Consider the following 56903-nt stretch of genomic DNA (forward strand, 5'->3'; position numbering starts at 1 on the left):
CGCCCCGGCACCCGCCGCCGCGCCGGCCGCCGCGCCCGCCGCTGCCGGCGCCGTGGCCATGCCCTCGGCCGCCAAGCTGATGGCCGAAGGCGGCCTGTCGGCCAGCCAGGTCGCCGGCACCGGCCGCGATGGCCGCATCACCAAGGGCGACGTGCTGGGCGCCGCCGCCGCGCCGGCCGCCAAGGCCGCCCCGGCACCCGCCGCCGCCAAGCCCGCGCTGCAGCAAGTGGCCGCGCCGGTCGACTTCGCCGCCCTCGGCGACCGTCCGGAAGAGCGCGTGCCGATGAGCCGCCTGCGCGCGCGCATCGCCGAGCGCCTGCTGCAGTCGCAAGCCACCAACGCCATCCTCACCACCTTCAATGAAGTGAACATGAAGCCGGTGATGGACCTGCGCAACAAGTACAAGGACCGCTTCGAGAAGGAGCACGGCGTCAAGCTGGGCTTCATGTCGTTCTTCGTCAAGGCCGCGGTCCACGCGCTGAAGAAGTTCCCGCTGATCAACGCCTCGATCGACGGCAACGACATCGTCTACCACGGCTACTTCGACATCGGCATCGCGGTCGGTTCGCCGCGCGGCCTGGTGGTGCCGATCCTGCGCAACGCCGACCAGCTCAGCCTGGCCGACATCGAGAAGAAGATCGCCGAATTCGGCCAGAAGGCCAAGGACGGCAAGCTGTCGATCGAGGAAATGACCGGCGGCACGTTCTCGATCTCCAACGGCGGCGTGTTCGGCTCGATGCTGTCGACCCCGATCATCAACCCGCCGCAGTCGGCCATCCTGGGCGTGCACGCCACCAAGGACCGCCCGGTGGTGGAAGACGGCCAGATCGTGATCCGCCCGATGAACTACCTGGCGATGTCCTACGACCACCGCATCATCGACGGCCGCGAAGCCGTGCTGGGCCTGGTCGCGATGAAGGACGCGCTGGAAGATCCGGCACGCCTGCTGCTGGACCTGTAAGCCTTTGCTGCAACCGCAGTGACCGAAGCCGTGCCCGCCGCGTCCGCCATCCGCGTGGCGCGGGCGGGCAGGGCGGACCGAAGAGTTGATGGCGGCCCGGCGGGCGACGTTGCCCCGCCAGGGCCGCAAAAGGAAATCCATGAGCAAACAATTCGACGTACTGGTGATCGGCGCCGGCCCCGGCGGCTACATCGCCGCCATCCGCGCCGGCCAGCTCGGCCTGAACGTGGCCTGCTGCGAAGGCAATGCCTATGACGATCCCAAGGACGAAGTGCGCCTGGGCGGCACCTGCCTGAACGTGGGCTGCATCCCCTCCAAGGCGCTGCTGGCCTCCTCGGAAGAATTCGAGAACGTGCAGCACCACCTGGGCGACCACGGCATCACCGTGGGCGACGTCAAGGTCGACATCGCCAAGATGCTCAAGCGCAAGGACGACGTGGTCGGTAAGATGACCAAGGGCATCGAGTTCCTGTTCCGCAAGAACAAGGTCACGCTGCTCAAGGGCTACGGCAAGTTCACCGGCAAGACCGCCGAGGGCTTCCAGGTCGAGATCGCCGGCAAGGCCGGCACCGAGGTCGTGACCGCCAAGCAGGTCATCGTCGCCACCGGTTCCAAGGCGCGCCACCTGCCGGGCATCACCGTCGACAACAAGCTGGTCAGCGACAACGAAGGCGCGCTCAAGTTCGACAGCGTGCCGAAGAAGCTGGGCGTGATCGGCGCCGGCGTGATCGGCCTCGAGCTGGGCTCGGTGTGGCGCCGCCTGGGCGCGGACGTGACCGTGCTCGAAGCGCTGCCGTCGTTCCTGGGCGCCGCCGACGAAGGCGTGGCCAAGGAAGCGCAGAAGCTGCTGACCAAGCAGGGCCTGAAGTTCAGCCTCGGCGTGAAGGTCGACGCGGTCAAGACCGGCGCCGACGGCGTCACGGTCAGCTACACCGACAAGGACGGCGCCGCCCAGACCCTGGAAGTGGACCGCCTGATCGTGTCGGTTGGCCGCGTGCCCAACACCGACAATCTGGGCCTGGACGCCATCGGCCTGGCCACCGACCAGCGCGGCTTCATCGAGGTGGACGACCACTGCGCCACCAAGGTGCCGGGCCTGTGGGCCATTGGCGACGTGGTGCGCGGCCCGATGCTCGCGCACAAGGCGGAAGACGAAGGCGTGGCCGTGGCCGAGCGCATCGTCGGCCAGAAGCCGCACATCGACTACAACTGCATTCCGTGGGTGATCTACACCTTCCCGGAAATCGCCTGGGTGGGCAAGACCGAGCAGCAGCTCAAGGCCGAGGGCCGCGAGTACAAGTCCGGCCAGTTCCCGTTCCTGGCCAACGGCCGCGCGCTGGGCATGGGCCATCCGGAAGGCTTCGTCAAGATGCTGGCCGACGCCAAGACCGACGAGATCCTGGGCGTGCACGTGGTTGCCGCGAACGCCTCGGACCTGATCGCCGAAGCCGTGGTGGCGATGGAGTTCAAGGCCGCCAGCGAGGACATCGGCCGCACCTGCCATCCGCATCCGTCGATGTCGGAAGTCATGCGCGAAGCCGCCCTCGCCGTGGACAAGCGCCAGCTCAATATGTAAGGCGCATGCCTGCATATCGGCCAGTGTGTCGTTGAGTACCGGCGCGCCGCTCCAGCGGCGCGCCGTTTTCGCTTTCGGGGCGGCAGGGCGCGCAGGCGCCGTCGCCGCGGGTCCCGCTCCCTGATCCTCCGGTCTCCCGATCCCCGTTCCATTTCCAGCCCGGCCCGTCGCCATCCGTGCCGGCACCAGCGCAAGCAGTCAGCATGAACGTCCGTGAGTACTACGAGCAGGAACTGAAGCAACGCGGCTACACCTCGGACGAGGCGCAGTTGCGCGCCGTCGCGCGGCTGCAGCAGTGCTACGACGAGTGGGTCGCGTACAAGAGCCGCCGCAACAGCACGCTCAAGAAGCTGCTGGTCCACCCGGACGTGCCCAAGGGCGTGTACCTGTGGGGCGGGGTGGGGCGCGGCAAGTCCTTCCTGATGGACAGCTTCTATACCTGCGTGCCGGTGGTGCGCAAGACGCGCCTGCACTTCCACGAGTTCATGCGCGAGGTCCATCGCCAGCTCGAGGAACTGCGCGGCCGCCCGGACCCGCTCGACGAGCTCGCCAGGCGCATCGCGCGGCGCTTCCGCCTGATCTGCTTCGACGAGTTCCACGTCAACGACGTGGCCGACGCCATGATCCTGCACCGCCTGCTCCAGCAGCTGTTCGAGAACGGCGTGCAGTTCGTCATGACCTCCAACTACCGCCCGGACCTGCTCTACCCGGACGGCCTGCACCGCGACCGCGTGCTGCCGGCCATCGCGCTGCTGCAGCACAAGCTCGACGTGCTCAACGTCGACGCCGGCATCGACTACCGCAAGCGCGCGCTCGAGCAGGTGCAGGCCTACCACACGCCGCTGGGGCCCGAGGCCAGCGCCGCGCTGCGCCACGCCTTCACCAGCATCGCCGGCGTGCCCGACGAAGCGCCGATCCTCCACATCGAGCACCGCGAGCTGCGCGCGCTGCGCAAGGCCGGCGGGGCGGTGTGGTTCGACTTCGCCACGCTGTGCGGCGGGCCGCGCTCGCAGAACGACTACCTCGAGCTGGCCACGCAGTTCCACACCGTGGTGCTGTCCGACGTGCCGAAGATGACGCCGCGCATGTCGTCCGAGGCACGCCGCTTCACGTGGCTGATCGACGTCTTCTACGACCACAAGGTCAAGTTGCTGATCTCGGCCGAGGTGCCGGCCGACGAGCTCTACACCGAGGGTCAGATGTCCAACGAATTCCACCGCACCGTGTCGCGCATCATCGAGATGCAGTCGCGCGAATACCTGGAATCGCCGCGCCGCACCGTGGATACCTCGCTGACCTGAAGCGCCGATCTGAGCGCTGGCCTGAGCGCCGATCCGAGGCGCTGGCCACACCGGCGCGCCGCCGCGCGGCGCGCCTGATCCACCCGCTTGATCTGTATCAAGGCGGCTTGCCCGGGGGGCTCATACCATGCCAATGGTAAAAAAAGAGTCCCAATGCCCCCTTCCGCCGCCGCATCCCTGCCCGCTTCCATCGCGACCACGCCGCCGGCCAGCGCCGCCGCGCCGGCCGCTGGCGCGCGGGGCGGCTGCTTCCATTGCGGGCAGGCCTTCGTCGCCGGCGAGCCGGTGCTGCATGCCGTCATCGGCGGCGAGGACCAGGCCTTCTGCTGCGGCGGCTGCCAGGCGCTGGCGCAGACCCTCCATGCCGCCGGCTTCGGCCACCTGTACGGCGACCAGGCGCGCTTCGCGCGCCCCATCGACGATGCCGCCCGGCGCGAGGCCGAGCCGGTCTGGGCCGCCTACGACACCGAGGAATTGCGCACCCAGTTCGTGCGGCCGCTCGACGCCGCGCGCGCCGAGATCACGCTGGCTCCCGAGAACATCCGCTGTGCCGCCTGCGCCTGGCTGATCGAGCAGCACCTGGGCAGCCTGCCCGGCGTGGAATCCGTGATCGCCAACGTGGCCACGCGCCGCGTGGTGGTGCGCTGGCGCGCCGCCGAGCAGCCGGTGTCCGCGCTGCTGGCCGCGCTGGCCGGGATCGGCTACCTCGCGTGGCCGTTCGAGGTGTCGCGCTCGGACCGCCAGGACCGCCACGCGCGCCGCGGCTTGCTGATGCGCATGGCGGTGGCCATGCTCGGCATGATGCAGGTGATGATGTACGCATGGCCGATCTATACCCATGAAGCCACCATCGAGCCCGGCCAGCTGCAGCTGATGCGCTGGGCCAGCCTGGTGCTGACCCTGCCGGTGGTGCTGTACTCGGCCTCGCCGATCTTCGCCGGCGCGTGGCGCGGGCTGCGCCGGCGGCACCTCGGCATGGACGTGCCGGTGGCCATCGGCGTCGGCGCGGGCTTCCTCGCCAGCACCGTGGCCACGCTGCGCGGCAGCGGCGAGGTGTATTTCGATTCGGTCACGATGTTCGTGGCCTTCCTGCTGCTGGCGCGCTACCTGGAGCTGCGCGTGCGCCAGGCTTCGCGCAGCGGCGCCGAGATGCTGGCGCGCCAGCTGCCGTCCACCTGCGAGCGCCTGCGGGACGAGGGTGGCACGGGCGAGCGCGTGCCGGTGGCGCGCCTGCGCGCGGGCGACCTGATCCGGGTCAAGGCCGGCGAGGTGGTGCCCGCCGACGCCACCGTGGTGGCCGGCGCCAGCGAGCTCGACGAATCGATGCTGACCGGCGAGAGCCGCCCGGTGGCGCGCGCCGCCGGCGACACGGTGCTGGCCGGCTGCTTCAACACCGCCAGCCCGCTCGAGCTGCGCGTGGTCAAGGTGGGCGCGGCGACGCGGCTGGCCGAGATCGTCGCCGTGCTGGACCGCGCGCTGGCCGAGAAGCCGCGCCTGGCCGCGCTGGCCGACCGCGTGGCGGGCTGGTTCGTGGCCGTGCTGCTGGTGCTGGCCGCGCTGGCCGGCGTGGTCTGGTGGGCGTGGATCGATCCCGCGCGCGCGCTGCTGGTGACGGTGGCGGTGCTGGTGGTGAGCTGCCCGTGCGCGCTCTCGCTGGCCACGCCGGCGGCGCTGGCCGCGGCGGGCGCGGCGCTGTCGCGGCGCGGCGTGCTGCTCACGCGCGGCCATGCGCTCGAAGCGCTGGCCGGCGTCACCGACGTCATGCTCGACAAGACCGGCACGCTGACCGAAGGCCGCTTCGCGCTGGTCCAGACCCATGCGTTCGGCGCGGCCGACGTGGCCGCCAGCCTGGGCCTGGCCGCCGCCATCGAGCGCTCCGGCGAGCACCCGCTCGCGCGCGGCATCGTCGAGGCGGCGCAGGCGCGGGGACTGGTCGGCGACGCGCACACGGTCGGCGCGGTGCGCAATGTGCCGGGGCAGGGGCTGGAGGCCGAAGTGGATGGCCGGCGCCTGCGGCTGGGGCGGCGCGAGTTCGTGGCCGCGCTGGCGGGCAGCCGCGGCAGCGGCACCGACCACGCGGACGCCATCGCCGCCACGCTGGCCGCCAGCGACCGCCGCGGCGCGACCCTGGTCTGGCTCGGCGACGCCGGCGGCATGCTGGCCGTGTTCGCGCTGGCCGATACCGCGCGCGCGCAGGCGGCCACGCTGCTGGCGCAGTTGCGCCGGCTCGGCGTGACCACGCACCTGGTGTCCGGCGACACGCCGGCGGCGGTGAACTGGTGGGCCGACCATCTCGGCATCGCGCGCCGCGAGGGCGGCGTCACGCCCGAGGGCAAGCGCGAATACGTGGCGAGCCTGCAGCGTGCCGGCGCGGTGGTGCTGGCTGTCGGCGACGGCATCAACGACGCGCCGGTGCTGGCGCAGGCGCAGGTCTCCATCGCCATCGGCAGCGGCGCGCCGCTGGCCCAGGCCGGCGCCGACGCCGTGCTCGCCCACGGGCGCATCGCCGAGATCGCGCAGGCGCTGCGCACCGCGCGCCGCACGCGCCGCGTGGTGCGGCAGAACCTCGTCTGGGCCTTCGCCTACAACGTCATCGCCATCCCGCTGGCGGCCACCGGCCACGTCACCGCCTGGATGGCGGGCATCGGCATGTCGGTGTCGTCGCTGCTGGTGGTGGCCAACGCCTGGCGCCTGCTGCGCGCGGGCAAGACCGGAACCGGAGACTGACGCATGGACATGCTTTACCTGCTGGTGCCGATGAGCCTGGTGCTGGTGGCGGTGATCGCCGGCGCGCTCTGGTGGGCACTGCACGCCGGCCAGTACGACGATCTCGACCGTCCCGCCGAGGCCATCCTGCTGGACAACGACAAGCCCTGAACCGCGCTCCGGCGCGGTCGTGCAGCGGGCGCCGCGGGGCGAGTTCCCCGGCTTTCCGATGCGCTTGATACAGATCAACGCACCCAGGGCCGCGTTTTTCTACAGTCACATCATCAAATTTGTTTTTACAATCTGGGGGTCTGAATGGATGTCACCGCCGCGCATTCTCGCGCCGACACCTTCAATTACGGCGTCGTGCGGCAATTTGCCGTCATGACTGTCGTATGGGGGATCGTGGGCATGGCCGTCGGCGTGCTGCTCGCAGCACAGCTGATCTGGCCTGAGCTCAACTTCAACACGCCGTGGCTGTCGTTCGGGCGCCTGCGCCCGCTGCACACTAACGCGGTGATCTTCGCCTTCGGCGGCAGCGCGCTGTTCGCCACCTCCTACTACGTGGTGCAGCGCACCTGCCAGGCGCGCCTGTTCTGCGGCCCGCTCGCGGCCTTCACGTTCTGGGGCTGGCAACTGGTGATCGTGGCCGCGGCCATCACGCTGCCGATGGGCATCACCAGCTCGAAGGAATACGCCGAACTCGAATGGCCGATCGACATCCTCATCACGCTGGTGTGGGTGGCCTACGCGATCGTGTTCTTCGGCACCATCGTCAAGCGCAAGACCCGCCATATCTACGTGGCCAACTGGTTCTTCGGCGCCTACATCCTGACCATCGCCATCCTCCACATCGTCAACAACATCGAGATGCCGGTGTCGATGTGGAAGTCCTACTCGGCCTACGCCGGCGTGCAGGACGCGATGGTGCAGTGGTGGTACGGCCACAACGCGGTGGGCTTCTTCCTGACCACCAGCTTCCTCGGGATGATGTACTACTTCATTCCCAAGCAGGCCGGCCGCCCGATCTACTCGTACCGCCTGTCGATCGTCCACTTCTGGGCGCTCAACTTCACGTACATGTGGGCCGGTCCCCACCACCTGCAATACACCTCGCTGCCGGACTGGGCGCAGTCGCTGGGCATGGTGTTCTCGCTGATCCTGCTGGCGCCGTCGTGGGGTGGCATGATCAACGGCATCATGACCCTGTCGGGCGCCTGGCACAAGCTGCGCACCGACCCGATCCTCAAGTTCCTGGTGGTGGCGCTGTCGTTCTACGGCATGGCGACCTTCGAGGGCTCGATGATGTCGATCAAGACCGTCAACGCGCTGTCGCACTACACGGACTGGACCATCGGCCATGTGCACTCCGGCGCGCTGGGCTGGGTCGCGATGATCTCGATCGGCTCGCTCTACTACCTGATCCCGCGGCTGTTCGGCGAGAAGGAGATGTACAGCGTGCGCCTGATCGAGCTGCACTTCTGGATCGCCACCATCGGCGTGGTGCTGTACATCGCCTCGATGTGGATCGCCGGCGTGATGGAAGGCCTGATGTGGCGCGCCACGCAGCCTGACGGCACGCTCACCTACGCCTTCGTGGAAGCGGTCAAGGCCAAGTATCCGTTCTACCTGATCCGTCTGCTCGGTGGCCTGTGCTTCCTCTCCGGCATGCTGCTGATGGCCTACAACGTGGCCAAGACCATCATCGGCAAGCCTGCCGTGGACGCGCCGATCCCGGCGACGACCGCTGCCGCCTCCGCCCACTGATTACGCCAGGACAGAAACGATGTCGCAGAAACAAAGCTTCTTTTCGCACGAGACCCTGGAGAAGAACATCGGCTGGCTGATCATCTGCACCATCCTGGTGGTCAGCATCGCCGGGCTGGTCCAGATCGTGCCGCTGTTCTTCCAGCACTCCACCACCGAGCCGGATCCGGGCATCAAGCCGTATTCGCCGCTGCGCCTGATGGGCCGCGATATCTACATCCGCGAAGGCTGCGTGGGCTGCCACTCGCAGCAGGTGCGCACGCTGCAGGCGGAGACCGAGCGCTACGGCCACTACTCGACCGCGGGCGAGTCGGTCTACGACCACCCGTTCCTGTGGGGCTCCAAGCGTACCGGTCCCGACCTGGCGCGCGTGGGCGGACGCTACTCCGAGGACTGGCAGCGCATCCACCTGCGCAACCCGCGCGACGTGGTGCCCGAATCGGTGATGCCGTCGTATCCGTGGCTCGAGAAGGCCGCGCTGAAGACCAGCGACATCGGCGACCGCATGCGCGCGCTCCGGCGCCTGGGCGTGCCCTACACCGATGCCGAGATCGCGCAGGCGCCCGCCACGCTCGAAGGCAAGACCGAGGAAGACGCGCTGGTGGCCTACCTGCAGGAACTCGGCATCAGCAAGCGCAACGTCCGCGTCGATACGGCGGCGGCCGCTCCCGCGGCGCCGGCCGCGCCGGCCAAGGAGTAAATCATGGCGATCATCACTGCATGCGCCACCGTGATCTCGATGGCCGCGTTCCTCGCGATCTGCTGGTGGGCCTGGTCGGCCGGACGCCAGCCCGCCAATGCGGAGTCGGCCATGCTGCCGTTCGCCCTGCCCGACGAGCCGCTGGCTGCCCGCCATGAGCGCAGCCCCGCCGGCGCCAACAACACCAAGCAGGAACACTGAGTCATGAGCGACTTCTTCACGGATTTCTGGAGCTACTACATTGCCGCCATCGCGCTGGTCGGCATCGTCTGGTGCGTGTGGCTGCTGTTCTCGCAGCGCCGCGTGGCCAAGGTCGCGGACGCCACGCAGGACACCGGCCACGTCTGGGACGGCGACCTGCGCGAACTGAACAACCCGCTGCCGCGCTGGTGGATGTGGATGTTCCTGCTGGCGTGCATCTTCGGCCTGATCTACCTGGTGCTGTACCCGGGCCTCGGCTCGTACGCCGGCGTGCTCAAGTTCTCCACGCAGGGCGAACTGGCCGCGCACCGCAAGGCCGCCGAGCAGGTCCAGAACGAGATCTACGCCAAGTACATGAAGATGGACGTCACCCAGGTGGCGGCGGACCCGCAGGCGCGCGAGATCGGCCAGCGGCTGTTCCTCAACTACTGCGCGCAGTGCCACGGCTCGGACGCGCGCGGCAGCCGCGGCTTTCCCAACCTGACCGACAACGACTGGCTGTACGGCGGCGACCCCGCCACCATCACCCAGACCATCACCAAGGGCCGCAACGGCGTGATGCCGCCGCTGGGCGCCGCCATCGACGCCAAGCTGTCCGGCGACGTGGCGCAGTACGTGCGCTCGCTGTCGGGCCTGGCGTCCGACCCGATCCGCGCCTCGCGCGGCGAGAGCACCTTCAAGTCGACCTGCGCGGCCTGCCACGGCGCCACCGGCAAGGGCAACCAGGCGCTGGGCGCGCCCAACCTGTCGGACAACGTGTGGCTGTACGGCAGCTCGGAGGCGAACATCGTCGACGCCATCCAGAAGGGCCACAACAACCACATGCCCGCGCACGAGGAAATCCTGACGCCCGAGCGCATCCGCATGCTGACCGCCTATGTCTGGGGCCTGTCCAACACCAGTGGGGCAGGTACCGGGAGCGGGCAATGAGTCTGGACGTAGTATGCCTGCGCGGTATCCGCGCAGGCGGAGATGAGAATCCATGAATGCCCCCGAACCGGAGCCGCTTGCCAGGTCCCGTACCTTGCCCGCGGCTCAGCGGGAGCCCGCATCCGCCACGGCGGATGCGCAGAGCTCCGACGAAACCCTGTACGAAGTCCGCCGCAAGATCTATCCGCGCTCGGTGACCGGCGCGTTTTCGCGCTGGCGGGTGTGGGTCGTGGTGCTGACCCAGTTGTTCTTCTACGGCATGCCCTGGCTGCAGTGGAATGGCCGCCAGGCCATGCTGTTCGATCTCGGCGCGCGCAAGTTCTACATCTTCGGCCTGGTGCTGTGGCCGCAGGACGTGATCTACCTCGCCGTGCTGCTGGTGATCTCGGCGCTGTCGCTGTTCCTGTTCACCGCCATCGCCGGGCGGCTGTTCTGCGGTTATGCGTGTCCACAGACGGTCTATACCGAGATATTCATGTGGATCGAGCGGCATGTCGAAGGCGACCGCTTCGCCCGCATCCGCCTCGATGGCGATCCCTGGAGCGCGCGCAAGCTGCGCCTCAAGGCCACCAAGCATTCGCTGTGGATCCTGATCGCGCTGTGGACCGGCTTCACCTTCGTCGGCTACTTCTCGCCGATCCGCGCGCTCGGCGGCCAGGTGCTGAGCCTGTCGCTGGGCCCGTGGCAGACCTTCTGGATGCTGTTCTATGCGTTCGCCACCTGGGGCAACGCGGGCTTCATGCGCGAGCAGGTGTGCAAGTACATGTGCCCGTATGCGCGCTTCCAGAGCGTGATGGTGGACCGCGACACCTATGTGGTGACGTATGACGTGGGCCGCGGCGAGCCGCGCGGCAGCCGCTCGCGCAAGGCCGACTACAAGGCCTCGGGGCTGGGCGAATGCGTCAACTGCAGCATCTGCGTGCAGGTGTGCCCGACCGGCATCGATATACGCGACGGGCTGCAGTACGATTGCATCGGCTGCGGCGCCTGCATCGACGCCTGCAACCAGGTCATGGACAAGATGGCGTATCCGCGCGGGCTGATCCGCTACACCTCGGAAAACGCCATGCGCCGCGCGCTCTCGGAAGCCGTGGCGCGCAAGCGCCTGGTGCGTCCGCGCACGGTGGTGTACTCGGTGATCTGGCTGGCGCTGGTGGGCGGCTTCATGGCCTCGCTGGCCATGCGCACGCCGCTCAAGGTCGACATCATCCGCGACCGCGGCGCGCTCGGCCGCGAAGTGGAAGGCCGCTGGATCGAGAACGTGTACCGCCTGCAGCTGATCAACACCACCGAGGCGCCGATGCGCGTGGCGATCAGCGCGGACAGCGACGAGCTCAAGGGCCTGACGGTGGAATACGACCATAGCGCCGGCGACCTCGATCCGACGTCGAACCGCCTGATCCCGGTGCGCGTGCGCGTGCCGATCGACGCCGCGGGGCAGGGCACCCACAAGATCCACGTGACCGTGACCGCCGCCGGCGACGAAGCCGCGGGCGCGCGCGGCGCGGAGATCAGCCAGAGCACGAGCTTCATCGTGCCGCGCAATCTGTGATGCGGGCAGCCGTGACGGATGCCCGCATCGGACAGACAACCAAAGGAGGCCAGATGACGCAGCAAAGCAATCCCTGGTGGAAAGAGCCCTGGCCGTGGCTGCTGATGAGCGGCCCGCTGGTGGCGATGGTGGCCTGCGGGTTCACCATCTGGCTGGCGATGTCGCACCCCGACCGGCCGATCGAGGAAGGCGTGGCGCGGCACGGGCTGGTGGTCGAGAAGACCGCCGCCGCCGCGCACCCCGCGGCGCCGGCCACGGCGCAGGCGAGGTGACCATGAGGCTGCGCTGGCTGATGTGGGTGTTGTGGCCCGGCTTCCTGGTGGGCGGGCTGGCGACTGCGCTGGTGTTCTCGATGGTCGACCCGGGCGAGCTGCGTTTCTTCGGGCAGCAGGTGGAGGCCTCGCGCGAGGCGGTCTACACGGTGGGGTTCCTGTTCGCGTGGGTGCTCTGCTCGCTGTCGAGCGGGCTCACGCTGTACACCATGCCGACGCGGCTGGCCGACACGGACGAGCTGGAATAGACGTGGAACGGGCGCGGAGCGTGCGGGATGGGCGCAACGGACGCGATGAGCGCGGCAGGCGCGATGAGCGCAACAAGCGCAACAAGCGCGGAACGGACAGGGAATAGGCCAGATGAGCGGCGCGAACCGGCGCGCCCGCGCCGCCCGGCGGACGCCTCGTCCGGAGGACGCCGGAGCCGGCGGCCCGGCAGGGCGGTCAGCAGGACTTGTTGACGATCTGCTTGATGCCGGGCATGTCGACCAGCTTGACGTGGCGCTGGCGGATCTGGATCAGGCCGGCCTCGGCGAAGCGCGAGAACAGCCGGCTGACCGTCTCGAGCTTGAGCCCGAGATAGCTGCCGATCTCCTCGCGGCTCATGCGCAGCACGAACTCGGAGGACGAGTAGCCGCGCGCGGACAGCCGCTCCGACAAATTCATCAGGAAGGCCGCCAGGCGCTCTTCCGCGCGCATCGAGCCGAGCGTGATCAGCATGACCTGGTCCTGCGAGATCTCGCGGCTCATCAGGCGCATGAACTGGTGCTGCAGCGAGGGCAGGGCGCCGGAGAGCGATTCGAGATCGCCGAACCGGACCACGCAGACTTCGGTATCCTCGAGCGCGGTGGCATCGGATGCGTGCTGCATCTCGCCCAGGCCGTCGAGCCCGACGACTTCGCCGGGCAGGTGGAAACCGGTGATCTGCGAGCGGCCATCCTCCATCGTCAGGTGCGTCTTGAGCGTGCCGAAGCGGATCGCGAAGACAGCGGTGAGCGGATCGCCAAGGCGGTACAGGGTTTCGCCCTTGCGTACCCGCACCCGTTCCTGCACCAGGGTGTCCATTTTGTCGAGGTCGTGCTGCGTCATGCCGACCGGCAGGCAAAGCTGGCCGAGCGAGCACGTGGAGCAGCGGGGCGACATCTCGGAGATAGGAATGGTGGTGAGCAATTGGGGCCTGTCCGGTTTAACGCAGTCAACCCAGCGCGGCGAAGCAGGCGCATGGCGTCGAGAGCTTGACGTCGATGACGTCGGTTACAGACACTGGCGACGTCAAGTCCGGCGCGCGGGCCTGGCGCATCCGCACCCTCTGCGGGGTGCTGTGCGGCGGCTCGCCGTCATGCCTGCAACACGCGCGCAGGCGCTGGCGCTGGACTGGAAGTCGACAGCGCCTCTGGGATCTGCGGGGGCGCGTCGACCGCATTTTACCGCGCCAAACGGCCGGACAGGGAGTGGATGTTGACCATAGGCGTGCTTTTCAGCGTATTTACCCTGGCTCTGCTGGGTGGCGTGCACTGCGCGGCGATGTGCGGCGGGATCGCGCTGGCGGCCGAGCAGGGCGGCGTGGCCCGGGTGCCGGCCACCATCCTGCGCCGGCCCGGGCACTGGCTGCTCGAACTGCTGGTCATGCATGCCGGGCGCCTCAGCATGTACGCGCTGCTCGGCGCGCTGCTCGGCGCGCTGGGCGCCGGTGTCTGGAAGGCCCAGTACCTGCCGCTGCAGCGCTGGCTGTTCGGCGCCGGCAGCGCGATGCTGGTGGTGTCGGGGCTGTGGATGCTGCGCGGCCGCATGCTCGGCACGGCCTGGCTGGAGCGGCTGGCGGCGCGCGGCGCGGGCGGCCTGCTGCGCGGCCTGGGCGCGGCCGGGCGGCTGTCCGGCATGGCGCTGCCGCAGGCGCGGCTGGCGCGGCGCTACGGCATGGGCCTGGCATGGGGGCTGGTGCCGTGCGGCATGGTGTACGGCGCGCTGGCGCTGTCGCTGCTGGCCGGCAACGCCGCCTCGGGCGCGCTGGTGATGGCCGTGTTCGGGCTCGGCACGCTGCCCAACCTGCTGGTGATTTCGGGCCTGTCGGGTTATCTGCGGCAACTGACGCGCCGCCCGGCGGTGCGCGCCGTGGCCGGTTTCGCCGTGATCGGCTTCGGCGTGGCGGGTGTGGCGCGCGCGTTGCTTTTGCCGGAATCGCTGGCGGCGCACGGCTTCTGCCTGGTGTTCTGACGGGCCGTCCCGTGGCGTGCCGCGCACCCGGGCCGGCGGCCGCGCAAGGGAAGCGGTTGCAGGTTTGGCTGGGAATGCCATACAATCGCAAGAACAGCGATATCGCGCAGCGTATTTCACCGTGGCATCGCCGGTTAGCATTCGCTCTCAGGGATGCATGCCAGGAACTCCCCAGGCAAGTACGACCGCCAGGGACCGTTCCCCACCCGCCGTCCGGTTTAAAAGATTCGGTTCAAAAGACCAGCCTCGGCAGGGCGGGGTGAATCAGGCCAAGCAGCGTAGGCCAAGCAGGGCCGATATCCGTTTTTTCTTGCACCCGGTGCGACCTGCGTCGCGCCGGACAGGTCCGCCACATCAGGGGGAAAGGCGCGACGCAAGGGCTCCGTCGACCGGCAGGCAACGCCGGTGGCCGGACGATCTCCTGCCGGTCCAGTCCGGCATCCGATGCAAGACAGGAAAGCGCACGGCCGACATGCAAGCGAGCATGCGGCTGGCTGCGCGGACAGATGGCGGTGGCAATCCCCACCGCTGAACCCGCAATCTCCAGTGCGTCCGGGCCAGTCCGGGGCGCAGGTGCAAAGACAGGCTGCACGCAATCAACATGAATACCCAAGAGGCGAAGATCGTCCTCGAGACCGCGCTGATCTGTGCGCAGGAACCCTTGCGCGTCCATGACATGCGGCGGCTGTTTGCCGACGACGTCGGTGCCGATACCATCCGCGTCCTGCTCGAGGAGCTGCGCCGCGACTGGGATCAGCGCGGCGTGGAGCTGGTGGCGCTGGCCAGCGGCTGGCGCTTCCAGAGCCGCCCCGCGATGCGCGAGTATCTCGACCGGCTCAACCCCGAGAAGCCGCCCAAGTACTCGCGCGCGGTGATGGAAACGCTGGCGATCATTGCCTACCGTCAGCCGGTGACGCGGGGCGACATCGAGGAAATCCGCGGTGTCACGGTGAGCACCGAAGTGGTGAAGAAGCTCGAGGACCGCGGCTGGATCGAGGTCATCGGCCACCGCGACGTGCCCGGGCGCCCGGCGCTGTACGCCACCACCAAGGCCTTCCTGGACGACCTCGGCCTGCGCACGCTGGATGAGCTGCCGCCGCTGGAAGACATCCAGGCGCAGTCGCAGGAAGCGCTGCTGAACCAGGCCCCGATCGATTTCGAGGCGCTCGGCGCGCTGCCCGACGGCAGCGACGAGGAAGCCTTCGCGCAGGCGGACGCCGCCGGCGAAGAGGCGCAAGCCGAAGCGCCCGTGGCTGAACAGGCGGAGGCGGCCCCCGAGGCCGTGCAGGATGCCCTGCCGGCCGATGAGGAACCCGGTGTCTCCGAGCCCAGCGTCTCCGAACCCGAATTCCCGGCCGTGTCCGGGGCGGAAACGGAAGCGGAGGCGGTCGGCGCGGCGCAGCCGGCCCCGCAAGCAGAACCAGAACCCGCTGCCGAGGCGGAGCCCGCCGCGAGCGGCGGCGAGGCGGAAGAAGAAACGGAAGCGCGAGCCCCGGCCAACGGTTACCACGTGCAAGTGGCCTCCGGCGAGCAGGAGCCCGAAGCCCCGGATGCGCCGGGCACGAACCCGGCGGATCCGGCGCACCCCAGCGAGCACGATGAGCACGACGAGCGCGTGTCCAACTGAACACCATGCAACATCCGAATGTGAATACCTTGTCCGATTCCGTTGATCAAGACGTCCGCCCGGCGGATGCGCCGGCCGGCGAAGCCGGCGATGCCGGCAATGGCACCGAAGGCGCACCGCGCCGCAAAGGCCTGCGCCGCGGCCTGCGCAATCTGGTGGCCACGCGCCGCCAGGCCGCGCAGGACCGCGAGGGCGGCCGTCCCGCGGACGGCGAGCCGGCCGCGGCCGGCGCCGAGGCGGGCGCGGCCGATGGCCAGCCGCGCGGCGACGGCGTCCGCAAGGGCCGCACCCGCGGCAAGCGCAAGCCCGCCGACGGCGAGATGGCGCAGGCCGGCGAGCAGGGCGAGCGCCCGGCCCAGCGCGGCCGCCGCGCGCCCGGCGCGGATGCCGCCGGCACCGATGCGGGCGGCGAGGCCGCCGGCGAACGCCAGCGCGACGGCGCCCGCGCCAACCCGAACGGCGCGCGCAAGCGCAAGCCGCAGCAGGGCCAGCAGGCGCAGGGCGCGGGCCGCCGCGGCGGCGCCGAGGGCCAGCAAGGCCAGCCGCAGGGCGGTGCCCGCCCGGCGGGCCAGGGTGGCAAGGGCGGCAAGGGCAAGGGCGGCGCGCAGCGCCAGGCCCCGGGCGCGGCCGACAAGGCCCCGGCGGCTGCCGCGGTCAGCGGCGAAGACCTGTTCCGCTTCGTGATTTCCGGGCAGTACGACCAGGAAGACGCGGGCAGCGCGCGCGCCAAGGCCAAGCCGGTGCGCGAACTGTCGGCCGACGACGACGCGCCCAAGCTGCACAAGGTGCTCGCCGAGGGCGGCCTGGGCTCGCGCCGCGAGATGGAAGAACTGATCCTGCAGGGGCGCGTCTCGGTCAACGGCCTGCCGGCCCACATCGGCCAGCGCATCCTGCCGGCCGACCAGGTCCGCGTCAACGGCAAGCTGATCCACCGCCGCGTGTCGACCAAGCCGCCGCGCGTGCTGCTGTACCACAAGCCGGCCGGCGAGATCGTCAGCCAGTCGGACCCGGAAGGCCGTCCGACCGTGTTCGACAGCCTGCCGCGCATCAAGGCGGGCAAGTGGGTGGCCGTGGGCCGCCTCGACTTCAACACCGAAGGCCTGCTGATCTTCACGTCCTCCGGCGACATCGCCAACAAGTTCATGCACCCGCGCTACGGCGTGGAGCGCGAATACGCGGTGCGCACGCTGGGCGAGCTGGCCGAGGCCGACCGCCAGCGCCTGCTGCACGGCATCAAGCTCGACGACGGCGAGGCCAATTTCCTGCGCATCGCCGACGGCGGCGGCGAAGGCATCAACCACTGGTATCACGTGGCGCTGACCGAAGGCCGCAACCGCGAAGTGCGCCGCATGTTCGAGGCCGTGGGCCTGACCGTGTCGCGCCTGATCCGCACGCGCTACGGCCAGTTCCTGCTGCCGCGCGGCCTCAAGCGCGGCCGCTGGCAGGAACTCGCCGCCGACGACGTGCGTGCGCTGATGGCCTCGATCGGCCTGAAGGCGCCCGCGAAGGGCGACGGCCAGCCCAAGGGCGGCAGCAGCAAGGTCACCGGGCGCAAGGCGCGCACCGAGGCGGCCATCGCCGGCATGCCGATGCCGACCGGCATGGACGGCCTGCCGCGCGTGAACCGCAGCAACGGCCCGCGCGGCAGCGGCGCCGGCCGCGGCCAGCCGGACCCGATGCAGACCTCGATGGGCTACATCGGCGGCCCGACCCTGCTGACCTCGCACACCACCAAGCTGGGCGGCGCCGCGGCAGGCCTGCCGCGCGGCCCCGGCGGCATGGGTGGCATGGGCGGCGGGGCTGGCGGCCGTGGCGGCCGCGGTGCCCGCAGCGGTGGTATGGGTGGCATGGGCGGCATGGGTGGTCTCGGCGGCATGGGCGGCGGCCAGGGCCGCGGGCCGCGCCGCGGCGGCGGCGAGGTCAACGGCAATGTGATGCCGCAGGCCGGCAAGGCCGGCGGCAATCGCCGCCCGCGCGGCGGCGGCCGGGACGGCAACCGCTGACGCCTTCTGGTGCAGGATGGCCGGCGCGCAGGCCGGGATGGGGCGAAGTGCGGTGCGTGCCGCTCGCCCGTCCGGGTTCTCCCGGCTATCTCTTTGCCTTTTGCACCGCGACGGCGTATAATCCAAGTCTATTCAAAAGTCATCCTGAAAAAGGATGGGCGAATGATGGGCATTGCGCCCATTTTTTTTTGGTTCGCCCAATCCGCATGCGTGCCGTCCTCGCACGGCGCGCCGGTCGGGGTGACGGGCAGGCAAGCAGGCTGCGAAGCCGCCTTCGGCAAGAAGGGCGGCGATGCCGGTGGGCTGGGTCTGCCACGGTATTGATGGCCATTATTCGGGAATACAGTGCATCTGGCAGATTTGATCGAAACCACCCTGAACGGTATGGGGTACGAGCTGGTTGAGCTCGAGCGCGCTCCGGGCGGACTGATGCGCGTCTATATCGATCAGCCTGAAACCGGGATCGTCATCGAGGATTGCGAAAAGGTAAGCCGTCAGCTGACGCACGTGCTTACGGTCGAGAACATCGACTACGAACGCCTCGAGGTGTCCTCGCCGGGGCTGGACCGGCCGCTCAAGAAACTGGCTGACTACGTCCGCTTCGCGGGCCAGGAGGCCAGGGTCACGCTGCGCCTGCCGGTCAACGGCCAGAAGAACTTCGTCGGCATCCTGCAGGCGCCCACCGGCCAGCCCGGGGCGGAGCAGGTCGGCCTGGAGTTCGAAGGCAAGGACGGCACGGCACTGCTGGAATTCGCCATATCCGATGTCGATCGCGCACGCCTGGTGCCGGTGATCGACTTCAAAGGAAATCAGAAAAAAGGGAACAAGCAATGAGCCGCGAAGTTCTGTTGCTCGTCGATGCGCTTGCGCGTGAGAAGAACGTCGACAAGGATGTGGTATTCGGTGCGCTGGAAGCGGCACTCGCTTCGGCAACCAAGAAGCGTTTCGAGGAAGACGTGGACATTCGCGTCGCCATCGATCGCGAATCCGGCGAGCATGAAACGTTCCGCCGCTGGCTCGTGGTCCCCGATGAACAGGGCCTGCAGGAGCCGGACAAGCAGATCCTGATGTTCGAAGCGCGCGAGCAGAACCCGGACATCCAGCTCGACGACTATATTGAGGAACAGATCGAGTCGGTCGAGTTCGGCCGCATCGGCGCGCAGGCCGCCAAGCAGGTGATCCTGCAGAAGATCCGCGACGCCGAGCGCGAGCAGATCCTCAACGATTACCTCGACCGCGGCGAAAAGGTCATGACCGGCACGGTCAAGCGCGCCGACAAGAAGGGCCTGATCGTGGAGTCCGGCCGCGTGGAAGCGCTGCTGGCCCGCGACCAGATCATCCCGAAGGAAAACCTGCGCACCGGCGACCGCGTGCGCGCCTACATCTTGAACGTGGACCGCACCGCGCGCGGCCCGCAGATCGAGCTCTCGCGCACCGCGCCCGAGTTCCTGATCAAGCTGTTCGAGAACGAAGTGCCGGAGATGGAGCAGGGCCTGCTGGAGATCAAGGCGGCCGCGCGCGACCCCGGCGTGCGCGCCAAGATCGCCGTGGTGGCGCATGACAAGCGCATCGACCCGATCGGCACCTGCGTCGGCGTGCGCGGCACGCGGGTGACGGCGGTGCGCAACGAGATCGGCGGCGAGGCGGTCGACATCGTGCTGTGGTCGGAAGATCCGGCGCAGTTCGTGATCGGCGCGCTGGCCCCGGCACAGGTACAGTCCATCGTGGTGGACGAGGAAAAGCACAGCATGGACGTGGTGGTCGACGAGGAAAACCTCGCCGTCGCTATCGGCCGCAGCGGGCAGAACGTGCGCCTGGCGTCCGAACTGACCGGCTGGCAGATCAACATCATGACGCAGGAAGAATCGGCGCAGAAACAGGCCGAGGAAAGCGACGTGGTGCGCAAGTTGTTCATGGCCAAGCTGGACGTGGACGAAGAAGTGGCCGACATCCTGATCGACGAAGGATTCTCCACGCTGGAAGAAGTGGCCTACGTGCCCATCAGCGAGATGCTGGAGATCGACGCCTTCGACGAAGACACCGTCAACGAGCTGCGCAACCGCGCACGCGATGCGCTCCTGACGATGGAACTGGCCCGGGAAGAAAAGGTGGAAGCGGTGTCGCAGGATCTGCGCTCGCTCGACGGCCTGACCCCGGAACTGATCGGCAAGCTGGCCGAAGGCAATATCCACACGCGTGACGAACTCGCCGAACTGGCAGTCGACGAACTGGTCGAGATGGTCGGCCTGGGCGAAGAAGAGGCCCGCGCGTTGATCATGAAAGCACGGGAACATTGGTTTAACTGAGGGACACGCCCGGACCGACCGGCCTGGGCGCGTATTCCGCACACGACTGTCCCGACGTATAAACCGAGCATTGAAAGGGTTTGAATGGCAAGCACAACAGTTGCCCAACTGGCCGCAGAACTGAGCCGCAGCGCAGCTGCCCTGCTGGAACAATTGCAGGCAGCTGGGGTGGGCAAGGTGACGCCTGAAGACATCATCACCGAATCCGACAAGACCAGGTTGCTGGACTACCTCAAGCGTTCGCACGGGCAGGCCGACGACAGCGCGCGCAAGAAGATCACGCTGACCAAGCGCGAGACTTCCGAGATCCGCCAGGCCGATTCGACCGGCAAGACGCGCACGGTACAGGTCGAGGTGCGCAAGAAGCGCGTCCTGATCAAGCGTGACGAGGCCTCGCCCGAGGGCGCCGCCGACGGCCAGGATGGTGCCGACCAGCAGGCCGACGCCGCCGAACAGGCGCGCCAGGAAGAGGAAGCCCGTCTGCAGGCAGAGCAGCTGGCGCGCCAGGAAGCCGAGCTGAAGGCACGCCAGGAAGCGGCCGAACGCGAGGAAGCCGAACGCCGCGCCAAGCAGGAAGCGCTCGAAGCCGAGGAACGTCGCCAGGCCGAGCTCGCCGCCCGCAAGGCGGAAGAGGAAGCCGCCGCGCTGCGCGCCGCGGCCGCCACGGCCGCGCCCGAGGACGACGATTCGCGCAAGAAGGCCGAGGACGACAAGGCTCGCCTTGCCGCCGAGCGCGCCGCCGCGCAGAAGGCCGCCGACCAGGCCAAGGAAGCCGCCGACAAGGCCCGTGCCGAGCAGGACGCCGCGCGCAAGCGCCGCGAAGCCGCCGAGGCCGAGGCCCGCGCCATCCAGCAGATGCTGAATGCGCCGGCGCGCGTGCTCAAGGCGCCGTCCGAACGCAAGGCCGAGGAAAAGAAGGCCGAGCAGACCGGCACGCTGCACAAGCCGGTCAAGGCGCCTGGCACCGAGACCAAGAAGGAAGAGAAGAAGCCGGCCACCACGGCTGCCACCGCCACCACCACGGTCGACAAGAAGACCGGCAAGGTGGTGAAGGCCGGCACGTCGTCGACCTGGCAGGACGAAGGCTCGAAGAAGAAGGGCAGCGGCCTGAAGACGCGCGGCGATTCGTCGGGCGGCGTGGGCGGCTGGCGCGGTGGTCCGCGCGGCCGTGGCAACCGCCACCAGCAGGACGACCGCGGCACCAACTTCCAGGCGCCGACCGAACCCGTGGTGCGCGAAGTGCACGTCCCCGAAACCATTTCGGTGGCCGATCTCGCCCACAAGATGGCCGTCAAGGCATCCGAGGTCATCAAGCAGATGATGAAGCTCGGCCAGATGGTGACCATCAACCAGGTGCTGGACCAGGAAACCGCCATGATCGTGGTGGAAGAAATGGGCCACAAGGCGTTCGCCGCCAAGCTGGACGATCCGGAAGCGCTGCTGGTGGTGGACGGCGAAGAGCACACCGACGCCGAGCAGCTGCCGCGTCCGCCGGTCGTGACCGTGATGGGCCACGTCGACCACGGCAAGACCTCGCTGCTGGACTACATCCGCCGCGCCAAGGTCGCCGCGGGCGAAGCCGGCGGCATCACGCAGCACATCGGCGCCTACCACGTGGAAACCGAGCGCGGCGTGATCACCTTCCTCGACACCCCGGGTCACGAGGCCTTCACGGCCATGCGTGCGCGCGGTGCCAAGGCAACCGACATCGTCATCCTGGTGGTGGCCGCCGACGACGGCGTGATGCCGCAGACCAAGGAAGCCATCGCCCACGCCAAGGCGGCGGGCGTGCCCATCGTGGTGGCGATCAACAAGATCGACAAGCCCGAAGCCAACCCGGACCGCGTCAAGCAGGAACTGGTGGCCGAGCAGGTGCTGCCGGAAGAATACGGCGGCGACTCGCCGTTCGTGCCGGTGTCCGCCAAGACCGGCGCCGGCATCGACGAGCTGCTCGAGCAGGTGCTGCTGCAGGCCGAAGTGCTGGAACTGAAGGCGCCGGTGGACGCCCCGGCCAAGGGCCTGGTGGTGGAAGCCCAGCTCGACAAGGGCAAGGGCCCGATCGCGACCATCCTCGTCACCAGCGGCACGCTCAAGCGTGGCGACGTGGTGCTGGCCGGCAGCGCCTACGGCCGCGTGCGCGCCATGCTGGACGAAACCGGCAAGCCGACCAAGGAAGCCGGCCCCTCGATTCCGGTCGAGATCCAGGGCCTGTCCGAAGTGCCGGCCGCCGGCGAGGAAGTGCTGGTGCTGCCCGACGAGCGCAAGGCGCGCGAAATCGCGCTGTTCCGCCAGGGCAAGTTCCGCGACGTCAAGCTGGCCAAGCAGCAGGCGGCCAAGCTGGAGACCATGCTGGAGCAGATGAGCGAAGGCGAAGTGCAGACGCTGCCGCTGATCGTCAAGGCCGACGTGCAGGGTTCGCAGGAAGCGCTGGTGCAGTCGCTGCAGAAGCTCTCCACCGACGAAGTGCGCGTGCAGATCGTGCACGGCGGCGTGGGCGGCATCTCGGAGTCGGACGTCAACCTGGCCACGGCCTCGAAGGCGGTCATCATCGGCTTCAACGTGCGTGCCGACGCCGGCGCGCGCAAGCTGGCCGAGAACAATGGCATCGACATCCGCTACTACAACATCATTTACGATGCGGTGGACGAGATCAAGGCGGCGATGTCGGGCATGCTGGCGCCGGAAAAGCGCGAGGTCACGCTCGGCACGGTCGAGGTGCGCCAGGTGTTCCGCGTGCCGAAGATCGGCGCGGTGGCCGGCTGTATGGTCACCGACGGCGTGGTCAAGCGGACCTCCCTGGTGCGGGTGCTGCGCAACAACGTGGTCATCCATACCGGCGAGCTCGATTCGCTCAAGCGCTTCAAGGACGACGTCAAGGAAGTCAAGCAAGGCTTCGAGTGCGGCCTGTCGATCAAGAACTTCAACGACGTTCAGGAAGGCGACCAGCTCGAAGTGTATGAAATCACCGAGGTGGCGCGCACGCTGTAAGGCGCCGCGCGCGCGGCGGGCCCCCTTCACGGGCGGGTCCGCCGCGGCCGTCTCGACAAGACCCTATTGAATGGCCAAGAAAGGCAATATCTCCTCCCGCAATCTCCGGATTTCCGACCAGATCCAGCGCGACCTGGCCGCGATGATCCAGCGCGAGCTGCGCGATCCCCGCCTGGGGCTCGTCACGCTGCAGTCGGTCACGATGACGCCCGACTACGCGCACGCCAAGGTGTACTTCACCGTGCTGGGCGCCGATGCCGCGGTGGCCGAAGGCATCCTCAACGAGAAGGCTGGCTACCTGCATTCGCTGCTGTTCAAGCAGCTGCATATCCACACCGTGCCGACGCTGCACTTCCACCACGACACCTCGGTCGAGCAGGCCATCGAGATGTCCAAGCTGATCAGCGAAGCCAATTCGACGCGGGCGAAGGAAGACTGAACCGGCGGCCCGTTGAAACGGGCCGTTTTTCCGTCCGCGCCGGCTTCATCCGCTTCATCCGCTTCGTTCGTTCCGCCCGCTCTCCCGTCATGACCGATCCGAAAACCAACCGCCCGCCCCGGCAGCCGCGCCGCGAGGTGCACGGCGTGCTGCTACTCGACAAGCCGCTCGGCCTGTCGTCCAACGACGCGCTGGTGCGCGCCAAGCGCATGCTGCGCGCGCTCAAGGCCGGCCACACCGGCACGCTCGACCCGCTCGCCACCGGCCTGCTGCCGCTGTGCTTCGGCGAGGCCACCAAGTTCTCGCAGGACCTGCTCGAAGCCGACAAGACCTACGAGGCCGCGGTGCGCCTGGGCATCCGCACCGCCACCGGCGACGCCGAAGGCGAGGTGATCGCCGAGCGCGCGGTGACGTGCGACGCCGACGCGCTGCGCGCGGCCATCGCGCGCTTCACCGGCGAGATCGAGCAGGTGCCGCCGATGCACTCGGCGCTCAAGAAGGACGGCAAGCCGCTCTATGAATACGCCCGCGCGGGCCAGACCGTGGAGCGCGCCGCGCGTCGCGTGACCATCCACGAGATCGCGTTGCTCGACTGCGGCCTGCCGCAGGCGCCCACCTTCACCATGCGCGTGACCTGCAGCAAGGGCACCTATATCCGCACGCTGGCCGAGGACATCGGCGAAGCGCTGGGCTGCGGCGCGCACCTCACCGGCCTGCGCCGCACGGCCGTGGGCGACCTGAGCCTGGACGGCGCGGTCACGCTGGAACAGATCGACGCCCATGACGACGCCGCGCGCCCCGCGATGCTGGCGCCGGTCGACGCGCTGCTGCAGCGCTGCGCGCCGGTGACGCTGGACGAAGCCGCGGCGGGCCGCTTCCTGCAGGGCCAGCGCATCGCGCAGCGCGACCTGCCGGCGGGCACCGCGCTGGCCGAGGGCGAACTCGCGCGCGTCTATGGCGGCGAGCCGCAACGCCTGCTGGGCGTGGCGCGCATGCGCGAAGGGGCGCTGCGGCCGGAGCGGCTGGTCAGGCTTTGAGCCGGTCCGCAACGCGGGGAACTGGCTGACCAAGTTCATTCCGTCATCAACGGTTTGCTCTCCTCTCCCACAAAGTGGGCGATCTGCTGTTCTTCCATCGCAAGTTGCGCTGCCTGGTCACGTGCCGGAATCGCCTGCTGCCGTGGTCGTGGCGTTGCGCTCCTTGCTGGAAATCTCGGGCGAAGCGAGGCTCAAACAGCGAGTGAGCCACCGTCCACGAAGAGTTCGACGCCCGCGATGTAGCTGCTCTCGCCGGATGCCAGGAAGAGCACGGCGCGCGCGACTTCGTCCGGTTGCCCCAGGCGGCCGAGCGGCACGATCTGCTTCAGCATGTCTTCGACTCCCGGACGCGTGTCGAGGTAGCTGCGCATCAGGCGTGTTTCGGTGCCGCCCGGCGAGACCACGTTCACGCGGATGCCACGCTCCTTCAGGTCGGTCGTCCAGCTTCGCGCGAACGAACGCACCGCCGCCTTGCTCGCGTTGTAGAGCGACTGGTCGGGAAAGCCTTTGCTGCCGGCGACCGAGCCGTTGAGGATTACTGCGCCGCCCGCAGTCAGCAGTGGCAAGGCCTTCTGCACAGTGAAAAGCAGGCCACGCACATTCAGGCCGAAGAGGCGGTCGAAGTCCTCTGCGGCGATCGTGCCCAGCGGTCGCGGCTCGCCCTCGGCGATGCCGGCGTTGGCAAAAACGACATCCAGCTTGCCGTGCTCGCGCTGGATGCGCTCATAGAGTCGATCAAGATCCGCGAGGTTCGCGGCGTCTCCCTGCACGCCAATAGCGCCATTGCCGATTTCCCGCACGGCTTCGTCGAGTCGATCCTGTCTGCGTCCGGTGACGTAGACCTGCGCGCCTTCGGCCGCAAAGAGCTTGGCAGTCGCCAGGCCGATGCCCTCGCTGCCGCCGGTGATCGCCACAATCTTGTTCTCGAATCGCTTGTTCATATGTGCCTCATCTATAAGTGGAGTGTTGCTCCACTTATTATATGGAGGCATCATCCACTTTGTAAATGAGGTCGAAGATGAAAGCGCATTCTGCAACTGACGAAGCGCCGCTGCGCGCCGACGCTGCGCGCAACAGGGAACGCATCCTTGCAGCGGCGGAAGAGGTGTTTCTTGAACGTGGCGCCGATGCCTCGCTCGACGATGTCGCCAAGCGCGCCAAGGTCGGCATCGGGACGCTCTATCGCCGCTTTCCGACGCGCGAGGCCCTGCTTGCTGCATTAAGCGATGAGCGCTTGCTGTCGCTCGCTACGGCGAGCCGGGCCGCGGACGACACGCTCGAACCGAAGGCCTCCATACGCGCCTTCGTCCGGGAACTGGTGATGCACGCCAGCCACTATCGCGGGTTGGCGGCGTCGCTGGGGGCGGTACTCCAGAGTGGCACTCCCGGTTGTCACGCAGGGAGCGAAGAAGGACTGCGTCTGCTCCAGCGTGCGCAGAAAGCGGGAGTTGTTCGCAAGGATGTTTCCCTCGACGATCTCTTGTGCATGGTCACGGCGATCTCCCTTGCCGTCGAGCAAGGCCGTGCCGGGAAAGCGCGAGTCGCGCACTTGGTGGATATGTTCCTTGACGGCATCGGGATGCATTGAGCTGACAACATTGAGCTGACAATCGCGGATTTCGCTATCAAACGCACCACGCAAACATGAAACCGGGCGCAGCAAGTCTGCCGCGCCCGGTTTCAATGCCCAAAAATCGCCCCGTCGCCACCTTTGACTAGGCGGCGGCAGCGCGCGCAATAGACTTTTTGCGAACCAAAAATATCCCTTTGGAAGCTAAGGCCGAAGCGCCAATAAGTGAGGGATATTTCCGGAGGCTGCTACCGCCATCGCATCAATCAGCGCGCGCGTTTCCGTCGGGCCAAACTCACCGAGATCCTTGATGGGGCGCGTACGGCTCAGAATCCATAGCAGGCCCGTACGCACGATCGAAGGCAGGCCTGCAAGCGTCCCGAGCAGACGAGGCTTCAGTGCGTGGCCCAGGCCTCGAACCAGTTCGAACCCTTCCACCCATGCAACATCAAGCTGTCTCGCCTCTGCCCATGTGAGGGAAGTAGCTCGTTTCCAAGTGAGCAGAGCGGCGAGGAATGACGGCACCACGAACGCGACATGGCTTCGGAGGAAGGCATCCATATCGTCTTCAACTTCGCTTGGCATACCCGCCTCCCTGAACAACGTGGCGAGAGCCGGATTCGTCAGCGTTGTCACCATGCCGGGGCCATCCACGCGAAAGCGCAGCCGTTGGTCCACCAGAAAAGCCGATATTTTCGGGAACCCGAATGCGAAGCGTTCGATGCCTATGGCTGCTCGATAGGGTTCGGTTCCTTGAAACGTATTGAACATTAGAAGGATGGTGCTCGCGCTGCTTGCCGACAACGCTGGCAATAGGGGCGCGACTTGGTGTTCGGGAACAGTGACGATAGCCAGATCGTAGGGGGCGGCTGGATCTAGCGTCTGCACTACCTTGACCGGCATGCGTTGCCCGTCAACGGTAATAATGGCTCCCTCGCGGCTCAACGTGTCGAAGCGTGCGCCGCGTGCCACGACGGTGATGTCGTGACCAGCCTTGGCGAGACAGAAGGCGACGGCGCTGCCGATTCGACCAGTTCCAATCAGAATGATTTTCATGGAATCAGTTTAGGCGCGACGGAAATTCCCGGATACGGAAAATTACGGTAATCTGGTTCCCATATATGGAAAAACTTTCTTGGGATGATCTGCGCATTCTTCTGGCTGTGCATCGGGCCAGGAGCTTGCTGGGTGCAGGCAAAGCACTTGGCCTTTCAACCTCCACGACCGCGCGGCGTCTGGATGCCCTGGAGGCTGCCGTAGGACGGCAATTGGTGTACCGCAGCCAGTCGGGCACTGAGTTGAAACCAGAGGCGTTGCGCATGGTGCAGCTAGCCGAAGGGCTTGAGCATGGTCTGGATGCGTTGCGCCGCGATCAAACCGTTCTTGCTGGGACATTGCGGGTCAGTGTGCCGGATGGAATGGCTCAAACACTGACCCGATCGCTGCTCGCGTTCTGCCAAGAGTACCCCGACGTTGATCTTGAGCTGGTAGGAGAGAATCGGATGGTGGATGTGGCCGCGCGTGAGGCGGACATTGCCGTTCGTCTGGCGCGCTCCACTTCCAATGTGCTCGTCGAAAAGCACTTGGCGACGTTTCGGTTCGCGCTGTTCGCATCTGCGGACTATGTTCGACGCCATCTTCCAACGCGGCGGCTCAGTAAGGGCGAGGCAGCGGCGCATTCATTCGTCGGACTTGATGAACGATGGAAGGAGCTGCCGCACGAGCAATGGATGCGGACGCTGGGCGCGACGCGATTTGCATTCCGCTCCAGTTCAATGGATGCCATCGAAGAAGCCGTTCGCTACGGCGTAGGTCTTGCGGCATTCCTTGAAAGAGATCCACGAAGCGCGGGCCTGATCCGTGTCGAAACGGATACGGATGGGCCGTCCCAGTCTTTCTACCTCGTTTATCACCGCGATTTGCGAAAGCAACCGCATGTTCGTGCTGCGGTGGCATCAATCGAGGCATACATGCGTGTGCATCGCTGACTCGGATCAGTGCCCGCTAGCGCGGGCAAGATCTTGATGGCACCCCGCCGCAATGGGCGGGGCTTGTGGCGCTACGCCCCAGTTTGCCGCGGCAGGTTGTGCGAAAGCGTGCGCGCTCGCATCGTGCTGGGGGGCTTTGCCGCCATCGGCCTCGCTGCGCTGGCCTGGACAGTGCGCGGCGGCGGTGTGTCGTGGGATATGGGACGGCAGCGTGGAGTTGCGCCTTAACGGCTAGCCTGCTTCACTGTCTGCGTGGAAGTGGCCGTTCGTTGCACAACCCAGGGGGGAGCCGCCAGCTTTTCGGTGATCCAGTTGGAAAAGGCGCGAGTCTTGGACGGAGTGCCGGCCGCTGCCGGTGTGACCACATAGACGGCGCCGCGATCGAGCAGTGCCCAATCGGGAAGGACTTCGACCAGCTTGCCCGCGGCCAGATCGCGGCAGGCATACCAGTCCGACGTGTACAGGATACCTAGCCCGCTGACAGCTGCTTCGATCAACAGTTCGGCGTCATCCGACGCCAGGGGGCCGGACACGGTGACGCCGAGTGTCCCTCCGCTGGGCTTGGTGAAATTCCATCGGTAGGGATCGTGTCGGCCGGTGAAACAAAGGCATGGATAGTTGGCTAGGTCTTGCGGCGTCTGAATAGCCGGATGCCGGGCGATGAAATCCGGGGATGCGCAGATCATCCGACGACGCTCTGCAACCTTGCGGGCGACCAAGCGCGAGTCGGGAAGCTCACCCAAGCGGATGGCGAGGTCGAAGCGTTCCCCGATCAGGTCAACGAAGCGATTGCTGGTGTCCGCCTCGATGGTGACGCGCGGATGCTTACGCAGGAACTCCACGATCAGCGGTGTCAACCACATGCGACCGAAGTTGCCCGGCAAGGTGATGCGCAGATGGCCGCGCGCCTCGCCATCAGCGAACGCGACTGCTTCGCGTCCGGCCGCCTGCAGGTCGTGCAGCAATGGCCGAATCCGGTCGAGATAGGTTCGACCGGCCTCGGTGAGAGCCACCTTGCGCGTGCTTCGTTCGGCCAGCCGGACACCCAGACGCGCTTCCATCGCACTCAAGCGGCGAGAAACCGCAGTGGGATCCCGTCCGAGCTGCCTGCCAGCCGCAGCGAACGATCCTGTATCGGCCAGAGCTACGAAAGCTGTCAGTTCGTTCAGATCGGAGAATAGAGATTGCTGCATTTTTCGCAGGTATGAAATGCGTTGTATCCGTATACTACATAAAAACGCCGCGATTTAAAGTGACGTACCTTTAGGAGAAAGACTCGTGCAATCCATTCAAATCACCGCACCTTCGTTCGATGCATTCCGGCGGGTAGAGCTGCCCGAACCCACTCAACCTGGCAAGGGACGCATCCTTGTTCGCATGAAGGCTGGCAGCGTCAACTTCGCCGATCTCGCCGTGGCTTCCGGCCATTACCCCGGCGCCTTGTATCCCAACATTCCCCTGTCCGACGGTGCGGGGGAGGTCATCGCTGTCGGTGAAGATGTCTGGCAAGTTGCCGTTGGCGATCGCGTCGCCATCCACGTCAAGGCGCACTGGATTGCTGGCCGGCCTAGCGCGGAACTGGCCAATCCGATGCGTGGTGCGACGCTGCCCGGCTCGCTGGTCGAAATCGCCGAACTCGATGCGGCCGGCGTCGTCAAGCTGCCGGACTATTTGAGCTGGGAAGCCGCAGGCACGCTCCCCATCGCGGCGATGACGGCATGGCGTGCGCTGGAATCGGCGCAGATCGGCCCGGCATCCACCGTCGCGCTGCTGGGCACGGGCGGGGTGTCGATCTTTGCGCTGCAACTGGCCAAGGCACGCGGGGCGCGAGTCATCATCACCTCCTCGTCCGACGAGAAGCTGGCCCGCGCTCGTGCCTTGGGTGCCGATGAGGTCATCAACTATCGCCAGGATGCCAACTGGGATGCTTCCGTTCTGGAACGCACGGGTGGCGTCGGTGCCGATCTGGTCATCGACCCGGTCGGCGGCGAAGGCTTCAACCGCTCCGTGGCCGCTGCACGGCACGGCGGCACCGTGGCCGCCATCGGTTTCCTCGGCGGCGGTGCCACGCCGCTGGATCTGCTGTCGGTCATCTTCAGGGAGGTGCGCGTACAAGGCAGCAACGGCGGCTCGGTGGCGGACCTGGCGGGAGCGGTAGCGGCGATGGCCGCGCATCGCATCGAGCCGGTCATCGACCGCACTTTCGGCCTTGATGACTTGACGAAGGCTTACGAGCTAATGGCGCAAGGCGGCCACTTCGGAAAAATTGCGATCAGCTTCGACTGGTGAGTTCTGGACTCAGACCGTTGCTAAGAAGTTGCCTCGGCATTCGGCGCGCCGAGATGGAAATCCTGATTCCATAGCTAGATATAACTGCTGCCTTGACCCCAATGAATACTCCGCAGCGCGCAATCGGCGCCGCGGAGACATTTTAGATAAGGAGTAAGAGGATGGCTAGTATTTGCCGTGCCGCGCAACGGCGCCAGGATCTTCTTGGAACGACGCTAATGCGCCCCGGCCGCCGACGCATCCATGTCGCCGCCTTTCTTCGGCTTGGTCAGCCAGACGAAGACGATCAGCACGAAGAACAGCACCCCCGAGATCCAGAAGATGTCGTTGGCGCCGAGCATGGCCGCCTGCTGCGAGATGCCGCGCTCGATGAAGCCGTCGGCCTGCGCGCGCGTCATGCCCATCTGCATCAGGTGGTTGATCTGGTCGACATAGACCGGGTTGAACGGGTTGACCTGCTCCACCAGCTGCGCGTGATGCAGCGCCGAGCGGTTGTCCCACACGGTGGTCGAGATCGAGGCGCCGATCGCGCCGAAGGTGATCCGCACGAAGTTCGACACGCCCGAGGCCGACGGCATCTTCTCCGGCGGCTGGCCCGACAGGATGATCGAGGTCAGCGGGATGAAGAACATCGCCATCGCCGCGCCCTGGATCAGCGTGGGGATCATCAGCGTGCGGCTGTCCACCTGCAGCGTGAAGCCCGAGCGCATCAGGCTGACCACGCCGAAGGTGACGAAGGCCAGCGTGGCGACCCAGCGCGCGTCCATCCGCGGCAGGTTCTTGCCGATCAGCGGCGACAGCAGGATGGCGAAGATGCCCACCGGCGCCATCACGATGCCGGCGTCGGTCGCGGTGTAGCCGACGATGGTCTGCAGCCACAGCGGCAGGATCACCAGGTTGCCGAAGAAGAGCCCGTAGGCCACCGAGATGGCCACCACGCCGGCGCTGAAGTTGCGCCCCCTGAACAGGTGGATGTCCACCACGGGGTGCTTTTCGTAGTTCTCCCACACCACGAAGAACAGGAACCCGACCACCGCCACCACGGCCAGCACCACGATCGCGGTGGAGTGGAACCAGTCCAGCTCCTTGCCCTTGTCGAGCATCAGCTGCATCGAGCCGACCCAGATCACCAGCAGCGCCAGCCCGATGCGGTCGATCGGCAGGATCCGGGTGGGCGTCTCGCGCTCGCGGTAGATCGCCCAGGTGGCATAGGCCGCGCCGAGCCCGACCGGGATGTTGATGTAGAAGATCCACGGCCACGTCATGTTGTCCGAGATCCAGCCGCCCAGCAGCGGGCCCATGATGGGCGCCACCAGCGTGGTCATGCCCCACAGCGCCAGCGCCATCGTGCTTTTCTGCGGCGGGTAGCTCGACAGCAGCAGCGCCTGCGACAGCGGGATCATCGGCCCGGCCACCGCGCCCTGCAGCACGCGCGCGGCCAGCAGTACCTCCAGGTTGGGCGCCACGCCGCACAGCCACGACGACAGCACGAACAGCAGGATCGAGGTGACGAACAGCCGCACCGCGCCGAAGCGTGTGGTCATCCAGCCGGTGAGCGGCACCGAGATGGCGTTGGCCACCGCGAACGAGGTGATCACCCAGGTGCCCTGGTTGGGCGCCACGCCCAGGTCGCCCGAGATGGCCGGGATCGACACGTTGGCGATGGACGAGTCCAGCACGTTCATGAACGTGGCCAGCGACAGCGCGATGGTGCCGACCACCAGCTTGCCGCCGCTCAGCGGCACCGGCAGGGCGGAGCGGGGTGCCGGCGCGCGCGGGGCGGGCGCGGCGCCGTCGCGCGCGGGAAGGGAGGTCGCCATGTTCAGGTGTTGGCCGGCTTCGCCGCCGGTGCCGCGACCGGCGCCGCCATCGGAGCCGCCATCGGCTCGGCAGCCTGGCGCCCGCCGTTGTTCAGCGAGATGATGCGGGCGATCAGCGCGTCGGCGTCCTGCGCGACCTTGTCATAGACGTCGGTCTGCATCGGGCGCGACGCCGTGGTCTGGGTCATCGAGGCGCCTTCCTCCTTGCGCACGTCGACCGTCACGTTCATCGACAGCCCCACGCGCAGCGGATGGTCCTTGAGCTGCCGCGGGTCCAGCGCGATGCGCACCGGCAGGCGCTGCACCACCTTGATCCAGTTGCCGGTGGCGTTCTGCGCCGGCAGCAGCGAGAAGGCCGAGCCGGTGCCGGCCGAGAACCCTTCCACCTTGCCGTCGTAGGCCACCTTGGAGCCGTACACGTCGGCTTCGAGCCGGACCGGCTGGCCCACGCGCATATGCGTGATCTGCACTTCCTTGAAGTTGGCGTCGACCCACACCTGCTCCAGCGGCACCACCGCCATCAGCGGCGTGCCCGGCGCCACGCGCTGGCCGACCTGCACCGAGCGCTTGGCCACGTAGCCGGTCACCGGCGCCGGCAGCGTGGAGCGCGCGAAGGCGAGATAGGCCGAGCGCAGGTTGGCGGCGGCGCGCTGCACGTTGGGATGCTTCTCCACCGTGGTCTGGTCGGTCAGCACCTTGTTGGAGGCGAGCTGCTCGCGCGTGGAGGAGAGCGCTGACAGCGCCGCCTGCAGCGCGGTCTGCGCGTGCGAGATTTCCTCGCCCGAGACCGCGCCGGAGCCGGCGATGGCCTGGCGGCGCCGGAGGTCTTCGCGCGCCCGGGCCACGTCGGCCTCGCGCATCGCCACGTTGGCGGCCAGCGAGCCGTTGTTGACGTAGAGCGTGCGCACTTCGCGCACGGCCTGCGCGAGCTGCGCCTCGGCCTGTTCCAGGTTGACCTGCGAGTCGGCGCGGTCGAGCTGGATCAGCGGCTGGCCGGCCGTGACCAGCTGGGTGTCGTCGGCCGCGATCGAGATCACGGTGCCGCTGACCAGCGGCGTGACCTGCACCACGTTGCCGGCGACGTAGGCGTCGTCGGTGTTCTCGAAGTGGCGCGCGTACAGGCCCCAGTAGATGCCGTAGGCCACGCCCGCCACCACCACCGCGGCGGTCAGGGAAAGCAGCAGGCGCTTGCGCTTGCCGTTGTTGTTGGCGGAGGCCGCGGGCGCGGGCGCGGCGGCGGTCTGGGACGCTTGCTTGTTGTCGCTCATGATGGTGTCTTAAGAATGCTGTCTCGGTGCTGTGCGGCGGCCGCGGCCGTCCGCCTCGTTGGTGCGTGGCGCTCTCAGCCCTGCGCGCCGCCGGGCTTTTCCCCCGCCACGCCGCCGGCCGGTTCCTGGTAGCCGCCGCCGAGCGCCTTCATCAGGCCCATCTGCAGGTCCAGCCGGCGGGCCTGCAGGTCGGTGGCGAGGCGGCGCTGCTGCAGCACGTTGCTCTCGGCATTGAGCACCGTGAGCTGCGTGCCGAGGCCGGCCTTGTAGCGGATGGTGGCGAGCGAGTAGGCGCGCTCGGCCAGCGCCAGCGCCTCGCGCTGCGCGGTGATCTGCGTGTCCACGCTGCGGATGCTGGTCACGGTGTCGGCGGTCTCGCGCAAGGCGTCGACCAGCGCCTGGTTGTAGTTGGCCACGGCGAGGTCGTACTGTGCGTACTTGCCGCGCAGGTTGGCGCGCAGCTTGCCGCCCTCGAAGATCGGCAGGGTCACGGCCGGGCCGACGCCGAACGTGCGGCTGATGCCCATCAGCAGGTTGGAGGTGTCCAGCGAGGCCACGCCGGCGAAGGCCGTCAGGCTGATCGCGGGCAGGAACTCGGCCTTGGCCACCGCGATGTCCTTGCCGGAAGCCTCCACGCGCCAGCGCGCCGCCACCAGGTCGGGGCGGCGGCCGAGCAGCTCGATGGTGAGGTTGTCGGGCAACTGCGGCGTGTCGTGCGCGAGCACGGTCGGGCGCTGGATTTCCTGGCCGCGGTCCGGCCCCTTGCCCAGCAGCGCGGCGATCTGGTTGCGCGCCAGCAGGATGTCCTCGTCCACGCGCAGCAGGTCGGTCTGCGCCGAAGCCACGGTGCCGCGCGCCTGGGTGGTTTCCACCTGCGTGTCGAGCCCCGCGCGCAGGCGGTCGCTGGACAGCTGGGTCAGGTCGCGGCGCTGGGCGATGGCGCGCTCGGCCACGTCGCGCTGCGCGTACAGCGCGGCCAGGCGGGCGTAGGTGCGCGCCACGGCGGTGGTCAGGATCAGGCGCGAGGCCTGGCTCTCGGCCTCCATCGCGCGGTCGTCGGACAGCGCGGCCTCGAGCGCGGCGCGGTTCTTGCCCCAGAAGTCGAAGTCGTACGACAGGCCGGCCTGCAGGCGCGACTGGTTCTGCCAGGAGCCGGCCAGCGGCGTGCCCGCGAACAGGTCGGTCGAGGAAAAGCGCTGGCGTACCAGGCTGCCCTCGAAGTCCACGCTCGGGTAGAGCGCGCTGCGCGTGATGTCGGCCATCGCGCGCGAGGCCTCCACGCGCGCGAACGCGGCCTGCAGGTCGGGGCTGTCCTTGACCGCCTCGTCGACGAGGCTGCGCAGCTGCGGGTCGTTGAACTGGTCGACCCAGTCGAGCGAGGGCCACTGGCCATGCTCGCCGGGCAGGGTCCTGGCGCTGGCCAGGGAGGCCGGGTCGGTCACCGTCTGCGTGCTGTGCGAGTTGCCGAAGGCGGCGCAGCCGGCCAGCACCGCGGCCGCCAGCGCGCTCAGCGCCAGCGTGGCGGCACGGCGGCCGGCCGCGCCGGCGCGCGGCGACAATGCGGATTGGGAATTGGGAGCTTGGTTCATCTCGGTGCCCTGCGCGAGAGCGTCAATGTTGCTTTTGTCATCGGTGAAGAACGTCAATCGATCCGGCTTGCCGGCCGGTGTCGCGCCTATCCGCTGTTGTTGCCGATGATCCGGTGCAGCATCGAGCGGAACGTCTGCAGCTCGGCCTCGGAGAAGCCGCGGAAATGCCGGTTCAGCACGCGGCAGTAGATGCGCGGCAGCGCCTCGAGCAGCGTGCGGCCGGCGGCGGTGATCGACACGTCCACCACGCGGCGGTCCGCGTCGCTGCGCTGGCGCTCGATCAGGCCGCGCTTTTCCATGCGGCCGAGCAGGCGCGTGACCGAGCCCATGTCGGTATTGAGCTCGCGGCCCAGGTCGGTCACGGTGTTGCCGCGCCCCGCGGCCAGCATCATCAGGCAGGTGGCCTGGGCATGGGTGATGTCCAGGTCGTTGACCTCCAGCTCCACCTCGTGCGACAGCAGGTTCTTGGCGCGCGCCATCAGGTAGCCCACGCTTTCGCCCATGCGGTACTGGGCCGGGTCGAAAGGATGGGTGTCGTCGAAGGCGGACGGGTCGTGCGGCTGGGGCGAGGGCTGCTCGGGCATGTCTGTCAGGTGCTTGTCAGGTGCTTGTCGCTGCAATGTTTGCCGTGGCAACTATATGTTCACGAATGAAGATCCGCAAGGACGGCAACTTGCTATTGCGATATACGCAATAATTGAATCATTGTGATCGACAAGGCGATCGCGCCGGCCACCCGTTCCCGGCCCGTCGCCACGCTTCCGGTCGCGCTTCGGGTTTTGCGCCGCAACATGCTATAATGTCGGGTTATCTTTTGATGCTCAGCCCCACAAGCGAGACGCTGCAATGACCCGCGCCATCCGCAATATCGCCATCATCGCCCACGTCGATCATGGCAAGACCACTCTGGTCGACCAACTCCTGCGCCAGGCAGGGACCTTCCGCGACAACCAGCAAGTGGTAGAGCGCGTGATGGATTCGAACGACATCGAAAAGGAACGCGGGATCACCATCCTGGCGAAGAATTGCGCTGTCGAATACAACGGTACCCACATCAACATCGTCGATACCCCGGGCCACGCCGACTTCGGCGGTGAAGTGGAGCGCGTGCTGTCGATGGTCGACGGCGTGCTGCTGCTGGTCGACGCCGTCGAAGGCCCGATGCCGCAGACCCGCTTCGTCACGCGCAAGGCGCTGGCGCTGGGCCTGAAGCCGATCGTGGTGATCAACAAGGTGGACCGCCCCGGCGCGCGTCCGGAATGGGTGATCAACCAGACCTTCGACCTGTTCGACAAGCTCGGCGCCACCGACGAGCAGCTCGACTTCCCGGTGATCTACGCCTCCGGCCTGAACGGCTACGCCGGCCTGACCGACGACGTGCGCGAAGGCGACATGAAGCCGCTGTTCGAGACCGTGCTGGCCAAGGTGCCGGTGCGCGACGACAACCCCGACGGCCCGCTGCAACTGCAGATCATCTCGCTGGACTACTCCAGCTACGTCGGCAAGATCGGCGTCGGCCGCATTTCGCGCGGCCGCGCGCGCCCGCTGCAGGACGTGGTGGTCAAGTTCGGCCCCGAAGGCAACCCGATCAAGGGCCGCATCAACCAGGTGCTGAAGTTCCAGGGCCTCGAGCGCGAGATCGTGCCCGAAGCCGAAGCCGGCGACATCGTGCTGATCAACGGCATCGAGGAACTGGGCATCGGCTGCACCGTGTGCGCGCCGGACGCCCAGGACGCGCTGCCGATGCTCAAGGTGGACGAGCCCACGCTGACGATGAACTTCTGCGTCAACACCTCGCCGCTGGCCGGCCGCGAAGGCAAGTTCGTGACCAGCCGCCAGCTGCGCGAGCGCCTGGACCGCGAACTGAAGTCGAACGTGGCGCTGCGCGTGGCCGAGACCGGCGACGACACCATCTTCGAAGTGTCGGGCCGCGGCGAGCTGCACCTGACCATCCTGCTGGAAAACATGCGCCGCGAAGGCTACGAGCTGGCCGTGTCGCGCCCGCGCGTGGTGTTCAAGGAAATCGACGGCGTCAAGCACGAGCCGTTCGAGCTGCTGACCGTGGACGTCGAAGACGGCCACCAGGGCGGCGTGATGGAAGAGCTGGGCCGCCGCAAGGGCGAACTGCTCGACATGGCGTCCGACGGCAAAGGCCGCACCCGCCTGGAATACCGCGTCCCGGCGCGTGGCCTGATTGGCTTCCAGGGCGAGTTCCTGACCATGACGCGCGGCACCGGCCTGATCAGCCACATCTTCGACGACTACGCGCCGCTGCGCGAAGGCGGCCTGGGCGAGCGCCACAACGGCGTGCTGATCTCGCAGGACGACGGCGACGCCGTGGCCTACGCGCTGTGGAAGCTGCAGGACCGCGGCCGCATGTTCGTCAAGCCGGGCGATGCGCTGTACGAAGGCATGATCATCGGCATCCACAGTCGCGACAACGATCTCGTGGTCAACCCGATCAAGGGCAAGCAGCTCACCAACGTGCGCGCCTCGGGCACCGACGAAGCCGTGCGCCTGGTGCCGCCGATCCAGATGTCGCTCGAATACGCGGTGGAATTCATCGCCGACGACGAACTGGTGGAAATCACGCCGAAGAGCATCCGCCTGCGCAAGCGCCACCTGAAGGAACACGAGCGCAAGCGCGCTTCGCGCGAAAACGCGTAAGCGCCTTTCGCCGCAGTCCGGCAGCAACGAAAAACCGCGCCCCGTGCGCGGTTTTTTGTCGTCCGGGCCACGGCGGCGCCGTCAGGCGTCCGGCATCCGCTCCGCCGCCGGCGCCGCCGCGCGCGGGCTGCGCCATTCCGGCGGCATCCACAGGTGGCGCGGGTCGCGGTGGCGCCACGCGTCGGCGAACATGTCGCGCCATTCGTGGAAGGTGAGGGTGAGCGGGTTGTGGCTGTCGATGCGGCGCGTGATGCCGTACTCGGGCGCCTCCCGCTCCGGCACGAACGAGCCGAACAGGCGGTCCCACACGGTCAGCACGCCGGCGTAGTTGCGGTCGATGTAGCGCGGGTTGCGGGCGTGGTGCACGCGGTGGACCGACGGCGTGTTGAACAGCCATTCCACGCGGCGCCAGCGCCTGCCCAGGCGCGTATGCACGAAGAACTGGAACGCCAGGTTCAGGCCGACCGCGAGGATCACCCAGTCCGGCGTGAAGCCGGCCAGCGCCAGCGGGATCCAGAACAGCCACATGCCCGAGAGCGGATAGGTCAGGCTCTGGCGGAACGCCGTCGAGAAATTCATGCCCTCCGACGAATGGTGCGTGACGTGCGAGGCCCACAGCCAGCGCACGCGGTGGCTGGCGCGGTGGAACCAGTAATAGAGGAAGTCCTGCAACAGCAGCAGGAGCAGGAACGACCACCACGCCTGCGGCACCGCCTGCCAGCCGTGCCGGTAGCTCCAGTCGTAGACGGTGCGCACCATCAGCCACAGGAAGAAGGCGTCCGAGGCCTGGTGCATCAGCGCCAGCGCGGCGTTCGAGGCCGAATCGCGCAGGCTGTACACGCCCGGGTCGCGGCGCGCCCAGTACCATGCCTCCGCGCCGATGGTGAGCAGGAACACCGGCGCGAACGCCAGCAGGATCAGGCCGGGATCGAGGGTCGACTGTGTCATGGCGCCAAGTGTTGCCGGTTTCCGGCGTTCATGCCTGGAGGCCGCCCTCTAGACGCGTGCCGGCCCGCGCCGGGCGCCTTGCGCGCCATGCCGCCGCGCCGCCCGCCGCGCGGTCCCGCTGGTGTAAAGTCGAGGGCTGCTTCCGAGGAGAAAGAGACAATGACAGACCTGGTCACCAGCGAGATCCACGGCGGTATCGGCTACCTCACGCTGAACCGCCCGCAGGCGCTCAACGCGCTCTCGCTCGAGATGATTCGCGCCATCACCGAGACGCTCAACGACTGGGCCGCGGCGCCCGAAGTCGCGGCCGTGGTGGTCGCCGGCGCCGGCGGCAAGGCCTTCTGCGCGGGCGGCGACATCCGCTTCTTCCACCAGGCCGCGCTGGCCGGCGACCTCGCCACGCTCGACCAGTTCTTCGTCGAGGAATACGCGCTCAACCACCTGATCCACCGCTACGCCAAGCCCTACATCGCGCTGATGGACGGCGTGGTGATGGGCGGCGGCATGGGCATCTCGCAGGGCGCGCGCCGCCGCCTGGTGACGGACCGCACCAGGATGGCCATGCCGGAAACCAATATCGGCCTGTTCCCCGACGTGGGCGGCGGCTGGTTCCTGTCGCGCACGCCGGGCCGCCTCGGCGAGTACCTGGGCCTGACCGGCGCCGTGATCCATGCCGCCGACGCGCTGCACGCCGGCCTGGCCGACGCCTACCTGCCCGGCAACGCGATGGCCGAACTGGTCGACACGCTGCGCTCGCGCGCGTTCGCCGACGGCGACGCGGTGCTGGCCTGCATCGACGCCGCCACCGCCGCGCACCGCGGCGCCTGCGTGCCCGCGCAAAGCCAGCTGGCCGCGCTGCGGGACGACATCGACCGTCTGTTCGCCGGCGCCACCGTGACCGACATCGTGGCCGCGGTCAGCGACGCCGGCACCGACTGGGCCGCGCAGACCGCCGCCATGCTGCGCGGGCGCTCGCCGCTGATGCTCAACGTCACGCTCGAGCAGATCCGCCGCGCACGCACCATGACGCTCGAGGACGAGCTGCGCATGGAGCTCGACATGATGTATTACGTGTTCCGCCACGGCGACGGCGTGGAAGGCATCCGCGCGCTGGCGGTCGACAAGGACCACGCGCCGAAGTGGCAGCCGCCGCGCCTGGACGAGGTGTCGCGCGAGCGCGTGCGCGCCTTCTTCGACAGCCCGTGGGCGCACGGCGAGCATCCGCTCGCGGCGCTGTAGGCCGGATGGGGCGGGCCTGTTCCCGCCCGGTGCCCGCGGTTTTCTTTCACGCAATTGGATTAAAGTGACGGCTGGACCGGCCGCGGCCGGTCCGCATCACTCCGACATCCATCCTGCAGTGAACGTGAAAGGAATCGCGATGAGCCATCCCCGTGACGTAGCCGTACTGGTAGGCAGCCTGCGCAAGGAATCCTTCAACCGCAAGCTCGCGCTCGCGCTGGCCGCGCGGGCTCCCGCCGGCCTCAAGCTGGAGATCGTGGAGATCGGCCAGCTGCCGCTGTACAACCAGGACGAAGACGGCAGCCCGCCCGCGCCGTGGGTCGCGTTCCGCGACCGCATCCGCCGCGCCGACGCGGTGCTGTTCGTGACGCCCGAATACAACCGCTCGGTGCCGGCCGCGCTCAAGAACGCCATCGACGTGGGCTCGCGCCCCTACGGGCAGAGCGCGTGGGACGGCAAGCCGGGTGGCGTCATCAGCGCATCGCCGGGCGCGATCGGCGGCTTCGGCGCCAACCACCACCTGCGCCAGTCGCTGGTGTTCCTCAACATCCCGGTGCTGCAGCAGCCCGAGGCCTATCTCAGCGGCGTCGACAAGCTGTTCGACGAGCACGGCGGCATCGCCAGCGAGTCCACGCGCGGTTTTCTCGACAAGTACCTGAACACCTTCGCCGGCTGGATCGAGCGCAACGCGCCGCGCTGAGCATCGCGCGCAAACGTTGACGCCCGCTGTCGCAAGGGCAGCGGGCGGGAGGGCAGGTTATCGCTGCCGCGCGCGTGTCGTGGTGCTTGTGGTTCTACTTCCCGCGCTTGAGGTCCCCGGCCGGCCGCTCGCGCGTGCCTGCCGGCGGCTGGCCTGGAAAGCCCTCCGGATAGCTGATGATGCGCAGGCCCGCGACGGCCCTGCGCAACGGCCATGCATGGCGGGCGCCGGTCCTCGCGCCGCCGGTGATCGCCGTCATGGCTTCCCTGTCGAGATCCACGCTGTCCGGCAAATCCTTGATGACGATAACGGCCATGACTTCCTCCTGCATGCGCCTGACGGGCGGCCGCGTGGCCGCGGCGCCGCCCTGGTCAGTATAGGTCACGGGCCTATGCTCCGGGACCGCTGGTGTACCGCTCAGACCGCGGCGTGCGTGGCCGCCCATTGCGCCGGATTGACGTTGATCGCCAGTCCGAGGCCGGAGCCGATCACGCCGACGTTGTTGAGCGTGTTGACGTTGATGCTCTGCAGCTGGGCGATGTTCTGGCTGACGTTGACATTGACGTTGGCCACCGGGCCCAGTCCTTGCAGCCAGTTGTTGGCGCCGCCGCGCACCCTGGCCAGGGACTTGCCGTCGAGATCCTGGGTCAGCGCGAGGTCGCGCACGATGATGGATGACATGATGTTTGCTCCTTGATGGTGGTGGTGTCCGGTGGCGCGGCGGCGGGGCGTGTCCCCGGCCCGCCGCGCGGCGCCGTTCAGCGATAGATGTTGTTGGTGGCGTTCTGGGTGCTGTCGACGTGCGAGCGGATGCCGTCGGCGAAGGCGGTGTTGTTGCCGTTCATGTTGACCACGTTCTGGGTCTGGCCGATCAGCTGCGAGGCGTTGAAGGTCGAGTCGATCTTGACCGCGCTGAACACGGGCAGGACGGGCAGGAAGACCGTGCCGCCGCGCACCGCGCGCATGGCGCGGGCATCGAGTTGTTCGGTGACGGACAGGTCCTTGATGGCGAGGGTGGTAGTCATGGCGGTGCTCCTGGGTTCGGTGAGAGTGTGTGCGCGTGGGCCGGGACTGGCTTAGCGGTAGATGTTGTTGGTGGCGTTCTGCGTGCTGTCGACATGCGAGCGGATGCCGTCGACGAAAGCCGCGTTGTTGCCGTTCATGTTGACCACGTTCTGGGTCTGGCCGATCAGCTGCGAGGCGTTGAAGGTGGAGTCGACCTTGACCGCGCTGAACACGGGCAGGAAGGGGACGAAGCCGCCGCGCACGGCGCGCATGGCGCGGGCGTCGAGTTGTTCGGTGACGGACAGGTCCTTGATGACGAGGGTGGTTTGCATGGTGGTTCTCCTGAGAGCGGTTGGCTGGTTGGGCCGTTGGTGATTGGGACTTCGTTTCGTTTGGTGTTGAGCATCGTTGCTGCGCTCGGGAGGTACAAACGCATGGAGTGTGCCAAGGCGAGCCGGGCCGACGCGGATTGCCCGCAAAGCCAGGCGGCATGCGGGTTTGCGGGTTGGCACCGCACATCCGGCGCGGGGCCGCGCGATGCGATGGCCCCGGCGGCTGGCGGGCCGCGGCCAACACCGCGCCGCCATGTGTTCGTTGGCGCGCGACACCTCGCCACGCCCGCGCGCGCCGCGCGGCGCTTGTGCCGCCTCTGCATCGCCCGTGCGTCGCCCAGGCGATGCACGCGAGGTTTGCGATTGGCATGAGTGCGCACTAGTATCCATCGTGGGCAGGTACTCGCCGGCGGACGGCGGGTAGGCGCTCAATGCGCGACTTCGCGCTACCACGTCGCGGCTGCACCGATGGCTAGCATTCCGGATCTGATACGAACCTTCCAGAGCGGTGGTCTTTCGCACGAAGAGCTGTTTGCCCGCATCGACCGCACCCTGGCCGCGGACCACGCCAGCGCGCGGCAGTTGGCGGACATGCTCAGCGAGGAAAACACGCGCGTGCCGCTGCCGCCCGGCTTCTACGAGGAAGTGCTGCGCCGCATCGAGCGCCGCGGCGCCACGCAGTTCGAGGAAGGCGGCGAAGAAACCCGCATGGAGACCGGGCCGGCGGGCGCGCCTTTCATGTCGTCCTCGCCCGCGTCGTCTCCTTCGTCTCCTTCATCGTCCCCGGCGTCCGCCGAGGGCGCGGGCCAGGCGCTGCCAGCGGGCGAGCCGGCCAAGGGCGTGGGCGATACGCTCAACGGTCGCTTCGTGCTGGAGGAATGCCTCGGCGTGGGTGGCATGGGCACGGTCTACAAGGCGCTCGACCTGCGCAAGCTGGAAGCCTCCGACCGCCGGCCCTACATCGCCATCAAGGTCCTCAACGTACAGTTCCGCGGCCACCCCAAATCGCTGATCGCGCTGCAGCGCGAGGCGCGCAAGGCGCAGACGCTGGCGCACCGGAACATCGTCACCGTCTACGACTTCGACCGCGACGGCTCGGTGGTCTACCTGACGATGGAGTACCTGCAGGGCAAGTCGCTGAACCGCATCCTGCGCGCGCCGGACTTCACCGGCATGCCCTACGCCAAGGCGCTGCCCATCATCACCGGCATGGCGCGCGCGCTGTCCTACGCGCACGAGCGCGGTTTTGTCCACTGCGACTTCAAGCCCGCCAACGTCTTCATCACCGATGCCGGCGAAGTGAAGGTGATCGATTTCGGCATCGCGCGCGTGTTCCAGCAGCCGGCCGACGACGCCGATCCCACCGTGTTCGACCCCGGCACGCTCGGCGGCATGACGCCGGCCTATGCCAGCCCCGAGATGTTCGAGCACCGCGAGCCGGACCCGCGCGACGACATCTACGCGCTGGCCTGCGTGACCTACGAACTGCTCACCGGGCGCCATCCCTACGAGCGGCTCTCGGCCAACCAGGCGCGCAGCGGCGGCCTCAAACTGCAGCGGCCGAAGCTGCTCGCGCGCGGCCAGTGGCGCGCGCTGCGCGCCGCGCTGTCGTTCGACCGCGCCACGCGCACGCCCACCGTGGCGCGCTTCCTGGCGGACCTCGGCGCCGCGCGCGGCGGCATGCCGCCGCTGGCGCGCGTCGGCGCGGCGGCGCTCGCCGGCGTGCTGGTGGCCGGCGGCCTCGGCTACTTCGCGTGGCGCATGCGCGGCGCCGACACCCGGCCGCCGCCTGAGCAGGCCGCCGCCGGCGCGCCCGCGGCGCCAGCGCAGGCCCCGGCGCCGCGGGCCATGTCGATGCAGGCGGTGGCGGCGGTGCTGGCGCGCCAGCCGTGCTCGCTGCTGGCCGCCTCGGCGCGCGGCGAGTACGCGCTGCAGGTGCGCGGTTTCGTGGCCGAGCGCGTCGGCACCAGGCGGCTGCAGGAAGACCTCGGCGCGGTGCCCGGCGTGCAGGCGGTGAACCTCGACGTGCAGCCGCTCGGCGACGACAAATGCGACGTGGCGCGGCTGGTGTCGCCGTACTGGTCCGGGCGCCGCACCGGCGACGCGCTCGCCACCATCCGCACGCGCGCGCGCAACGGGCAGCTCGGCGAAGGCACGCCGCTGGTGGTGGACATCACCACGCCGCCGTTCGACACCTACGTCTACGTGGACTATTACATGGCCGACGGCCGCGTCGTGCACATGGTGCCGAGCAGCCGCTCGCGCGCCAACCAGGCGCCGGCCGGCTACAGCGCGAGCGTGGGCAGCATGGGCGACTGGGTGGTGGGCAGGCCGTTCGGCACGGAGCTGATCGTGCTGCTCGCTACGCCGGCGCCGCTGTTCGACGCGCTGCGGCCCGAGGCGGAGCCGCGGCAGGACTACCTGCGCGCGCTCGACCGCCAGCTCGGGCCGATGGCCGCGAAGTACGGCGAGGACCATATCGGCGCCGACATGGCCCAGATCTCCACGCACGCGCGCTGAGCGCGCGCGGCGGCTACTTCAGGTCGCGCGCGACGCGGAAGCCGTTCTGCGACTGGCGCACGCTGGCGCTGTACTTGAAGCGGGTGGAGGACAGCATGTAGCTGGCGCCCTCCTGCCACGAGCCGCCGCGGATCACGCGCACGCTGCAGCCCGGCTCGTCCCAGGCGCGCCCGTCGGCCGGCGCGCCCTTGTAGGAGACGTGCCAGCAGTCGGCCACCCATTCCCACACGCTGCCGTTCACGTCGTGCAGGCCGAAGCCGTTGGCGGCGAAGGAGCCGGCGTTGGCCGGCGCGTCGGCGCTCCAGGGCTCGCCGCAGTCCTTGCAGTTGGCGGTGCCCTTGCGCATCTGGTCGCCCCACCAGTAGAGCGTGGCGGTGCCGCCGCGCGCCGCGTATTCCCATTCGGCCTCGGTGGGCAGGCGGTAGCGCTTGCCGCTGGCCTTGCTCAGCCACGCCGCGTACTGCTGGGCATCGTCCCAGCTGACGTCGCGCATGGGCGCGTTGCGCGCCGCGCCGGCCACGGTGGCGATGCGCGGGCAGCCGCCGCCGTCGGCGCAGGCATTCCATTGCTCGACCGTGACCTCGTACTTGCCGATCGCGAACGGCTGGCCGATGGCCACGTGATGGGGCGGCTTCTCGGTCGGGTCGCCGCCGCTGCTGCCCATCGTGAAGGCGCCCGCCGGCACGCTGTGCAGCACCGGGCAGGCCGGGCAGTCCTTGAGCTCGCCGGGCTTGACGTCGACCGTGACGGCGCCGCTGGCCACTTCGCGCTGCCTGATTGACGCGGACGACGCAGAGGACGCGGACGAGGGCGCGGATGCGGATGCGGATGTGCCGGCGGCGGGCGCGGGCTGCACCTTGCCGCTCTGCGCGCGTGCCGGCGGCGGCGCGACGGTACCCTGCGCGGTGGACGGCGCCGGCGCGGCGCGCGGCCGCTCGGCGGCAGTCCCCGCATCGGTCTTCGGCGCGCTGGCGCGCAGGCGCTCGATGCGCGCGCGCGCCAGCGGCGCGAAGCGGCCGTTGGGATAGGCCTTCAGGTAGGCCTCGTAGTCGCTGGCGAAATTGCTGTTCTTGATCGATTCCCAGAAGGTCAGCTCGTATTGCTCGTCGCTGTCCTTGGGCAGGATGCCGCGCTGCGCGTACAGCGCCGGCGAGATCCGTGCCGGCTCGGCGGCGCCGGCCGCGGCAAGGCCGGCTGCCGCGCCGGTAGTTGCGTGCGTTGCCGCGCCGAGCGGCAACGGCGCCGCCAGCGCCGACGATACCCACGGCTGCTGGGCGTGTGCGGTCCGCGCGCCGACGATGCGGCCGGCCTCGCGCAGCGCGGACTCGGCGTCGGCGCCGGGCGCGGCCAGCGTGCGCAGCAGCGCCGCGGTGAAGACGCCATGCCGCGCGCCGTCGCTGGCGGTGGCGCCCGGCGCGGCGGCATAGGCGATCACGGTGCCCGCGGGCGCGGCGGGCGGCGTGACGGCGGCGCCACGATAGGGATCGTCCAGGCAGGTGTCGAGGATCAGCACATTGCGCGCGCCGGGCCGCGCCGCCGGCATGCTGGCCAGCACCGCGTCCAGCGCCGTGCCCGCCGTCAGCAGGCGGTGCGGCGCGCGACCGTCGGCATCGACCGGCAGCAGCACCGGCGTGGCACCGGCCGCGAGGCCGTGCCCGGCGAAATAGAACAGGCCCACGCCGCCGCCCGCGAGCCGCCCGCGGAACTCGGCCAGCGCGCGCGCCATGCCCGCGTGGTCGAGGTCCTCGCGCAGCATGACGTCGAAGCCGAGCGCGGCCAGCGTGTCGCGCATCGCGCGCGCGTCGCCGCGCGCGTTCGGCAGCGGGGCGCCGGCATAGGCGGCGTTGCCGATCACCAGCGCCACGCGCGCCGGCTCGCCAGGAATCTGCGTGGTCGCGGCTTCGGCGCGCACGACCGCGGCCAGGCCGACCAGGCACACGACAAGGAGGGTTCGCCACATATGCAGGCCTTGTTCGTACCGCGCGGAAGGTCATCGCCGCGCCGCGCGCCGGCTGTGCCAGTTGTACCGGCCGTGCCGCGCGAAACGCGATGATGCCCGGCCGGTACGGCGGGGCCGCGCTGCGGGTGCTACGGCAGCATGCAGCGCGGGCGGCACCGGCCGGCTCAATCCACCATAGCACAGCGATTGTGAATCCGGAGGTGCTTTGCAGCGCCGGGTGGCGCCGCGAGCCCACCGCCTGCCGCGCGCGCCGCGCGGCAGGGTGCGCCGAGTATCTTTTTGCGTTTTTCCGTTCTAAGCTGGAGGACGAAAATGCTCGGGCGCCGGTCAGGAGCAAGAAAAAATCCACACCGCACACGCGGCACGGATCGTCGTAGGGGAGGGCTTTCAGATGCACAGGCGAACCGTGCTCGGCACCGTGGCAGCAGCGCTGCTGGCTCCGCTGCCCTCGATCTCCTTCTCCACGCCCGCCCCGCCCAATGCCGAGGTCTACATCATCTGGCCGCCCGACGGCGCCGTGATCGACGGCGGCAAGTTCTGGGTGCGCATGGGGCTGCGCAACATGGGCGTCGCGCCCAAGGGCGTGGACATGCCGAACGTCGGCCATCATCACCTGCTGATCGATACCGACCTGCCGCCGATGGACAAGGAAATCCCCAACGACCGCAACCACCTGCACTTCGGCGCGGGCGAGACCGAGGCGCGCATCGAGCTGCCGCCGGGCAAGCACACGCTGCAACTGCTGCTTGGCGATGCCAACCACAAGCCGCACGATCCGCCGGTGTATTCGAAGAAGATCACCATCACCGTCCGATAGGCCGCTGGCGGAACGCGGCGGAAGAAAGTCGGGAGAAAGTCCATGCGTAAGCTCATCCTGGGCGCGGCGCTCGCAGCCAGCCTGCTTCTGAACGGCGGCATGCCGGGCCATGCGGTGGCGGCGGGCCCCACGCCGGCGCCGCCCAATGCCTACCTGTACATCGGCTTCCCCAACAACAACCAGGTGCTGCCGGCCGGCAAGCCGATCAAGGTGTGGTTCGGCCTGCGCGGCATGGGCGTGGCGCCGCGCGGCGTGACGTTTCCCAACAGCGGCCATCACCACCTGCTGATCGACACCGACCTGCCGCCGATGGACAAGGAAATCCCCAACGACCGCAACCACCTGCACTTCGGCGCGGGCGAGACCGAGACCACGATCGAGCTGCCGCCGGGCAAGCACACGCTGCAGTTGCTGATGGCCGACGACAAGCACATCCCGCACAACCCGCCGATCTATTCCCGGAAGATCACGATCTACGTGAAGTGAGCGCGCGGCCCGCGCCGCGCGCGCCATGACCGGACCGCCGCGTCCGGCGGCGTCATTTTCCTCCCGCGCTTTTTCCCCTGTCTTCTTGCGCAAGCGCGCGCCGCGCGCACTTGTCTGCCGGCGGCAGACACCGTGGCGCGATGGTGTTGGTCCGCACCCGTCAGCGCGGCAGTGCGTGCCAGCCCCCGCGATGTGCGGCGCCAAACCGCAAACCCGCATGCCGCCTGGCTTTGCGGGCAATCCGCGTCGGCCCGGCCCGCCTTGGCACACTCCATGCGTTTGTACCTCCCGAGCGCAGCAACGATGCTCAACACCAAACGAACCGAAGTCCCAATCACCAACGGCCCAACCAGCCAACCGCTCTCAGGAGAACCACCATGCAAACCACTCTCGTCATCAAGGACCTGTCCGTCACCGAACAACTCGACGCCCGCGCCATGCGCGCCGTGCGCGGCGGCTTCGTCCCCTTCCTGCCCGTGTTCAGCGCGGTCAAGGTCGACTCCACCTTCAACGCCTCGCAGCTGATCGGCCAGACCCAGAACGTGGTCAACATGAACGGCAACAACGCGGCTTTCGTCGACGGCATCCGCTCGCATGTCGACAGCACGCAGAACGCCACCAACAACATCTACCGCTAAGCCAGTCCCGGCCCAGGTAACCACACCCTCACCGAACCCAGGAGCACTGCCATGACTACCACCCTCGCCATCAAGGACCTGTCCGTCACCGAACAACTCGATGCCCGCGCCATGCGCGCAGTGCGCGGCGGCACGGTCTTCCTGCCCGTCCTGCCCGTGTTCAGCGCGGTCAAGATCGACTCCACCTTCAACGCCTCGCAGCTGATCGGCCAGACCCAGAACGTGGTCAACATGAACGGCAACAACACCGCCTTCGCCGACGGCATCCGCTCGCACGTCGACAGCACCCAGAACGCCGCCAACAACATCTATTGCTGATGCCGCCGCGTCCCGCCCGCCATGCCGGGCGGGACGCGCGCAAGGCGTTTCGCGCCGCCGCCGGGCAAGGCCGCCAGCCTGCAATTTCGGGTTGGATCGCGCCGCGGGCGGATACACAATGAATGCACAGCGTATGGCGAGACCAGCCTGGTTCCTCGCGGGAGACGATCGTGCCTTGCTTGCTTACTCCGTTCGCCGCGCGCGCCGCGCGCGCCACCCTGCCGATGGCGCTGGGGCTGGTACTGGCGCTGGCCGGCTGCGCCGATTTCCGCCCGCCGGTGTACCAGCGCCCCGACACCCCGGCCAAGCCCGAATGGTCGCGCCAGGGCGCGATCACGGTGTCGCCGGCGGACACCATCGTGCCGAACTGGTGGCAGGCCTTCCGCGATCCGTATCTCGACGGCCTGGTCGACAAGGCCATCGCCGGCAACTACGACATCAAGGTGCTGGCCGCGCGCATCAAGGTGGCGGGCGCGCAGATCGCCGAAGTCAGGGCGGGCGCGCTGCCGGTCTTCGACGTGGGCGCCGGCGTGAGTTTCGACAAGACCACCGGGCAGTCGCTGAGCCGGACCTACAACCTCGGCACCCAGGTCAACTGGGACATCGACATCTGGGGCAAGGTCGAGAAGGGCGTGCAGGCCCAGAAGGCGGAGTTCAACGCCACCGAGGCGGACTGGCGTGCGGGCTACCTCACCCTGGTGTCGGCCGTGTCGACCACCTATTTCCAGATCCTGCAGTTCGACGAGCAGAGCGAGCAGCAGGCGCGCACGCTGGCCCGCAACAAGCAGATCCTCGTCACCTACCAGGCCATGTTCCAGAACGGCCTGATTCCCCAGGTCCGCGTGATGCAGCAGCAGGCCGAGATCAACCGCCTGACCAAGGACCTGCTGGAGCTGCGCCGCGGGCGCGATCTCTCCGAGAACGCGCTGGGCACGCTGGTGGGCGTGCCGGCGGGCGTGTTCAAGGTGCCGGCCGGGCGCCTGCAGGAGCGCGTGCAGTTGCCGCCGGTGCCGGCCGGGCTGCCGTCGCAGCTGCTGTCGCGCCGCCCGGACATCGTGGCGGCGGAATACCGTGTGCTCGAGTCGTACAACCTGGTCGGCCAGGCGCGGCTGGCGCAGTTGCCCAGCCTGAGCCTCACGGGGCGCGGCGGCACCTCCAGCTTCGCGCTGACCGATCTGCTCAAGTCCTTCACCTTCGGCTTCATGCCGAGCATCAACCTGCCGATGCTGGACCCGGGCGTGCGCGCCCGCGTGAAGACCTCCGAGGCGCAGACCAAGGTGGCCGAGAGCGAATACGGCCGCACCGTCATCACCGCGTTCGAGGAAGTGGAGAATGCGCTGGTCAACGTGGAGGCGCACAGGAAGCAGCGCGTGGAACTGCAGCAGCAGGTGGCGCAGTTGCGCGTGGTCTCGGCGCAGATCGAGGCGCAGCTCAAGGAGGGCGTGGTGTCGCAGCTCGACGTGTTCGAGGCCGAGCGCTCGCTGCTCGGCGCGCAGCTCGAGTTGTTGGCCAACCACCAACAGATCCTCGCCGACACTGTCACCCTCTACAAGGCGCTCGGCGGCGGGTGGCCCAGCGTGGCCGTGGCCAACGCGCCCGGCGACGGACCGCGGCAGGTGTCGCAGCAGGACGCGAAATAGCCGCGCTGCGCGCGCGGCCGCGCGATTGACTACCGGCGGGCCTGGCCTACTATGTCCTTGTCAGCACGTTCCCGGCGCGGCGGCCTGCGGGCCCGCCCCGCCGCCATGAAAAATGGCTTGCCGCCGGCGCACGCGCATGGCCCAAGCGCTGTTGGTGGTAGCGAAACATGGCTTCAGACCAGGCTCTGATCGACGAGGCGCGGGCGGCGGCGGGGCAGGGCGCGGCGCTTTCGCCGGGGCTGGCGCCGCGGCTCGACATCGTGCTCGCGCCTGTCACGCATCCTGCGCTCGGCGAGATCCGCATCGAGGAGAGCCTGTTTGCCGTGGGGCGCGCCGAAGCGCCTTTCGCCGCCTATCCCGCCGAGGTGGCGGCCGTGCTGTCGCGCCGGCATGCGCGCATCTTCAGCGAGGACGGCGCGGCCTACATCGCCGACCTCGGCAGCAAGAACGGCACCACGCTCAACGGCGCGGCCGTGGCGCAGCAGCCGGCGCGCCTGCGCGACGGCGACGAGCTGCGCTTCGGCAGCGCGCTGGCCTACCGCGTGCGCCTGTGCCCGCGCGCGCCGGCGCCGCCGGCCGCACACCCGCCGGTGGTGCTGACGCTGACGCCGGAACGCGGCGACCTCGGCCTGCAGCCGATCGAGATCACCGGCTTTCCGTTCCTCGCCAGCAAGGCCGACGAGACTTTCGCGCGCTACCGCGACGCCTATCCGCATCAGGTGAACTACGTCTCGCGCCGGCACGCGCACATTTTCCTCAAGGGCGGGCAGCCCTTCGTCGAAGACCTGGGCAGCACCAACGGCACCTTCGTCAACGGCACGCGCGTGGAGGACCATGCGGTGGCGCTGGCCGAGCACGACCTGCTGGCGTTCGGCGGCAACCATTTCGCCTACCGCGTCGGCATGCGGGCCGAGCCCGCGCAGGATGCGACCGTCACCAGCTCGGCCTTGCCGCAGCCGCCAGAAGCCAGCGCCGCGCCGCCGGCCGCCGAGGTGCCGCCGCCGGTTGCCGCCGCGCCGGCGCAGGACCCCGACAAGACCACCTTCGTGGCGGCGCCGGGATCGTTCCTCGACATCTTCTGCGTCGACTACGCCGCGCGGCAGGAAGACGAGGTCAACCAGGAGGCCGTGGCGCCGGCGCAGGGCGCCGCCGCCGACAAGCCGCAGGCGCAGGGCAAGTACGCGCTGGTCATGGCGCGGCTGGCGGCCGGCTTCGGCGCCGGCGAGCGCGCGCAGCTCAGGCGCGCGGCGCGCTGGGGCGCGGCGGCGGCGCTGGCGGGGGTGGCGCTGCTGCTGGCGCTCTATTTCCGCGGCGCGCCCGAGCGCGAGATGAAGGCGCTCATGGCGGGCGGCGATTTCCCGCGCGCCGCCGCCGTGGCCGACGCCTATCTCGCGCGGCATCCCGACAACGCGCAGTTCAAGGCCGCGGGCACCGAGGCGCTGCTGCGCGCGTATGTGCCCGCCTGGATGGGCAAACTGCAGGCGCGCGACTTCGACGGCGCCGACGCGGCGCTGGCGCGGATGAAGACGCTCGGCGCGCACAACGCCGACGCGCGCGCCTTGCTCGACGAGATGGCGTGGCTGGGCCGGCTCGACCGCTTCGTGGCGGGCCGCGGCGGCGTGGACGCGCCGATCCGCATGTATGCCGACGAGGCCGCCATCCGCGGCCTGCTGCGCGACTGGAACGCCGACATCCCCGCGCACCAGCGCGCGCTCGACCGCATTTCCGCCTACGTGCCCGCGTTCAAGGACCGCTACGCGGTGGCGCTGAGCTACGTGCGCAAGCTGCAGAGCGACGATTCCGTCTACCTCGCCGCCATCGACCGCCTCAACGCGGCGCTGGCCACCGGGCTGGCCGGCGATGCGCCGCAGGCGCTGCAGCCCGTGCTGGCGGACTACGCCGAGAAATACCCGCGCCTCGCCGGCATGGACCGCCTCAAGGAAGACCTGCGGCGCTACCTGGAGCTCGACGCCGCCCTGCGCGCGACGGCGCTCGGCCCGGTGGTGGCGCAGATGGCCGGCGCCGGTTTCGTCACGCCGCCGTTCCAGGCGCGCTACCGCGAGCTCGCCGCCGGCCGCCTGCCCACGCCCGAGGTGGCGCGCCTGTACGGCGACGCGGACAAGGCCTGGCGCGCGGGCGATGCCGGCGCCGCCTTCGCGGCCATGCAGCAGATCAAGGGCGGCCCCTGGGCCGAGGCGGCGGCCAGCGAGCTGGCGCGGCGGCAGGCGGTGGCCGCGCAGTTCGGCGAGCTGCAGAAGGGGCGCGGCGGCAGCGGCTACGACGAGCGCCTGCTGTCCTTCTACGCCGTGCTCGATCCGGCGCAGGACGCCTATTTCGTCAAGGCCATCGAGCCGGACGTGGCGGCCATCCACGACACCGCGCTGCGGCGCGCGCAGGTGCTCATGAACGGCGCGCTGGCAAGCTGGCGCCAGTACCGGCGCGACGGCGCGCTCGGCGGCGAGCAGCGCCTGGAGCCGGAGATCTCGGCCAAGTTCCGCGCGCAGGCGCGGCTGCTGTCCGGCGCCAGCGCGCAGGCGCGCCAGGGCATGCGCATCTACGCGCAGCTCAAGGTCGGCGACACCGCGCAGTGGAGCCAGGTGCGCGACGACATCGAGGCGGAGGCCGAGCTGCAGCGCCGCTCGCTGCAGGAGCTGCGCATGGTGCTGAATCCCGCCGTGCTCAAGGGCAAGCTGGCGCTGATCGGCGCCGAGGCGGTGGACGGCGGCGAGAGCGTGGCGGCGGGCGGAGGCAGGGACGGGGAGAAGGACGGCGGGAGGCGCGATGAAGGACGATAACCGCGACAACCGCCTCAAGCCGCTGCACGAGGCGCTTGAGGACCACAGCGCCGAGGGCATCGCGATCCTCAGCGCCGAGCCGCTCAAGATCATGCAGGTCTCGGTGCTGGTGATGGTGCTGCTGGTGCTGTGCGCGCTGGTGTGGTCGTTCGTCGGCCACGCGGATGTGATCGTCACGGCGGACGGCACGCTCGCGCCCGAGTCGGAAGTGCGGCGCTTCTACGCGCCGGTGGACGGCGAGCTGGCCGATCTCTACGTGGCCGAGGGGCAGCCGGTGTCGAAGGACGACGTGCTGGCGCGGCTCAACGCGCGCGGCGCGATCGAGGCGGCCACCAATGCGCTGGAGGCCCAGCTCAAGCTGCAGGACTCCGAGCGCGAGTGGCAGCAGTTCCCGGACAAGAAGCTGCTGATGGAGCGCAAGGCAGCCGCACTCAAGAAGCAGATCGAGGTGGCCGAGCGCCTGCACGAGAACCGCACCGCGGAGGGCACCACGCGCCTGGCCGAGCAGCAGCGCGCGCAGCTGCAGGAAGCGCGCAGCAACCTCGACAACGCGCGCCGCCAGCGCGAGTTCACGCGCCAGGAGCAGGACCGGTACGCGCGCCTGTTCGCGCTGCCGGGCGGCGGCGGGGTGTCGCAGTCGCAGGTGGAGGGCAAGCGCAATGCCGCGGTGGAGGCGGAGAACGCGCTGCGCATCGCGCAGTCGCGCCTGACCGAGCTCGATTCGCGGTTGAGCCAGGAGCTCAACCAGGCCACCGTGCAGCTCGAGGGCAGCAGCCAGGAGTTGACCAACCTGCGCATCCAGTACGACGCCGCGCTGCGCGAGATCAGCAACACCGAGGACAAGCTGCGCCTGCAGGTGCAGACCGCGCGGCTGGTCGCCGAGGCGGCGGCGCGCATCCGCTTCGAGAACATCGACAAGGACAACTTCCTGCTGATCCTGGCGCCGGTGGCCGGCGTCATCACCGACGTGAGCTCCACGCAGCGCGGCGACAAGGTGCAGGCCAACGCGCCGCTGGGCGGCATCGCGCCCAAGGACGCGCGCCCGGTGCTGAAGATTGAGATCGCCGAGCGCGACCGCGCCTTCCTGCGCGAGGGGCTGCCGGTCAAGCTCAAGTTCAATGCCTTTCCCTACCAGCGCTACGGGCTCATCAACGGCACGCTGGAATACATCTCGCCGGCGACCAAGCTGGCGGGGCAGAACCGGCAGCCGGTGTACGAAGGCCGCGTGCGGCTGGCGCAGACGTACTACGCCGTGGCGGACGGCAAATATCCGTTGCGCTACGGTATGACCGCCACGGCGGAAATCGTGGTGCGCGAGCGGCGCCTGATCGACCTGGGGCTGGACCCGTTCCGGCAGGTGGCCGGCTGACGGGCGCGCGGCATGCGGGGCGGGGGCGGGAGGGGCGGCGTGCCCGGCACGGCGCGTGCGGCAACGAGCGAGGAGCACGGAACATGACAGCGATTGTGCGGGTCGACGACGAGATCATCGGCGTCGAGGAGTTCATCCGGGTGCTGAAGCTCACGGGGCAGTTCGAGGGGCTGATCGAGCAGATCGTGCGTGACAAGCTCACCGTGCACGCGGCGCGCAAGCAGCGCATCGGCGTCACCCCCGAAGAGGTGCAGGAGCGCGCCGACCAGTTCCGCCGCGTGCAGGGGCTGCACCGCGCGGCGGACATGAACCACTATCTCGACGTGCTCAACGTCAGCCTGGACGAGTTCGAGACCTTCATCACCGAAAGCCTCTACCAGGAAAAAATGATGGCCGAGGTGACGAACGAGCGCGCGGTGGATGCCTACTTCAAGCTCCATTCGCCGAAGTTCGACAGCATCGAGATCAGCCACATCGTGGTGGACGCCGAAGGCAAGGCCAAGGAACTCATCTCCTACCTGCGCGACGACCCCGACAGCTTCGCCGAGATGGCGCGCGAGCATTCCATCGCCGACACGCGCGAGCAGGGCGGCGCCATCGGCAAGGTGCTGCGCGGCTCGCTGCGCGCCGACATCGAGGCCAAGGTGTTCAACGCCGCCGCCGGCGACCTGCTCGGGCCGTTCCCGTCGGCCGACCGCGCCGTCTTCGAGATCTTCATGGTGAGCGACAAGCACCCGGCCGTGCTCGACGCCGAAGTGGCGGCCGAGGTGCGCCGACTGCTGCGCGAGGACTGGCTGATGGCCAGGGCGCAGGAACATGTGATCGAAGCGCGCTAGCGCGCCGGCGCGGGGGCACCAAGCGATGGAAGCCAGCTCCGAACTGCAGCCGCTCGCCGATTTCCTGGCCGGCGTGGAGATCCTCTCGCCGTTCTCGCGCGAGGAACTGGAGCGGCTGGCGGAGCACGCGCAGGCGCTGACCTACGGCTTCGGCGAGACCGTGTGCAACGCGGGCGACGCGGCGGGCGGCCTGTTCATCGTCAAGGCTGGCTCGGTGCGCGTGTTCAACGAGGACAACGGCAAGGAGGTGAGCCTGGGCGTGCGCAAGGCGCGCGAGGTGTTCGCCGACGTGGCCATGCTGCGCGAGTACCGGCACGAATCGTCGGTGCGCGCGTCGGGCAAGACCGAGCTGCTGTTCATCCCGCGCGGCGTGACCGAGCCGCTGGCGGCGCAGAACCCGGCGGCGATGGCGTTCATCGCCAGCTACGTGGCGATCAGCTCGGCGGGCGGCTTCGTGGCGCGCCTGTTCGACCTGCGCGGCAAGCTCGACAAGGCCGAGCTGGAAGAGGCGGTGCGCAGCGTGGGCGTCAAGCGCATATCGGCCGGCAAGGAGATCCTGCGCCAGGACGCGCGCGAGGACCGCCGCCTCTACGTGGTGCGGCAGGGCGAGGTGCGCATCGTGCGCACCGAGGACGGCGTGGAGTTCCCGCTGGCCACGCTGCGCCAGGGCGACATCTTCGGCGAGCGGGCCTGCGTGATGCGGCAGGAGCAGATCGCCTCGGCCGTCGCCGTGACCGACGCGCGGCTGCTGGTGATCCCGGAAAAGACTGTGCAGCTGATCATCGAGCGCAACCCCAGGCTGCGCGAGGTGCTGGAGGAGCGCATCCGCTTCGTCGACCGCGAGCTGCACCGCCAGAAGAAGCTGGCCGAGCGCCGCAAGCATCCGGTGATGCTGGACCTGGCCTCCAAGCCGGAAATGGGCGAGCGCGTGATCCGCCGCTTCGCGCTGGTCGAGCAGGCCGAGGAAATGGATTGCGGCGCCGCGTGCCTGGCGATGATCTGCCGCCACTACGGCATTCCGATGACGCTGGGCAAGCTGCGCGAGCTGGCCAACGTGACCACGCAGGGCGCCACGCTGGACAGCCTGGCGCGCGCGGGCGAGTCGCTCGGCTTCACCACGCGCGGCGTGCAGTGCACGCAGGATTCGCTGCTGGGCTTCACGCTGCCGTTCATCGTGCACTGGGAGGGCTACCACTACGTGGTGGTCTACGGCGTGTCCAGGCGCTGGGTGTGGGTGGCGGACCCGGCGCTGGGATTCCGCAAGATGCGCGTGGAGGAATTCGAGCGCGGCTGGAGCGGCACCTGCCTGCTGTTTACCGCCGGCGAGAGCATGGCGCAACTGGCGGTGGCGCGCTCGCCGTGGCTGCGCTTCGTCGGCTACCTGGCGCCGTACAAGCGCATCCTGGTCCATCTGTTCATGGCGACCTTCGTGATCCAGGTGCTGGGCGTGGTGCCGCCGCTGATCATCCAGAACATCCTCGACGGCGTGGTGGTGCACCAGAACGTGGGCCTGCTCAATCTGCTGATCG

At 68.6% G+C, this 56903-nt stretch carries 51 protein-coding genes (1 of these 51 running past the window's edge); 37 read left to right on the forward strand and 14 right to left on the reverse strand.

All coding sequences use genetic code 11. The features are described 5' to 3' along the window. The 12 genes from odhB to AC3WXD_RS32480 form a co-directional block, all read left to right on the forward strand. On the forward strand, positions 1–961 hold a 961-nt coding region (gene odhB / locus AC3WXD_RS32425), incomplete at its 5' end, for a 2-oxoglutarate dehydrogenase complex dihydrolipoyllysine-residue succinyltransferase (protein WP_492325475.1). A 139-nt stretch (positions 962–1100) separates the two neighbouring features. Then, positions 1101–2537, forward strand: coding sequence for a dihydrolipoyl dehydrogenase (gene lpdA, locus AC3WXD_RS32430; RefSeq protein ID WP_059413373.1), 1437 nt, complete (start codon positions 1101–1103; stop codon positions 2535–2537). A 203-nt stretch (positions 2538–2740) separates the two neighbouring features. Beyond that, positions 2741–3838, forward strand: a complete 1098-nt coding sequence (gene zapE, locus AC3WXD_RS32435) for a cell division protein ZapE (RefSeq protein ID WP_492325476.1) — start codon at positions 2741–2743, stop codon at positions 3836–3838. A gap of 153 nt (positions 3839–3991) precedes the next feature. Then, positions 3992–6565, forward strand: a complete 2574-nt coding sequence (locus AC3WXD_RS32440) for a heavy metal translocating P-type ATPase (RefSeq protein WP_492325477.1) — start codon at positions 3992–3994, stop codon at positions 6563–6565. Positions 6566–6568: 3 nt separating this feature from the next. After that, positions 6569–6715 carry a cbb3-type cytochrome oxidase assembly protein CcoS gene (gene ccoS, locus AC3WXD_RS32445; protein WP_020206636.1) on the forward strand — a complete coding sequence of 49 codons (147 nt, stop codon included), beginning with the start codon at positions 6569–6571 and terminating at the stop codon, positions 6713–6715. A gap of 144 nt (positions 6716–6859) precedes the next feature. After that, positions 6860–8311 (forward strand): cytochrome-c oxidase, cbb3-type subunit I, encoded by a 1452-nt coding sequence (ccoN, locus tag AC3WXD_RS32450; protein WP_020206635.1) that lies wholly within the window; start codon positions 6860–6862, stop codon positions 8309–8311. Between the two features lie 19 nt (positions 8312–8330). Continuing rightward, positions 8331–9011: a cytochrome-c oxidase, cbb3-type subunit II gene (gene ccoO, locus AC3WXD_RS32455; RefSeq protein ID WP_020206634.1), complete on the forward strand. Its 681-nt coding sequence runs from the start codon at positions 8331–8333 to the stop codon at positions 9009–9011. 3 nt (positions 9012–9014) lie between these two features. Then, the gene (locus AC3WXD_RS32460) at positions 9015–9212 is read left to right on the forward strand and encodes a cbb3-type cytochrome oxidase subunit 3 (protein WP_020206633.1); all 198 of its coding nucleotides are present in this window, start codon (positions 9015–9017) and stop codon (positions 9210–9212) included. A 3-nt stretch (positions 9213–9215) separates the two neighbouring features. After that, the gene (ccoP, locus tag AC3WXD_RS32465; RefSeq protein WP_020206632.1) at positions 9216–10142 is read left to right on the forward strand and encodes a cytochrome-c oxidase, cbb3-type subunit III; all 927 of its coding nucleotides are present in this window, start codon (positions 9216–9218) and stop codon (positions 10140–10142) included. 52 nt (positions 10143–10194) lie between these two features. Beyond that, positions 10195–11694 (forward strand): cytochrome c oxidase accessory protein CcoG, encoded by a 1500-nt coding sequence (gene ccoG, locus AC3WXD_RS32470; protein ID WP_029044379.1) that lies wholly within the window; start codon positions 10195–10197, stop codon positions 11692–11694. Between the two features lie 53 nt (positions 11695–11747). Beyond that, positions 11748–11966, forward strand: a complete 219-nt coding sequence (locus tag AC3WXD_RS32475; RefSeq protein ID WP_059413377.1) for a FixH family protein — start codon at positions 11748–11750, stop codon at positions 11964–11966. A gap of 2 nt (positions 11967–11968) precedes the next feature. Further along, on the forward strand, positions 11969–12214 hold the full coding sequence (locus tag AC3WXD_RS32480) for a hypothetical protein (protein ID WP_020206629.1): 246 nt from the start codon (positions 11969–11971) through the stop codon (positions 12212–12214). Positions 12215–12410: 196 nt separating this feature from the next. On the opposite strand, the gene fnr is transcribed toward AC3WXD_RS32480, so the two are convergent. Further along, positions 12411–13136 (reverse strand): fumarate/nitrate reduction transcriptional regulator Fnr, encoded by a 726-nt coding sequence (fnr, locus tag AC3WXD_RS32485; RefSeq protein WP_020424013.1) that lies wholly within the window; start codon positions 13134–13136, stop codon positions 12411–12413. Between the two features lie 288 nt (positions 13137–13424). Here fnr and AC3WXD_RS32490 point away from each other — a divergent pair, with 288 nt between their 5' ends. The 9 genes from AC3WXD_RS32490 (at position 13425) to truB (ending at position 24580) form a co-directional block, all read left to right on the forward strand. Beyond that, the gene (locus AC3WXD_RS32490; RefSeq protein WP_059413424.1) at positions 13425–14180 is read left to right on the forward strand and encodes a sulfite exporter TauE/SafE family protein; all 756 of its coding nucleotides are present in this window, start codon (positions 13425–13427) and stop codon (positions 14178–14180) included. A gap of 601 nt (positions 14181–14781) precedes the next feature. Next, positions 14782–15807: an SMC-Scp complex subunit ScpB gene (scpB, locus tag AC3WXD_RS32495; RefSeq protein WP_492325478.1), complete on the forward strand. Its 1026-nt coding sequence runs from the start codon at positions 14782–14784 to the stop codon at positions 15805–15807. 5 nt (positions 15808–15812) lie between these two features. Further along, the gene (rluB, locus tag AC3WXD_RS32500; protein ID WP_492325479.1) at positions 15813–17810 is read left to right on the forward strand and encodes a 23S rRNA pseudouridine(2605) synthase RluB; all 1998 of its coding nucleotides are present in this window, start codon (positions 15813–15815) and stop codon (positions 17808–17810) included. Between the two features lie 162 nt (positions 17811–17972). Next, on the forward strand, positions 17973–18134 hold the full coding sequence (locus tag AC3WXD_RS32505; RefSeq protein WP_155888316.1) for a hypothetical protein: 162 nt from the start codon (positions 17973–17975) through the stop codon (positions 18132–18134). Positions 18135–18155: 21 nt separating this feature from the next. After that, a complete protein-coding gene (gene rimP / locus AC3WXD_RS32510; protein WP_492325480.1) occupies positions 18156–18644 on the forward strand; it encodes a ribosome maturation factor RimP in 489 nt (162 codons plus the stop codon). Continuing rightward, positions 18641–20116 carry a transcription termination factor NusA gene (gene nusA / locus AC3WXD_RS32515; protein WP_020205926.1) on the forward strand — a complete coding sequence of 492 codons (1476 nt, stop codon included), beginning with the start codon at positions 18641–18643 and terminating at the stop codon, positions 20114–20116. Before rimP ends, nusA begins: the two co-directional genes overlap by 4 nt. 84 nt (positions 20117–20200) lie before the next feature. Next, on the forward strand, positions 20201–23104 hold the full coding sequence (infB, locus tag AC3WXD_RS32520; protein ID WP_059413381.1) for a translation initiation factor IF-2: 2904 nt from the start codon (positions 20201–20203) through the stop codon (positions 23102–23104). Positions 23105–23174: 70 nt separating this feature from the next. After that, positions 23175–23543, forward strand: coding sequence for a 30S ribosome-binding factor RbfA (gene rbfA / locus AC3WXD_RS32525; RefSeq protein ID WP_020205923.1), 369 nt, complete (start codon positions 23175–23177; stop codon positions 23541–23543). Positions 23544–23632: 89 nt separating this feature from the next. Continuing rightward, on the forward strand, positions 23633–24580 hold the full coding sequence (gene truB / locus AC3WXD_RS32530; protein WP_020205922.1) for a tRNA pseudouridine(55) synthase TruB: 948 nt from the start codon (positions 23633–23635) through the stop codon (positions 24578–24580). Positions 24581–24771: 191 nt separating this feature from the next. On the opposite strand, the gene AC3WXD_RS32535 is transcribed toward truB, so the two are convergent. After that, on the reverse strand, positions 24772–25521 hold the full coding sequence (locus AC3WXD_RS32535) for an SDR family NAD(P)-dependent oxidoreductase (RefSeq protein WP_492325481.1): 750 nt from the start codon (positions 25519–25521) through the stop codon (positions 24772–24774). A 77-nt stretch (positions 25522–25598) separates the two neighbouring features. Here AC3WXD_RS32535 and AC3WXD_RS32540 point away from each other — a divergent pair, with 77 nt between their 5' ends. Further along, on the forward strand, positions 25599–26168 hold the full coding sequence (locus AC3WXD_RS32540; protein WP_020205920.1) for a TetR/AcrR family transcriptional regulator: 570 nt from the start codon (positions 25599–25601) through the stop codon (positions 26166–26168). Between the two features lie 186 nt (positions 26169–26354). On the opposite strand, the gene AC3WXD_RS32545 is transcribed toward AC3WXD_RS32540, so the two are convergent. Continuing rightward, positions 26355–27206: a ketopantoate reductase family protein gene (locus tag AC3WXD_RS32545; RefSeq protein WP_492325482.1), complete on the reverse strand. Its 852-nt coding sequence runs from the start codon at positions 27204–27206 to the stop codon at positions 26355–26357. Positions 27207–27271: 65 nt separating this feature from the next. Here AC3WXD_RS32545 and AC3WXD_RS32550 point away from each other — a divergent pair, with 65 nt between their 5' ends. After that, the gene (locus AC3WXD_RS32550; protein WP_082079710.1) at positions 27272–28138 is read left to right on the forward strand and encodes a LysR family transcriptional regulator; all 867 of its coding nucleotides are present in this window, start codon (positions 27272–27274) and stop codon (positions 28136–28138) included. Between the two features lie 224 nt (positions 28139–28362). On the opposite strand, the gene AC3WXD_RS32555 is transcribed toward AC3WXD_RS32550, so the two are convergent. Beyond that, entirely contained in the window at positions 28363–29331 is a 969-nt protein-coding gene (locus AC3WXD_RS32555) for a LysR family transcriptional regulator (protein WP_492325483.1), read from the reverse strand. A gap of 85 nt (positions 29332–29416) precedes the next feature. Between AC3WXD_RS32555 and AC3WXD_RS32560 the strand changes: the two genes are divergently transcribed. After that, positions 29417–30427, forward strand: coding sequence for a zinc-dependent alcohol dehydrogenase family protein (locus AC3WXD_RS32560; RefSeq protein ID WP_492325484.1), 1011 nt, complete (start codon positions 29417–29419; stop codon positions 30425–30427). Between the two features lie 215 nt (positions 30428–30642). Here AC3WXD_RS32560 and AC3WXD_RS32565 read toward each other — a convergent pair whose 3' ends face one another. From AC3WXD_RS32565 to AC3WXD_RS32580, 4 genes are all read right to left on the reverse strand, one after another. Next, on the reverse strand, positions 30643–32247 hold the full coding sequence (locus tag AC3WXD_RS32565; RefSeq protein WP_029044225.1) for a DHA2 family efflux MFS transporter permease subunit: 1605 nt from the start codon (positions 32245–32247) through the stop codon (positions 30643–30645). Positions 32248–32249: 2 nt separating this feature from the next. Next, the gene (locus tag AC3WXD_RS32570; protein WP_059413388.1) at positions 32250–33515 is read right to left on the reverse strand and encodes an HlyD family secretion protein; all 1266 of its coding nucleotides are present in this window, start codon (positions 33513–33515) and stop codon (positions 32250–32252) included. A gap of 74 nt (positions 33516–33589) precedes the next feature. Further along, the gene (locus AC3WXD_RS32575) at positions 33590–35104 is read right to left on the reverse strand and encodes an AdeC/AdeK/OprM family multidrug efflux complex outer membrane factor (protein WP_492325485.1); all 1515 of its coding nucleotides are present in this window, start codon (positions 35102–35104) and stop codon (positions 33590–33592) included. 86 nt (positions 35105–35190) lie between these two features. After that, complete coding sequence (locus AC3WXD_RS32580) at positions 35191–35688, reverse strand: MarR family winged helix-turn-helix transcriptional regulator (RefSeq protein ID WP_020205911.1); 498 nt, start codon at positions 35686–35688, stop codon at positions 35191–35193. Between the two features lie 262 nt (positions 35689–35950). Between AC3WXD_RS32580 and typA the strand changes: the two genes are divergently transcribed. Further along, positions 35951–37771, forward strand: a complete 1821-nt coding sequence (typA, locus tag AC3WXD_RS32585; RefSeq protein ID WP_020205910.1) for a translational GTPase TypA — start codon at positions 35951–35953, stop codon at positions 37769–37771. Between the two features lie 81 nt (positions 37772–37852). Here the strand turns inward: typA and AC3WXD_RS32590 are convergent, their stop codons facing one another. After that, positions 37853–38719 carry a sterol desaturase family protein gene (locus AC3WXD_RS32590; protein ID WP_492325486.1) on the reverse strand — a complete coding sequence of 289 codons (867 nt, stop codon included), beginning with the start codon at positions 38717–38719 and terminating at the stop codon, positions 37853–37855. Positions 38720–38878: 159 nt separating this feature from the next. Here AC3WXD_RS32590 and AC3WXD_RS32595 point away from each other — a divergent pair, with 159 nt between their 5' ends. Both AC3WXD_RS32595 and AC3WXD_RS32600 read left to right on the forward strand, forming a co-directional pair. Next, positions 38879–39958: an enoyl-CoA hydratase/isomerase family protein gene (locus AC3WXD_RS32595; RefSeq protein ID WP_059413390.1), complete on the forward strand. Its 1080-nt coding sequence runs from the start codon at positions 38879–38881 to the stop codon at positions 39956–39958. Between the two features lie 139 nt (positions 39959–40097). Continuing rightward, complete coding sequence (locus tag AC3WXD_RS32600; RefSeq protein WP_492325487.1) at positions 40098–40658, forward strand: NADPH-dependent FMN reductase; 561 nt, start codon at positions 40098–40100, stop codon at positions 40656–40658. A gap of 94 nt (positions 40659–40752) precedes the next feature. Here AC3WXD_RS32600 and AC3WXD_RS32605 read toward each other — a convergent pair whose 3' ends face one another. The 4 genes from AC3WXD_RS32605 to AC3WXD_RS32620 form a co-directional block, all read right to left on the reverse strand. After that, on the reverse strand, positions 40753–40974 hold the full coding sequence (locus AC3WXD_RS32605) for a hypothetical protein (protein WP_029044223.1): 222 nt from the start codon (positions 40972–40974) through the stop codon (positions 40753–40755). A 101-nt stretch (positions 40975–41075) separates the two neighbouring features. Further along, entirely contained in the window at positions 41076–41339 is a 264-nt protein-coding gene (locus tag AC3WXD_RS32610) for a hypothetical protein (RefSeq protein ID WP_020205905.1), read from the reverse strand. Positions 41340–41416: 77 nt separating this feature from the next. After that, a complete protein-coding gene (locus AC3WXD_RS32615; protein WP_454731732.1) occupies positions 41417–41683 on the reverse strand; it encodes a hypothetical protein in 267 nt (88 codons plus the stop codon). 51 nt (positions 41684–41734) lie between these two features. Continuing rightward, positions 41735–41995: a hypothetical protein gene (locus AC3WXD_RS32620; protein WP_059413392.1), complete on the reverse strand. Its 261-nt coding sequence runs from the start codon at positions 41993–41995 to the stop codon at positions 41735–41737. Positions 41996–42463: 468 nt separating this feature from the next. Between AC3WXD_RS32620 and AC3WXD_RS32625 the strand changes: the two genes are divergently transcribed. Beyond that, the gene (locus AC3WXD_RS32625; RefSeq protein ID WP_492325488.1) at positions 42464–44515 is read left to right on the forward strand and encodes a serine/threonine-protein kinase; all 2052 of its coding nucleotides are present in this window, start codon (positions 42464–42466) and stop codon (positions 44513–44515) included. Between the two features lie 13 nt (positions 44516–44528). Here the strand turns inward: AC3WXD_RS32625 and AC3WXD_RS32630 are convergent, their stop codons facing one another. Beyond that, positions 44529–46475: an SUMF1/EgtB/PvdO family nonheme iron enzyme gene (locus tag AC3WXD_RS32630; protein ID WP_492325489.1), complete on the reverse strand. Its 1947-nt coding sequence runs from the start codon at positions 46473–46475 to the stop codon at positions 44529–44531. Positions 46476–46866: 391 nt separating this feature from the next. Here AC3WXD_RS32630 and AC3WXD_RS32635 point away from each other — a divergent pair, with 391 nt between their 5' ends. From AC3WXD_RS32635 to AC3WXD_RS32675, 9 genes are all read left to right on the forward strand, one after another. Further along, the gene (locus tag AC3WXD_RS32635; protein ID WP_059413395.1) at positions 46867–47292 is read left to right on the forward strand and encodes a DUF4399 domain-containing protein; all 426 of its coding nucleotides are present in this window, start codon (positions 46867–46869) and stop codon (positions 47290–47292) included. Positions 47293–47334: 42 nt separating this feature from the next. Then, positions 47335–47778 (forward strand): DUF4399 domain-containing protein, encoded by a 444-nt coding sequence (locus tag AC3WXD_RS32640; protein ID WP_059413396.1) that lies wholly within the window; start codon positions 47335–47337, stop codon positions 47776–47778. A 377-nt stretch (positions 47779–48155) separates the two neighbouring features. After that, entirely contained in the window at positions 48156–48416 is a 261-nt protein-coding gene (locus AC3WXD_RS32645) for a hypothetical protein (protein WP_059413392.1), read from the forward strand. Between the two features lie 51 nt (positions 48417–48467). Next, on the forward strand, positions 48468–48734 hold the full coding sequence (locus AC3WXD_RS32650) for a hypothetical protein (protein WP_492325490.1): 267 nt from the start codon (positions 48468–48470) through the stop codon (positions 48732–48734). A 224-nt stretch (positions 48735–48958) separates the two neighbouring features. Beyond that, positions 48959–50374, forward strand: coding sequence for an efflux transporter outer membrane subunit (locus AC3WXD_RS32655; RefSeq protein WP_492325495.1), 1416 nt, complete (start codon positions 48959–48961; stop codon positions 50372–50374). A 167-nt stretch (positions 50375–50541) separates the two neighbouring features. After that, the gene (locus tag AC3WXD_RS32660) at positions 50542–53169 is read left to right on the forward strand and encodes an FHA domain-containing protein (RefSeq protein WP_492325491.1); all 2628 of its coding nucleotides are present in this window, start codon (positions 50542–50544) and stop codon (positions 53167–53169) included. Next, the gene (locus tag AC3WXD_RS32665; protein WP_020206898.1) at positions 53156–54538 is read left to right on the forward strand and encodes a beta-barrel domain-containing protein; all 1383 of its coding nucleotides are present in this window, start codon (positions 53156–53158) and stop codon (positions 54536–54538) included. The genes AC3WXD_RS32660 and AC3WXD_RS32665 overlap by 14 nt, the downstream gene beginning before the upstream one ends. Positions 54539–54621: 83 nt before the next feature. Next, positions 54622–55374 carry a peptidylprolyl isomerase gene (locus tag AC3WXD_RS32670; RefSeq protein ID WP_059413399.1) on the forward strand — a complete coding sequence of 251 codons (753 nt, stop codon included), beginning with the start codon at positions 54622–54624 and terminating at the stop codon, positions 55372–55374. Positions 55375–55399: 25 nt separating this feature from the next. Then, a protein-coding gene (locus AC3WXD_RS32675) for a peptidase domain-containing ABC transporter (protein WP_059413400.1) crosses the window boundary here: on the forward strand, positions 55400–56903 show its beginning. It continues 1556 nt past the right edge of the window; the window shows 1504 of its 3060 coding nt (coding positions 1–1504); its start codon is at positions 55400–55402; its stop codon lies beyond the right edge, outside the window.

The sequence above is a fragment of the Cupriavidus sp. FW216-B1 genome (assembly GCF_058789195.1).

Bases quoted from the DNA above. Each gene is read 5' to 3' on its own strand.
- lpdA (WP_059413373.1), top strand. From the start codon at position 1,101: ATGAGCAAACAATTCGACGTACTGGTGATCGGCGCCGGCCCCGGCGGC.
- zapE (WP_492325476.1), top strand. From the start codon at position 2,741: ATGAACGTCCGTGAGTACTACGAGCAGGAACTGAAGCAACGCGGCTAC.
- AC3WXD_RS32440 (WP_492325477.1), top strand. From the start codon at position 3,992: ATGCCCCCTTCCGCCGCCGCATCCCTGCCCGCTTCCATCGCGACCACG.
- ccoS (WP_020206636.1), top strand. From the start codon at position 6,569: ATGGACATGCTTTACCTGCTGGTGCCGATGAGCCTGGTGCTGGTGGCG.
- ccoN (WP_020206635.1), top strand. From the start codon at position 6,860: ATGGATGTCACCGCCGCGCATTCTCGCGCCGACACCTTCAATTACGGC.
- ccoO (WP_020206634.1), top strand. From the start codon at position 8,331: ATGTCGCAGAAACAAAGCTTCTTTTCGCACGAGACCCTGGAGAAGAAC.
- AC3WXD_RS32460 (WP_020206633.1), top strand. From the start codon at position 9,015: ATGGCGATCATCACTGCATGCGCCACCGTGATCTCGATGGCCGCGTTC.
- ccoP (WP_020206632.1), top strand. From the start codon at position 9,216: ATGAGCGACTTCTTCACGGATTTCTGGAGCTACTACATTGCCGCCATC.
- ccoG (WP_029044379.1), top strand. From the start codon at position 10,195: ATGAATGCCCCCGAACCGGAGCCGCTTGCCAGGTCCCGTACCTTGCCC.
- AC3WXD_RS32475 (WP_059413377.1), top strand. From the start codon at position 11,748: ATGACGCAGCAAAGCAATCCCTGGTGGAAAGAGCCCTGGCCGTGGCTG.
- AC3WXD_RS32480 (WP_020206629.1), top strand. From the start codon at position 11,969: ATGAGGCTGCGCTGGCTGATGTGGGTGTTGTGGCCCGGCTTCCTGGTG.
- scpB (WP_492325478.1), top strand. From the start codon at position 14,782: ATGAATACCCAAGAGGCGAAGATCGTCCTCGAGACCGCGCTGATCTGT.
- rluB (WP_492325479.1), top strand. From the start codon at position 15,813: ATGCAACATCCGAATGTGAATACCTTGTCCGATTCCGTTGATCAAGAC.
- AC3WXD_RS32505 (WP_155888316.1), top strand. From the start codon at position 17,973: ATGATGGGCATTGCGCCCATTTTTTTTTGGTTCGCCCAATCCGCATGC.
- nusA (WP_020205926.1), top strand. From the start codon at position 18,641: ATGAGCCGCGAAGTTCTGTTGCTCGTCGATGCGCTTGCGCGTGAGAAG.
- infB (WP_059413381.1), top strand. From the start codon at position 20,201: ATGGCAAGCACAACAGTTGCCCAACTGGCCGCAGAACTGAGCCGCAGC.
- rbfA (WP_020205923.1), top strand. From the start codon at position 23,175: ATGGCCAAGAAAGGCAATATCTCCTCCCGCAATCTCCGGATTTCCGAC.
- truB (WP_020205922.1), top strand. From the start codon at position 23,633: ATGACCGATCCGAAAACCAACCGCCCGCCCCGGCAGCCGCGCCGCGAG.
- AC3WXD_RS32535 (WP_492325481.1), bottom strand. From the start codon at position 25,521: ATGAACAAGCGATTCGAGAACAAGATTGTGGCGATCACCGGCGGCAGC.
- AC3WXD_RS32540 (WP_020205920.1), top strand. From the start codon at position 25,599: ATGAAAGCGCATTCTGCAACTGACGAAGCGCCGCTGCGCGCCGACGCT.
- AC3WXD_RS32545 (WP_492325482.1), bottom strand. From the start codon at position 27,206: ATGAAAATCATTCTGATTGGAACTGGTCGAATCGGCAGCGCCGTCGCC.
- AC3WXD_RS32550 (WP_082079710.1), top strand. From the start codon at position 27,272: ATGGAAAAACTTTCTTGGGATGATCTGCGCATTCTTCTGGCTGTGCAT.
- AC3WXD_RS32555 (WP_492325483.1), bottom strand. From the start codon at position 29,331: ATGCAGCAATCTCTATTCTCCGATCTGAACGAACTGACAGCTTTCGTA.
- AC3WXD_RS32565 (WP_029044225.1), bottom strand. From the start codon at position 32,247: ATGGCGACCTCCCTTCCCGCGCGCGACGGCGCCGCGCCCGCCCCGCGC.
- AC3WXD_RS32570 (WP_059413388.1), bottom strand. From the start codon at position 33,515: ATGAGCGACAACAAGCAAGCGTCCCAGACCGCCGCCGCGCCCGCGCCC.
- AC3WXD_RS32575 (WP_492325485.1), bottom strand. From the start codon at position 35,104: ATGAACCAAGCTCCCAATTCCCAATCCGCATTGTCGCCGCGCGCCGGC.
- AC3WXD_RS32580 (WP_020205911.1), bottom strand. From the start codon at position 35,688: ATGCCCGAGCAGCCCTCGCCCCAGCCGCACGACCCGTCCGCCTTCGAC.
- typA (WP_020205910.1), top strand. From the start codon at position 35,951: ATGACCCGCGCCATCCGCAATATCGCCATCATCGCCCACGTCGATCAT.
- AC3WXD_RS32590 (WP_492325486.1), bottom strand. From the start codon at position 38,719: ATGACACAGTCGACCCTCGATCCCGGCCTGATCCTGCTGGCGTTCGCG.
- AC3WXD_RS32595 (WP_059413390.1), top strand. From the start codon at position 38,879: ATGACAGACCTGGTCACCAGCGAGATCCACGGCGGTATCGGCTACCTC.
- AC3WXD_RS32600 (WP_492325487.1), top strand. From the start codon at position 40,098: ATGAGCCATCCCCGTGACGTAGCCGTACTGGTAGGCAGCCTGCGCAAG.
- AC3WXD_RS32605 (WP_029044223.1), bottom strand. From the start codon at position 40,974: ATGGCCGTTATCGTCATCAAGGATTTGCCGGACAGCGTGGATCTCGAC.
- AC3WXD_RS32610 (WP_020205905.1), bottom strand. From the start codon at position 41,339: ATGTCATCCATCATCGTGCGCGACCTCGCGCTGACCCAGGATCTCGAC.
- AC3WXD_RS32615 (WP_454731732.1), bottom strand. From the start codon at position 41,683: ATGACTACCACCCTCGCCATCAAGGACCTGTCCGTCACCGAACAACTC.
- AC3WXD_RS32620 (WP_059413392.1), bottom strand. From the start codon at position 41,995: ATGCAAACCACCCTCGTCATCAAGGACCTGTCCGTCACCGAACAACTC.
- AC3WXD_RS32625 (WP_492325488.1), top strand. From the start codon at position 42,464: ATGGCTAGCATTCCGGATCTGATACGAACCTTCCAGAGCGGTGGTCTT.
- AC3WXD_RS32630 (WP_492325489.1), bottom strand. From the start codon at position 46,475: ATGTGGCGAACCCTCCTTGTCGTGTGCCTGGTCGGCCTGGCCGCGGTC.
- AC3WXD_RS32635 (WP_059413395.1), top strand. From the start codon at position 46,867: ATGCACAGGCGAACCGTGCTCGGCACCGTGGCAGCAGCGCTGCTGGCT.
- AC3WXD_RS32640 (WP_059413396.1), top strand. From the start codon at position 47,335: ATGCGTAAGCTCATCCTGGGCGCGGCGCTCGCAGCCAGCCTGCTTCTG.
- AC3WXD_RS32645 (WP_059413392.1), top strand. From the start codon at position 48,156: ATGCAAACCACTCTCGTCATCAAGGACCTGTCCGTCACCGAACAACTC.
- AC3WXD_RS32650 (WP_492325490.1), top strand. From the start codon at position 48,468: ATGACTACCACCCTCGCCATCAAGGACCTGTCCGTCACCGAACAACTC.
- AC3WXD_RS32655 (WP_492325495.1), top strand. From the start codon at position 48,959: ATGGCGCTGGGGCTGGTACTGGCGCTGGCCGGCTGCGCCGATTTCCGC.
- AC3WXD_RS32660 (WP_492325491.1), top strand. From the start codon at position 50,542: ATGGCTTCAGACCAGGCTCTGATCGACGAGGCGCGGGCGGCGGCGGGG.
- AC3WXD_RS32665 (WP_020206898.1), top strand. From the start codon at position 53,156: ATGAAGGACGATAACCGCGACAACCGCCTCAAGCCGCTGCACGAGGCG.
- AC3WXD_RS32670 (WP_059413399.1), top strand. From the start codon at position 54,622: ATGACAGCGATTGTGCGGGTCGACGACGAGATCATCGGCGTCGAGGAG.